Consider the following 54,066-nt stretch of genomic DNA (forward strand, 5'->3'; position numbering starts at 1 on the left):
GTCCCCTTCGTCTAGAGGCCTAGGACACCGCCCTTTCACGGCGGTAACAGGGGTTCGAATCCCCTAGGGGACGCCACTTCATCATTCATTATTCTGTTACAGTGTCCCCTTCGTCTAGAGGCCTAGGACACCGCCCTTTCACGGCGGTAACAGGGGTTCGAATCCCCTAGGGGACGCCACTTCGCGTCAAACAACACTAACTTCCAAGTTTATCGATTACATATCCAGTTACATATTAACTGCGCTGCTTTGCGTTGTTTTTTGTTATTCTGGCGCTAAATCAGCCAATAATTTTCCGACAAACTCACTGATTAACGGTTGCGCAGCCTGGTTCGGGTGTATGCCATCCGGCAGCATCAGTTCACTATTGGTGGCAATGTTGTCCATAAAAAAGGGCCAAAGGGTCACTTGCTGTTGTTCTGCCAATTGCGGGTAAATCGCGCTGAATTGTTGTACATAACGTGGTCCATAGTTAGGCGGAATGCGTATTTGCATTAGCACCGGCGTAGCATTATGCTGTTTTACTAAACTAATGATTTCATTCAGGTTAGATTTTGCAGTCGCCACCGGGAAACCGCGCAGGCCATCGTTACCACCCAATTCAATCAATACCGCATCAGGTTTGTGTTGAGTTAACAGTGCTGGTAAGCGTGCCAGGCCGCCGGCAGTGGTTTCGCCACTGATACTGGCATTAATCAGTTGCCAGTGGGTGTTGTGCTGCAAAAGGTGTGCCCAGCCTTCGTGCTGTTGCATGCCATAAGCGGCACTGAGGCTGTCGCCCAAAATTAGTAGTTTTTCAGCAAAGCTATGCTGACTGAAGCATCCGATTAACAGAAATAAGAAAATACGCATAATGAAAACACCTGAAGTTCATATAAAAGCGGTTAACCTGGCTAAGAGCGTTAAAGTGGCCGATGGTTCCCTGACTATCCTGCATGATATCAGCCTGACGATCAATCATGGCGAGACGGTTGCCATAGTTGGCGCTTCAGGCTCAGGTAAGTCGACTTTGCTCAGCTTGCTTGCTGGTTTGGATTTGCCGACTAAGGGCGAAGTATTGCTGGCCGGGCAGCCGTTGCATCAGTTATCAGAAGATCAACGCGCAGCAATTCGGGCAAGTAGCGTGGGTTTTGTATTTCAGTCGTTTTTATTGCTGCCCAGCCTGACGGCACTGGAAAACGTGACCTTACCGGCTGAATTGTCTGGCATTAGCGATGCGCGTGAACGTGGTTTAAATTTGCTGCGTCAGGTTGGACTGGCAGAGCGAGCTGACTTTTATCCGGCGCAACTATCTGGTGGCGAACAACAACGGGTGGCCATTGCCCGCGCTTTTATCACACGTCCGGCAGTGCTGTTTGCCGACGAGCCGTCAGCCAATTTAGATGCCGCGACAGGACAGAAAATCGAAGATCTGCTGTTTAAGTTAAATGCTGAACAAGGTACAACCCTGGTGCTGGTTACTCATAACAATGAATTAGCCGCGCGCTGCCAGCGCCAATATAAAATGCAGGCCGGCAGCTTTATCAGTAGCGATCTGAAGGAGCTGTCAGATGTGGGCTAAAATTGCCTGGCGCCTGTTCTGGCGTGAGCTTGGCCGTGGTGAGCTGTGGGTTATAGCGTTTGCGCTGTTTTTGGCGGTTGTTTCTGTAGTCAGCTTAACCGGTATTACCGAAGGGGTTAAAGCCGCGCTGATGCAACGCAGTGCACAATTTAATGCCGCAGATAAGGTATTGCGTTCCAGCCAGCCGTTTGAATCCAACATCATCACTCAGGCCCAGCAACAAGGCCTGGTCGTGGCGCAGCAAATGCAGTTTGATTCGATGCTGTTTGCCGGTGACAACATGCAGCTGGCGACAATAAAGGCGGTCAGTAGCGGTTATCCGCTACGTGGTCAATTGCAGCTGGAGGCCGCCGAACGCCCCGGTGTTGCCGCCGAGGTACAACTAACCCCGGGCCAATTGTATTTTGAAACCCGCTTGTTTGACTTATTAAAAGTACAGCTGGGTGATGAAATTGAACTGGGCATGTCACGTTTCACCGTTGCCGGCGTTATTGTCAACGAGCCTGATGCGCCGCTGAGCGTGTTTGGCGGCTCGCCAAGGGTGTTAATGCACTTGGACGATGTCGCTGCAACACAGATAGTGCAGCCGGGCAGTCGTATCGGCTATCGTTATCTTTTTGCCGGCACAGCGGAGAATTTACAACAATTTGAGCAAGCGCTGACGCCGCAGCTGAATGTGCATCAACGCTGGCAAAAAATGGATCGTGAAAGTGCCATTGGCAGTGCTATAGAGCGGGCAGAGCGGTTTTTGTTATTGGCCGGTTTGCTGGGAATAGTTCTGGCGGCGTGTGCGGCGGCTGTCGCGGCTAATCGTTACAGTCAGCGTCATACTCAGGCCGTTGCGGTAATAAAGGCTCTGGGCTCTTCTGAGCGCCAGATCCGTTTGCTGTATGGTTCACATTTACTACTGGTAGTACTGTTTAGTCTGGTTATCGGCAGTCTGGCCGGACAAATTGCCATCAATTTAGCGCAGTGGGGCATCGGCATCTATCTGGCCGATTACCGGCCGGCATTTAGCTGGCGTCCGCTGTGGCTTGGTAGCCTGACCTGTATTATCTGTGCCTTGCTGTTTGCTGCCAGGCCAATGTGGCGTTTATCACAAACCCCGGCGATTGACGTATTAAAACAGCCTGCGGCGCAAGGCAGGGTAGATAAACTGCAATTATTCCTCGGCGCGGCCGCTATCTGGGGATTAATGTGGCTGTTTAGTGGTGAATTAGTATTAAGTCTGGGATTGTTTGCTTTATGCGCCGTGTTTGCAGCTTTGCTGGTGGGCACGGCTACATTGCTGCTTAAGGTCACCAAGCCTGTTGCTGCCGGACAAAGCAGCGCCAGACGTTTAGCGCTGGCCAATTTGCGGCGTCGTATTTGGGCCAATAGCTTTCAACTGATCACCTTTAGTCTGGCGATATTTCTGGCGTTGTTGTTGTATTTTTTACGTGCCGAATTAATAGAGCAGTGGCAACGTCAAATCCCGGACGGGGCGCCAAATCAGTTTCTGGTTAACATCAGTGCAGCCCAGCGTGACAGCCTGGATAATTTTGCCCGTGAGCACCAATTGACGCTGGGCCAATATTATCCGGTAGTGCGCGGCCGCTTAACGTCAATAAACGATGAGCAGTTGCTACAGGAAGCCAGTAAAGAAGATCGCAGCGAGCAACGGGTAGGGGTAGGGCGCGAGCTTAATTTAACCTGGCTTGCTGACATGCCGGCTAACAATCAGTTGCTGTCTGGCAGTTGGTTTGGCCCGGACAGCCAGGCTGAGGTATCGGTCGAGCAGGAAATAGCAGAGCGCCTGCAAGTTAAGCTGGGCGATAAACTGGCATTTTCTATCGGTGGTCAGATGGTCAGTGCCACAGTAAGTAGTATCCGTTCGGTAGACTGGAACAGTCTGCAACCTAATTTCTATATGATATTAAGTGCAGACTTGCTGGTAGATTTTCCGGCGACCTATATTAATGCGTTTTATCTGGATGCTGAGCGTCAACTGTTACTGAATCAGCTGGCACGTCTGTTACCAACGGTTTCGGTTATCAGCGTGGACAATATTATTAAGCAGGTCAATGATATTATTTCTCAGGTGAGTGTTGCACTGAGCTTTATCCTGCTGATCATTTGCTGCGCTGCGGTATTAGTGTTGGTTGCTCAGGTACAGGCCACGTTAGAGCAACGCGAGCAGGAACTGGCGATTTTACGCACTTTGGGGGCCCGTTATCCATTTTTGCGCAATGCACTGCTAATGGAATTTGCCTTGCTGGGGGCGATGGCTGGTTTATTTGCGACCGTTTTGGCTGAGCTGATGTTGTTAATTGTGCAGCAAAGGGTATTTGAGCTGCCATTTTCGCCGCACTATACGCTGTGGTGGCTGGGGCCTGCGCTGGGCGTACTGCTGGTGACACTGCTGGGCTGGTGGCAGTTACGCCGCTTACTGCAAATACCCGGTGCTCAGTTGATGCGTCGGGTTTTGCAGGGTTAATCCAATAACGCTGACAACGCCGGTTGCAGGTTTTCATAGCGAAAACTAAAACCGGCCTTTGTCAGATTCGCCGGCAAAACTCTTTGCCCGGTCAGCAGTAAATCTGCCATTTCTCCCAGCATCAGCTGTAGTAGCCAGGCAGGCATAGGTAACAGTGCCGGACGCTTTAACACCTGTGCCAGCGTTTGGCTAAATTCCGCATTGGTCACCGGGTTGGGCGCTGTGGCGTTAAAAATGCCGCTAAGAGTAGGGTGTAACAGCAAAAATTCTATAATGCTGAGCATATCGCTGATATGCAACCAGGACATATACTGCCCGCCATGACTGATGCGCCCACCCAGACCGAGCTTAAACGCCGGCAACATTTTTGTCAGAGCGCCGCCATCGTTAGCCAGTACTATGCCAGTGCGTAAAATGCATACCCGGGTGCGATCACTGCCGGCCGACAGTGCAATATCTTCCCAGCGCTGGCACAGCTGATGAGAAAACTCCGGGTTATAATGCGCAGCATCTTCGGTGATCAACTGGGCTTGATGCCGGCCATAAACACCAATGGCTGAACCACTGATCAGTACTGCCGGTGGTGATGCAGCAGCTTTTATTGCATTAACCAGCTGTTCGGTTAGCTGCCAGCGGCTATCACATAAGCGCTGCTTTTGCTGTTCGGTCCATCGCTTACCAACTATAGGCTCACCAGCCAGATTGATGACCGCATCAAGCTGGTTAAAGTCCACCTCGTCCAGGCTGGATATAGCCTGGACCGCAGTGCCAAACATGGCCGTTACTTTTGCTGGATCCCGTGATAACAGCCAAAGCTTATGCTGAGATTGCCATAACCGGGTTAAGCCCGAGCCAATAAGGCCAGTGCCACCGGTAAGTAAAATATTCATAGTTGTTGCCGTTTGCTTACACGCACAAGCTTCAGTATAGAACTATTTATTCAGCGACAGCGTTAACGACACTGAATCGGCAAAACGCAGCGCATGCGGTTTATCTATTTCGACTTCGGCATAACGTACCGCCGGGTGTTCAGCGGCAATAGCCAGCACTTCGGCGGTCAGTTTTTCCAGCAGGGAAAAGCGCTGTTGTTCCACCAGGGCAATAATTTTTTTTGTGATGGTGCGGTAGTTTAATGCATTGTCCATATCGTCACTGTTGGCGGCATCCTGAGCGCTGTAATGAATAGTGGCATTGATCACGACGTCCTGTTTGTTATTTATTTCATCGTCTTTAATGCCGATGTAGGTACGCAGGCGCAGGTTTTTAATACGGATAATGGCCGGGTTAGTAAGTTCCATCACGGGTTCCTGTTAAGTTATTAGCTGTAAGATTACGCTGTGACTACCACAGAGGATCAGCTGGTATTGTTTAGCTCAAATACACGGTAAAGCGGGCGCCACCTAAATCGCTGTCGTCCAGTGTCAAACGGCCACTGTAAGACGTCACCAGCTCAGCTACGATAGATAAACCAACACCGTGACCGTCGCGGTAAGTATCAAGGCGGGTGCCGCGTTGAAACAGCTGCTGTCGCTGATGCAAAGGTACACCAGGTCCGTCGTCTTCAATGCACAGCTGCAAGCTATCCGCTTTGCACAGTACTGATATCTGCACCTGATGCTTGCACGCTTTACAGGCGTTATCCAGCAAATTGCCGAGGATCTCCATTAAATCTGTTTCATCGCCACGAAATACTGCATCGTCGGCACAATTAATCTGAATATCGATATTCTTGCTGCGATAAATTTTGCTGAGCGCTGTAACCAGCTTTTGCAACGGTGGCTGTAACATAATTTGTTTTTTCCACACGTCCTGACCTGAGCTGGCGGCCCGCTTTAACTGGTGCTCTATCATAGCGGTGATGCGGTCCAGCTGTTCTTTCAGTTCAGGTTGCTGGCTCAGTGCTGAGGTATTTAACACCGCTACCGGTGTTTTCAGCGCATGCGCCAGATCGCTCAGATGATGACGATAGCGTTGTTTTTGCCTGTTTTGGCTACTTAACAGCAGGTTAAGATCTTCTTTGATAATGCGCAGTTCAGCCGGGTACTTCCCCTGTAATTGCTCCTGAGAGCCATTTTCCACTTTGCGAATTTCCTGATCCAGCCGGGATAGCGGTTTGGTGGTCCAGTAATAGGCCAGCGACATAATCAGCAGCAGGCCAGAGCCAATACCGATAAACCAGCGTAGCAGTGTGGCGCGAAATGCATGCTGTGGTGCCAGTAAGCGCTCATCGGTCTGCACAACGTGAATGCTAAGCGGCCGGGTATAGTCGTCGGCGTCAAACAACAACGAAATAGATAACACCCAAAACAGCTGGTTGCCCTGCAACACCGGGCGGAATAAATGCTCGCCCGGTGTCAGATTATCCGACAGCGGATGAAAGCTCTGGTTTAAAGACGAGTCGCTCTGCCAAACAATATCCCGCTGATGGGTGATATAGGCGCTGAGCCCGGAATCGGGCCGGTAAAAATCCGGTGCCAAAGCATTGTTGGTTAGTTCCACTGTGTCGCTGCTAACAGCCAGTTCCGACAAAATAGCATAGGAGTGTACTTCCAGCTTCTGCTCGGTACTGGTCAGAAGCTGGGTGTAAAATGCCTGGTCGATTGCAACGAAGGATGCCGGCAGCAAAAACAGTAATATAAAAATACTGATCAACAGCTGCCGTAACTTGAGCGACAGCGCCATATCAGCTGACTGTCAGTGTAAAACGGTAGCCCCGGCCACGTAAGGTCTCGATCGGCTTCAGTTCACCGTTCGGGTCGAGTTTTTTCCGCAGTCGCAGCACAAAAACCTCAATCACATTACTGTCCAGATCAAAGTCCTGATCGTAGATATGCTCGGTTAATTCGGTTTTTGAAATAACCTTGTTCGGGTTCAGCATAAAGTACTCCAGCACTTTATACTCGTAAGCTGTCAGGCTAACTTCTTCATTCTGACACCATACTTGTTGGGTTCTGCTATTTAAAGATACCGGCCCGGCGCTGAGCGTGGGCTCCGGCTGTCCGGCGGCCCGGCGAATGAGCGCATTGCAGCGGGCCAGCAACTCTTCACTGTGAAAAGGCTTAGTTAAATAGTCATCGGCACCGGCATCTAAGCCTTCAACTTTTTCCTGCCAGCTGCCACGTGCCGTCAGAATGATTATCGGGGTTTTTATGCCAGCCTGGCGCGCTTTACGAATAACAGTAAGGCCATCCATCTTGGGCAAACCAATATCGATAATGGCCAGATCGTAAGGATACTCAGATAACTTAAACCAGCCATCATCACCGTCAAAGGCTACATCAACACTGAATTGCTGTTGCATTAGGTGTTCTTTAATTTGCTGAGCCAGCAAATTCTCATCTTCTACTACCAGTAAACGCATTACTTTCCATCCCTTTTAATCCGGCCGGTCTGGCCGTCAACTAATACTGTTACCACCCGACCATCCGCTTGTAACACTCTTATCCGGTAATATTGTTGCTGTACCTGAACTTTCACTATTTTTCCCGGATAATGCTGCTGCGCCAGGGCAGCGGCTTGTTCACGGCTAACAATTTTTGCTGCATCGTCATTACGCGCCTGCGCAATGCTACAAGCTAGTAGCAGGGTACTGAGTACAAGTATTCGAAACGCTGGCATTGTTCTCTCCAGTTGGCGTAGCCGTAATTTACCGGACATTTCGCAAAGCATCAATCTGAACGGTCAAAACTGTTGTTTGCAAAGCTTATTACAGCGGATAAATGGTCAGATGCAAGCAGAGTAGGCTGGTTAGTCTTAATTAATGCTGAACACCACATTGTTATTAAGTTTGCAAAAAAGTTGCAATAAAATTGCAAAAAAGAATTCATCGGCTAAATTTACTTTGTTGGCAATCAGGGCTCTCAGTACCGATAGTAATGCTTGCGTTATGGTTATTCCGCCAACCCAAAACTGACAGGCAGCTTGTTGGGTAGTCATCAGGGAACGAGAAATCTTTTAAGGAAAAACGCTATGAAACAAATCTTTTTCGCTATCGCCATGACTATCTTGGCTGTATCTGCCAATTTAGCCTTTGCTGATGCTAAAACCAGCAGCCCAATCAGTAAAACGGATGTAGCAGTGCAGAAGGTGTCGGTAAATACCGCATCACTTGAACAACTGGATGCTATTCCAGGTTTGGGTAAAAAGAAGGCTCAGGCAGTACTGGACCATATTGCCCAGCACGGGCCGATCCAAAACCAGGCCGATTTAACCAAAGTTAAGGGTATTGGCGACAAATTAGCCGCCAAAATCAGCCCTTATCTGAGTTTCAATTAAGTCATTTCTATTAAAGGTTAGGCCAGGCTTTGTGCAAGCCGGGCCTAATCGCCCAGCGCTTTCATTTGCTCGTTAGTCCATTGGATAGCGGTGTGATAAGCGTCCGGTACCTGAGCCGCGGGCAGTTGCATACTGGCAATGGCGGCATTTGCCTGTGACCAGTTGCCGGTTTCATAATACTGAATCAGCTGCATAAAATCAGCCAAAATACCTTGTTTCTCTACCAGAGCTTCTTTAATTTCTTTCGCCAGCGGCAGTTTGCTCATGACGCTTTCTATCGGTTCATCCAATATAGCGTCCATCAGTGACATCAAGCCGGTAAGAAATGCCTTGGCAGTATCAACTTTACCTTGTAGTTGCGCCAGGCCTTCAGCAAAGCGGGCCCGGGTCATTGACATGCGCATCAGTTCAGCCGGTTTGTCACTGCTGATTTGGGCAGTAAACAACAATGACAGAAATTTCTTAAGCTCTGCCTGGCCCAAAACCACCAAAGCTTGTTTAATGGTTTCAATTTCGGCCCGACGTTTAAAAATGGCCGAGTTGCTATAGCGCAATAATTTGTAAGACAGGTGCACATCGCGTTGAAATACCTCAGTAATTTTACCAAGGTCCATGTCTGATTTAGAGGTTTCGTACAGCAGCTCTGCCAGCGTCATTTGTGCAGGTGACAAAGCCTTACTTTGCATCATTTCAGGTTTGGAGAAAAAATAGCCCTGAAAATAGCTAAAGCCCATGTCCAACGCCAGCTGAAACTCTTCGTTAGTTTCGACCTTTTCCGCCAGTAATTTTATCTGCGGAAACTCGGCAATTGCAGTCTTTACCTGCTGAATGGTATCGGTTGAAGTCGAGCGGAAATCAATTTTAATAATGTCGATAAACGGATAAAAATGCCGCCACACCGGCTGATGAATATAGTCGTCCAGTGCCAGTACATAGCCTTGCTCTTTGAGCTGTTGACACAAGGCCAGTAAACGTTTACCCGGCTGCACGGTTTCCAGTATTTCTACCACCACCTGCTCTTTGGGTAGCATGCTGGGATAATTTTTTTGCAGTGTCTCAAGCGTAAAATTAATAAAACCAGGCTTATCGCCTAAAAAGTCATCCAGGCCATAAGAAAACTGACTACCTTCAATCATCCGCGAGGTAGCTTCGTCACCATCAATGTCTGGAAACGCATTTTCCAAACCGTCGCGAAACAGTAACTCATAAGCATAGAGTTCTTTATTACGGTCTAAAATCGGCTGACGCGCAGCATAAAAATACATAACAGGCTTATCTCACTAAAGAACACCAGAACAATAATTTAGCAAATAACCACGGCCAGAGCATGTAATATTTTGCGCTCAGGCCGTGTTTACCGGCGCAGACTAAGCTTGTTTGAGCTGCTGCTGCATTTTAGCAAACAGCTCGGTAACCTTAGGTGCCGGGCTTGATGTTAGCTTACTGACAATAATAATGCTTAGCGTGCTGACGATAACCCCTGGCAGGATTTCATAAACCAGACTGCTTAGCGTAGCGTCATTTGCCAGCACTGGTGCATAAATCCAAAACAGCACTGTAGCTGCACCACTTAAAATACCCGCTAAAGCGCCGGCAAAGGTCATACGTTGCCAATACAAACTCAGTACAACTAAGGGGCCAAAAGCGGCACCAAAACCGGCCCAGGCATTACTGACCAGGGTTAGAATTGAGCTTTCCCGATCGTAAGCCAGAATAATAGCAACAAGGGCGACAGCCAGCACCGACAAGCGGCCAACTAGCACCAGTTCACGCTGGCTGGCATCGCGTTTGACAAAGGTTTTATAGAAATCCTCGGTTAACGAGCTTGAGGTTACCAGCAATTGAGACGAAATGGTGCTCATAATGGCTGCCAGTATAGCGGCGAGCAGAAAGCCGGAAATAAGCGGGTGAAACAAAAATTGTGAGAACACAATAAAGATAGTTTCAGGATCATTGAGCGTCATTTTGGTATTGGCGACATAGGCTATGCCCACTAAGCCGGTCATCACAGCACCTAATAAGGTGATCAGCATCCAACTGATACCGATACGGCGTGCAGTTTTGATATCTCTCACCGACCGGATGGCCATAAAGCGCACTATAATGTGCGGTTGGCCAAAGTAACCCAGCCCCCAGGACAACAGGGAAATAATGCCAAGTACAGTGAGTGTCTGACCGGTGTTGGCATCGATAAACATATTACTGAAGTTGGGGTTGATATTGCTAACCTGGGTAAACACTGAGCTGATGCCACCGAGATGCTCTAACGCAACAACCGGCACCAGTATCAAAGCGACAAACATAATACAGCCCTGCACAAAGTCGGTGATACTGACGGCGAGAAAGCCACCAAACAAGGTATAAGCCACTACCACACCAGCGGTAACATACAAGCCGAGCTCGTAGCTTAAGCCAAAGGAGCTTTCAAACAGTTTGCCGCCGCCAACCACACCAGAAGAGGTATACAACGTAAAAAAGATCACGATAACCAGTGAAGAAACAATACGCAGTAAGCGGGTTTTATCGGCAAAGCGGTTTTCAAAATAATCGGGTAGGGTGATCGAGTCATTGGCCACTTCGGTGTAAACCCGTAGCCGGGGCGCAACAATAATGTAATTAATATAGGCGCCGACTAATAAGCCAATGGCTATCCAGCTGCTGCTTACGCCAGATAAATACATGGCACCTGGTACACCCATCAGCATCCAGCCACTCATATCAGAGGCGCCGGCTGATAGCGCTGTGACCGATGGGCTGAGTTTACGCCCGCCCAGCATGTAGCCGGACATATCATCAGTAGAGGTTTTGTAGCCGTATAAACCAATGCCAAGCATGGCAAGAAAGTATAATCCCAACGAAATAAGCGTGCCTGTTTCCAAAACAGTTTCTCCTTGTGGCCCCGGCTGAGCTTTGGTTAATGCTTGACTAACCAAAACACAGCGTAAAAAAATACCTGATACTGGATCAGGTGCATATAACGGCGTCCATGCTAACAACTTGTCGCCCAGCATGCCAGTAAAGCGCGGCAAGCTGAGCACTATCCCTGCTCAATGCCGCGGTTTATCGGTTATGCGGATATAAGCCAGCCAGCTTGTTGTCAGCCGGACTAGTCTGTTGAAGTTGCTGATAGCGTTGCCAACTTTGCCATAGCGACTCACCTTGCCACTGACTGGCGGCGGGGTTGTACAAGGCGGCGTTCAGCTGCAGCAACAGCTGCTGTAAGTCGGCATCGGCCAGCTGCTTTGCTAATTCTGTCAGCGAATGACAACCTTTATCGTGCTGCTGGCGGGCAAAACGCAACAGCTCGGCTTTGGCCGCTGCGGCATCGTTTTGTTTACAGGCGGCTTTAAGTTTGCGCTGATCAAATTTAACCCGGCTTGAAACCGCCGCTACGGGCTGATGCACGGGCTTACGTTGCCACAACAGATACCACACTAAGGCGCTGCTTAGCCACAAAGCCAATAACAGGCTGCTTAAATGGTTCCAGTGCCAGTTTGACGCCGGCGCGGTAATGGCCTGTGCCGTTTGTGGCATAGCAGTATTGGCGCTGTTGTTCAGCGCTGCTACAGCCGGCGTCGTGGCTGCGGCTGAACCAGCTTCAACCGTCAGGCGTCGCGCCGGTAGCCGGGCATAATCAAGTTGATTAGTCTTACTGTTCCACCAGGGCAGTACCAGCTCGGGCAGCTCAAGTTCACCGGCTTTATTGGCAATTACGGCCGTGGTAAACACTTTTTGTGCAACCAAACGCCCATTGCGCTGCGCACTTTTTGCCTGGGGTTGCTCCTGGTATAGCCGCAAGCCGTCCGGGAAGCCCTGATTTATTTGCGGCAATTGGTTTTCGGCTACATCGACTGCAGATAAGGTAATAATACGGGTTACCGGCTCACCTTGCTTCAGTGTGGTGACATCCGGGCTCCATTCTTCGGTTAAGGTGACCAGGCCTGCAACCAACCAGTCACCGGGAAAATTATCAGGTATAGCCTGTACGCTGATCTCAACTGGCTGACCTTGTTGCACCACCGTTTTGGTGCGGGCAAAATAGTTATAGCGGGCACTGTCCCGGTCGATCATTTCACCACTGAAGGTAGGCGCACTGATAGTAAAATTGCCGCTTCGCTGTGGTGTCAGTGCATAGCGGCGGGTAATGGTACGGTAGCGAATGCCATTAACCAGTTCAGAGCCTTCGACATCCTGGCCCACCTGCACAACACTGGCGCCATCTACTACCGGCTCTGACAGCGAACCACGTTGTAAGTCGCCGTTAAAAAAAATGGTTACCTGATAATAGCTCAGCTGCTGCACATACAATTGCTGCTGTTCTATTTCTGAGCGTAAAAACAGTTCGGTATTTGCGCCAGCTGCGGTATTAACTTGTTGATCCAATACCTTAAGTACAATAGGGGCGCTGCTAAACCCTTGTGCGCTAAAGGCCGGTATAGTCAGTTCACCGGTTTTTTTGGGTAACAGCACCACTTTCCAGCTGGTGCTTTGACTAGACTGGCCGTTGATAATTTGTGTACTGCTGCTTACTGAAGGTGCCATAACGCCAAAGTCTTGCTCCAGCACCCGAAAATTAATGGCATCGGCCGGCAGCCTGCTGTCAGCAATCAGTTCCAGCGTTACCGCTTCGCCTTGCAATGCCGGGTTTTTATCAATTCTGGCAGTTAAGGATGACATGGCATAGCCTGACGTACTGAGTACCACACCAACAAACGCTGCAACGGCTAAAAGCAAAACTCTTACCATTGTTGATCTACTCCTTTTGGCAGGCGTTGTTGCTGCCGTTTTAAATACTCTAAATACATTTTATTGCGCAGCAGCAGCGCCGGATCATCCTGCACTTTGCGCAGCAAGTTCTCTAATTGCTGTTGTTGTTCAGGTGTGGCATCAGGCCAGGCTTCATGCACCGCTTTTTGCTGTTCGGCCGGTTGTTCCGCTTCGCTGTTTTGTTGCTCAGCCTGCTGAGGTTGCGCGGCGGCAGTCTCTTGCTGTTGTTGTTCCTGCTGTTGCGGCTCAGCGGCCTGTTGTTGCTCAGCATTTTCGCCTTGCTGATCGTCGGCTGAAGCCTGATCAGCATCGCCTTGCTGCTCAGCGTCATCACTGTCTTGCGACTGTTGTTGCTGGCTGTCTTGTTGCTGCTGGTCAGAACCTTTTTGCTGCTGCTTTTGATCTTGTTGCTGCTGTTGCTGTTGCATTAGCTGCTGCATCAGTTCAGCGTTTTGCTGCGCCGGGCTAAAGTCGGCATTTTGCTGTAACGCCTGCTGATAGGCTTCTAATGCTTCTTCATAGCGTTGCTGTTGTGCCAGGCTATTGCCGAGGTTATGCCAGGCCGACACAGGATTATCATTGTTGGTTATCGCCTGACGAAATGCCTGTTCTGCACTTTGGTAGTCGCCCTGACGATAAGCTGCATTGCCTTGCCATAACGGCTGGCTAAACTTGGCCTGCGCGTTGGCAAAGTCGCCGGCGTTGTAGTCCTGTACCGCCTGTTGCTGTTTGGTTTGCCACAGATCGCGCCATTCGAACGCGGCAGCCGGACGCGGCACTATCATCAGACAGCTCAGCGCCAGCAACGGACTGTATTTGCGCTGCAGTAGTACCAGCGGCAGTAACAGCCACACCAGATAGATGGCGCTGTCATACCACTGATCGCCCTGTATTTGCTTATTACTATCGGCCTGATCCAATGGCGACAAAGCAGGTAAAGCCAGAATGCCGGCTAAATTGTTACCGCCAGCCGTCGCTGCTGTAAAGACACCACCGCCGCTGCGTGCCAGACTTGCCAGCTGTGTCAGCGGCACTTTGGGGATCACCACGCCACCCTGAGCATTTTTCAGCAGCTCGCCGTTTTCTTGTTGTACGGGCGCGCCGTCGGCGGAACCAAAGGCTAACACCGACAACCTGTGCGGCCAGTTATTCAACAGATCCTGAATGTCACGATAGCTGCCATTGTCGAAGCCATCGGTAAACACCACCACATCACCGCGCGGATAACCGGCCTGCTGCAACAGCTTGCCAGCCTGCTGTATTGCCGCCAGTAAGTTAGAGCCTTGCACCGGCATAATTTCCGGTTTCAAATCAGGGATCAATAAACGGATATTATTGTGATCCGGTGTCAGCGGGGATATTACAAAAGCATCGCCGGCAAATGCCAATAATGCCAGTTCACCCTCTGCAAGTTCGTCAGTGAAGTCCAGCGCATTAAAACGCTGTTGCGTCAGACGGTCGGGTACCATATCGGTGGCACGCATCGACATCGATAAATCCAGCACCAGTACGGTGGCTTTTTTTAGGGCAAATGCCGGCTGCGGAACTTTTTGCCAGCTGGGGCCCGCCAGAGCTAACACACTGATAAACCAGCACAGCAGTAGTAGCGGCAAAGCGAAGGGCTGACGTCGTATTAACTGTTGGCCACCGAGCAACACCTGTTGCAGATGTACAGCAATAAGATTGTGCCACGGGCTTTGCTGATGCCGGTAGCGATATAGCAGCAGCGCCAGCAGCAGGGCTGGCAGTAGCGCCAGCAGCCACCAGGGCCGGAGTAAATGCAAATCAGACAACATGTTTAACTATCCCACGCCAGTAGATATTTACCACCGCCATTACAAAAGATAATAACAACGCCAACGCCAGCGGCCAGTGCAGCAAGCTGCGTTGTGGCCGGTATGTCAGGGTGTCACGCTCTATCGGTTCCAGCTGGTCTATCAGCTGATAAATCTGGTTTAGCTCGTTTAAATCGCGGGCACGAAAATACCGGCCACCGGTATCTTCAGCCAGTTGTGTTAACAAGCGTTCGTCCAGATCCTGTGATGGGTTTACCATGCGCCGGCCTAACACACTGTGCTGCACCATTTGCTCGGCACCGACACCGACAGTATGAATTTTAACACCGGCAGCTTTAGCCAGTTGCAGCGCCTCCAGCGGTTGAATATTACCGGCAGTATTGGCACCGTCACTTAGCAAAATCAGCACTTTATTGCTGCTTTCATAGGTGTTCAGCCGTTTTACCGCCAGGCCGATAGCTTCGCCAATCGCCGTGCGGGTACCCACCAGACGCAATACACTGTCGTCGAGCATTTTTTGTACTGTGGTTAAATCAAAGGTTAGCGGTGTTTGCTGGTAGGCGGCGTCGGCAAACAAAATCAGCCCGATCCGATCACCCTGGCGACGGCGGATAAAGTCACTGATCACCAGTTTTACCGCATCAAGCCGGTTGATACTCTGACCTTGTAACTGCATATCGGCAATTTCCATCGAGCCGGATAAATCCAGTGCTAACATCAGATCGCGCCCTTGCTGCGGCAGTGTCACGGGTTCGCCTAACCAGCGTGGTTGCATGGCTGCGATCACCAAAGCCAGCCAAAGCAAACTGGCTAAAACTGTGCGAAAGCCAAAGCGTGGGCCTGAGCTTTGTGCGGTATTGCCGGCCAGTTTGGCCAGTGCAGGCAGTTTAAGCGCTGTTTCGCTACCACTTTGCCGGCGCACCCTAAGTAACAAGGGTAACAATACGGCCAATGCCAGCCAGGGGTAACCAAATTCAAGCATGCTGGCCTCCGCTGGTGTAATCGGCCGGGGCCTTGCCGTTGTAGCTTTGCAGCCAGCCCTGGGCAAACTGGTAAAATTGCTCATTGGCGAGCGGGTCAGCGCTGGGGCTGTATAGCAGGTTCGTCAGATCAGGCACCGTGGCGCTGTGGCCTGCTGCCAGCCAGCTTTGCCATTGAGCCACCGGTAATGTCAGAGCCGGATGCGCATGCTGATAATGCAGCAGCACGCGCTTTAGTAGCTGATTAATCTGGCTGGCACTGTCGGCTTTACCGGCCAGCGTAGCCAGTAGCGCTAATGCCTGACGTTTGGCTGCAAAAAATCGCCAGCGCCGGTACAGGCGCCATGCTACATAGAGTAAGCCAGCGCCAAGCACCGCAACGGCAAACCAGGCCAGCGGCGGCAGAGCAAAAGCATTTACTAAAGCTGGCTCGCTGATGTCGGCCAGCTGGTCCAGTGGGGAGTGGGTGTTAGCCATGGTTTTTTCTCTCCAGTTGGCTAAGCACAGGCTCGGCGGCAGTAATTGGCAGCCATTTGCAGCCTAACTGACTGATTTGCTGTTTTAACTGTGCCTGCAATTGCTGCTGCGCACTGGCGTAACGCTGTTGTATCGTATCGCTGCCCAGTTCGATATAGCCGGTCGTCGCGCCGTCGCTGACAGCGGCCAGGCCATTGCTGCCGCTCGGTAATGCCAGCTCCAGCGGATCAGTTACCGGGCAGCAGGTTACTTCATTATGCTGGCGAATAGCACGGATATGGCGCAGGCCATCTTCACTGAACTGACTGAAATCTGATAACACATATACCAGGCTACCCGGGCGCACCAAACGTCTTAACTGGCTAAGCGCGGTATCAAGCGACAGGCCGCGGTGGCCACTAGTATGCTGATGTACTTCGGTTAGCGCATGAAAATAGCGTAATACGCCATGGCTGCGGCTTTGTGGTTTAAGTTCAATATGCTGATTTGCATTAAACACCAGGCCGCCGAGCTTATCGCCACGTTGTTTAACATGCCAGGCAATTAACGCTGCCAGATGGGCCGCCTGCACCGATTTAAACAGCAAGCAGCTGCCAAAGCGCATGCTATCGCCAAGATCGGTCAGGATAAACACCGGCCGTTCTTTTTCTTCACGAAACAGCTTGGTATGTACTTTGCCGGTGCGTGCTGTAACACGCCAGTCGATGGTACGCACATCATCACCATTCTGGTAATGGCGTACTTCATCAAACTCCATGCCGCGGCCTTTGCTTTTGGCCAGATAAGTACCGGCCAGCTTGCTGTGAATGGCCATACGCGGGGTCAGGTCCAGCACCTTGGTATAACGCTGATACCAGAGTAACTCGGTTAAACCGATATCGATAGCGTTAGTACCGTTTTGTGCCAGCCATTGCTGGGAAGACAATGTCTGGCTCATATCAGGCTGTAGGTACCAGGCGCAGGATTTCGTCTAATACGTCATCGCTGCTAATGCCTTCTGCTTCGGCAGCATAGGTTAGAATTAAACGATGACGCAGTACATTGTGAAATACCGCCTGAATATCGTCAGGGGTAACAAAATCACGGCCTTGCAACCAGGCTTTGGCGCGGGCGCAGCGTTCCAGCGCTATGGTGGCACGCGGGCTGGCGCCATAGCCAATCCAACTGGCCAGCGTGTCGCTGTAAGCTTTGGCATCGCGCGTTGCCATGATCAGCGCCACGATATAATGCTGCAGGCTATCGGCCAGATGAATTTGTAAAATGGCTTTGCGGGCGGCAAAAATATCGGCCTGACTTATCGCTGCAACCTGGGTCTGGCTGCCGCTTAATGCCTCGTTGCGGGTTAATTGCAGGATAGCCAGTTCTGTCGCGGCATCCGGGTAGTCGACTTTTAAATGCAACAGAAAACGGTCGAGCTGGGCTTCCGGCAGTGGATAGGTGCCTTCCTGCTCCAGTGGGTTTTGTGTCGCCATAACTAAAAATAATTCTGGCAGTGGATAGGTTTTGCGGCCAACGGTAACCTGCTTTTCTGCCATGGCTTCAAGTAAAGCGGACTGTACTTTTGCCGGTGCGCGGTTTATTTCATCGGCCAGAATAATATGATGAAACAGCGGCCCGGATTGAAATTCAAACTGGCCGGTTTCCGGCCGGTAGATGTCAGTACCGGTTAAATCGGCCGGCAGCAGATCCGGGGTAAACTGAATACGGTGAAACTGACCTTCTACCCCCTGAGCTAACGCGTTAACCGCGCGGGTTTTTGCCAGCCCAGGCGGGCCTTCGACTAATAAATGGCCATTGGCCAGCAATGCCAGCAAGATACCTTCAGTTAAATCAGCTTGACCCAGCACCTGGCTGTCGAGATAGGCTTTTAAGCCGGAAAATGCATTCACCATAATTTATTCAATCTTAATTATCTGGATTTATTGATTGTTTTATCGCCAATGCCCAATAAAACGGGCTAGGCTAAGACGTTATAACCTAAATATGGTTCCGTTTGCATTAAAACAAGTGTTTTAATTTTCAACGACTGTCGCTACAATCGATGCTAACAATACAGGTCAGACCTGTCTTATGATAACAAGAGGAACACTATGAGCGCGTCAATTAACCTAAGCACCCGTCAGGGCGATCGCATCGCAATCGTTTCGGGTTTGCGTACCCCTTTTGCCAAGCAGGCGACAGAATTTCATGGTGTGTCGGCACTGGATTTAGGCAAGCTGGTGGTTAATGAACTGCTGATCCGCAGTGAACTGGACCCTAAGCTGATTGAACAGCTGGTGTATGGCCAGGTCGTGCAAATGCCCGAAGCGCCAAATATTGCCCGTGAAATCGTGTTAGGTACCGGCATGCAGGTGCACACGGATGCCTTTAGCGTTAGCCGCGCCTGTGCGACCAGTTTTCAATCGGTGGTCAGTGTTGCGGAATCCATGCTGGCAGGTGTGACGCAGATTGCTATCGCTGGCGGGGCAGACTCCAGCTCGGTATTGCCTATCGGCGTGAGTAAAAAGCTGGCGCGCGCGCTGGTTGATCTGAACAAAGCCCGTACTTTTGGCCAGAAACTGGCGATTTTCCGCCGTCTGGGCTTAAAAGACTTATTACCGGTACCGCCGGCCGTTGCTGAATACAGCACCGGCTTATCGATGGGTGACACTGCCGAGCAAATGGCAAAAACCCATGGTATCAGCCGTGCCGATCAGGATGCTTTGGCGCACCGCTCACATACACTGGCTACCCAGGCCTGGCAAAGTGGTGTGATGCAACAGGAAGTAATGACGGCCCATGTTGAGCCTTACTCACGTTTTCTGGAGATGGACAACAATATTCGTCAGGATTCAAAGCTGGAGTCATACGCTAAATTAAAACCGGTATTTGACCGGGTGCACGGCTCGGTAACGGCAGCGAATGCCACACCGCTGACCGATGGTGCCTCTGCGGTACTGATGATGACGGAAAGCCGGGCTAAAGCGCTGGGTTACACGCCGCTGGGATATATCCGCAGCTATGCTTTTGCCGCTATTGATGTTTACGATGACATGTTAATGGGGCCATCGTACGCTACGCCAATAGCACTGGACCGTGCTGGTATGTCGCTGAATGATTTAACCCTGATTGAAATGCATGAAGCCTTCGCCGCCCAGACGCTGGCTAACATGAAGATGTTTGCCAGTAAAAAGTTTGCCGCAGAAAAACTCGGCCGCGCAGCAGCCATAGGCGAGATTGATATGGCGCGGTTTAACGTACAGGGCGGCTCTTTGGCTTATGGCCATCCGTTTGCCGCAACCGGTACCCGCTTGATTGTACAAACGTTAAATGAATTAAAACGTCGTGGTGGTGGTATAGGCTTAACCACTGCCTGCGCCGCAGGTGGTTTAGGCGCTGCGATGATTGTGGAGACAGAATAATGACAACAACGAACAGTTTCAGCCTGCAAATTCGCGATGATCAGATAGGCGTGATCACTATGGACATCGCCGGCGAGTCGATGAACGTATTAAAAGCCGCCTTTGCCGACGAAATCAGCGCACTTTTAGCGGAAATTAACGCCAATACGCAATTAAAAGGTTTGGTATTTATCAGTGGTAAAGCCGATTCCTTTATCGCTGGCGCCGATATTTCGATGCTGGATGGCTGCAAAACGGCAGAAGAAGCGCAAGCCATTGGCCGCATGGGCCAGCAGATGTTTGCCCAACTGGAACAATTATCTATCCCGCTGGTGGCGGCTATTCATGGCCCTTGTTTAGGTGGTGGTTTAGAGCTGGCTATGGCGTGCCATGCCCGGGTGGCAACCAACGACAGCAAAACCGTACTGGGCTTACCTGAAGTGCAGCTGGGCTTATTGCCTGGCAGCGGTGGTACCCAGCGCTTGCCACGTTTGGTTGGCTTACAAAAAGCCCTGGACATGATCCTTACCGGCAAGCAGTTGCGTGCAGCGCAGGCGAAAAAAGCTGGCCTGGTGGATGAAGTGGTCCCCAACAGTATTTTGCTCGACGCTGCGGTAAAGCGGGCATTAAAGGGTAAGCCACAGCGTGAGCAGATAAAGCTGAACCTGGTAGGCAAGGTGCTGGAGCGCACGCCGTTTGGTCGTAATGTACTGTTTAGCCAGGCGCGTAAGCAGACGCTGAAAAAAACGCAGGGTAACTATCCGGCGCCGTTAAAAATTCTCGATGTAATTAAAACCGGTGTCGACAATGGTATGCAAGAGGGCCTGGCGGCAGAAGCCAAAGCCTTTGGTGAGCTGTGTATGACTAAAGAGTCAGCCGCGCTGCGCAGCCTGTTTTTTGCCACCACGCAAATGAAAAAAGAAAGCGGGGCCGGCGACACTAAGCCAAATAAAGTGCGTAAAGCGGCGGTGCTGGGTGGTGGTTTAATGGGCGGTGGCATAGCCAATGTCACTGCAACTAAAGCCGGCATACCGGTCAGGATCAAGGATATTAATCAGCAGGGGATCAGCAATGCGCTGAAATACAGCTATTCGCTACTGCAGAAAAAGTTTAAGCGTCGCTTTATCAGTAAAACCGAGATGCAAAAACAATTGTTACTGATGACTGGCAGCACCGATTACAGCGGCTTTCACGATGCGGACATCGTGGTAGAAGCGGTATTTGAAGATCTTGCCTTAAAACAGCAAATGGTAGCGGACATTGAGCAACACTGTGCAGAGCACACCATTTTTGCCAGTAACACCAGCTCACTGCCGATTGGGCAAATTGCCGCTAAAGCAACACGGCCTGAAAATGTTATCGGTCTGCATTATTTTTCACCGGTCGATAAGATGCCGCTGGTGGAAGTCATAGCGCATGAAAAAACCTCTGCAGAAACTATCGCCACCACAGTGGCCTTTGCCCGCAAGCAAGGTAAAACGCCGATAGTGGTCAAAGATGGCGCCGGTTTTTATGTTAACCGTATCCTGGCGCTGTATATGAATGAAGCCGCTAACATTTTGCTGGAAGGCGAGCCGGTAGAGAAAATTGACAAAGCATTAGTTAAATTTGGCTTTCCGGTAGGGCCGGTAACCTTGCTTGACGAAGTCGGTATCGATGTCGGCGCAAAAATTTCGCCAATTCTGGCGACAGAATTAGGCGAGCGCTTTGTCGCACCAGCCGCCTTTGATAAATTGCTGGCGGATGGTCGCAAAGGCAAGAAAACCGAAAAGGGCTTTTATCTGTACGGCAAAAATGCCAAAAAAGGCAAAAAGCTGGTTGATGAAACGGTCTACAGAGTGCTGGGCGTGACGCCAGCACCACGGCTGAACACTGATGAAATAGCCAGCCGTTGCATGGTACAAATGCTAAACGAAGCGGTGCGTACGCTGGAAGAGGGCATTATCGCCTCGGCCCGTGATGGTGATATCGGTGCGATCTTTGGTATAGGCTTCCCGCCGTTTTTGGGCGGACCTTTCCGTTATATCGATCAGCTCGGTGCGGCTAACTTACTGGCGCAACTGCGTAATCTGGAAAGCCGCTTTGGTAGCCGCTTTGCCCCTGCAGCCTTGTTGGTACAGATGGCTGAGCAGCAACAAAAATTTTATGCCTAACCCGCTATACCGTTAAAGGCCCTGCCAACGCGTTATCGCTTTGGCAGGGCTGTTAAAGCCAAGGTGTTATAGCAGGCTAATATTCAACCAAAAGTTAACAGCAAGGCCGGCTAAGCAGCGCTATAATAGCCGGCCTTGTTGTAAGCTGTCTCTGGAGTGTCGGGTGTTAGTATTACCCCTGGTTTGGTTATTAACTGCAGTAGGTGTTTATATTGCCGCCTTACGCAGTGGCATGACAGCACTGCGCTGGGCTGTGGCCGCGTTAATTAGCGGCCCCTTGCTACTGCCGCTGTTTACCAGTCATAAACGCTTGTTACTGCGTAAAGTGCAGGGCGGTAATGCCGTCTGGTTTCGGCCTTAACGCTAACAACCAGGGGCTGGCCCCGCGCTGAGGCTTACTTGTTTGCGGACAACAAGGCTCTTAGCTGGGTAATAATGTCGGCTATTTTTACCCGATGTGCAGCTTTTGGCAGCGATACGGCAAACAGCTCGCGTTGCATTACCGGCGCGTCGGTAATTAAATGCAGGCTGCCATCGTCCAGCAATGGCTTCACCATGGTTTGCGGCAAATAAGCTGAACCTCCCCTTTGCTGCATGAGTTCCAGCGCGATACGGGCGCTACCAGTGCGTAATTGCGGTGGTGGCAGCTCAGGAAAGTGCCTGGCATGCTGAATATCAAAAGCAGTGCCCCAGTCTACCAGGATGTATTGTTGTTGCATGGCACTGTGTACAGTACGGTCGCTATGGGTGGTAACCGGCAACAACTGAATATCGCCCAGCTTATCAATTTGCATTTCGTCTACTTTGGGTGCGTCAAACAGTACCGCTAAATCCAGATGTCGCTCCAATACCAGCCGGGCAATTTGCTCGCGGCCAAGCGATTCAGCCCGCCACGACAGCCCGGGTAAGGCCTGCTGTACACTTATAAAACCCTGCAGTAAAAAGGCATCCCAAATATTGGCGGTGGCAGCAATGGATAACTGCACGGCTTGCTCAGCGCTTACCGCAACATCCTGCTTTGCCCGTTGTAATGCGGTTAGCATGGCTTCGGCGTGGGGTAACAAACGCTCACCCGCAGCGGTAAGCTGAATATTATTACGATAGCGGCTAAACAGATTTACGCCCAATTGTTGCTCTAACTGACGGATACGAAAACTGACGGCAGACTGAGTGAGATACAGATTTTCGGCGGCTTTACCAAAATGTCGGGTGCGCTGAACTTCAATAAAGGTTTTAAGTAGTTCGGTATCCAAATTTAATCCTGTAGTTATTTTATGGTGTCGATAAAAAATATTTGTTTTACTGCGCTGTTTTTGTTAACCATACTCCGCACAGTTTAAACAGGCTGGCTTGATATTCAACGAGATTAGAGGAAAAAAGTGATGCAGCAAAGTTTTGTCGCTACCCGTCGCTTTTTCGATGACCGTAATTTCCCGAAAGGATTTACGCGGTCCGGGCGCTTTACTCTGGCAGAAGGTAATATGCTGGAGAAACATGGGGTGGCAATGCAGGAGCTGGAGCAGGGTAGCCGTGCACCGGTAAATGACGAAGAATCACGCTTTGTGCAGGTATGTAAAGGCGAAGCTGAAGCCGCTAGCGTTTACGAAAAAACCTGGATGAAATATAAACAGCGTCTGGCTGAGAAACGCAAGTTTCACACCGTATTCGGCAAGAAACGTATTGCCGACGGCAGTGACGATTTCTCCTACGTCGAAACCGACTCAGATTAAACAAAAAAGCCCCGTTTACGGGGCTTTTTTGTACTTGCTGCTATATTGCATCAGCGTATGGGCACCGCATTCAGCCGGTTGCGCTGCTGCTTTTGTTGCTGTAAAAACTGGCTGAAATCAGCTGCACTCAGCGGCTTGCTGTAATAATAACCCTGTATCACATCACAACGCAGCTTGCGCAGCATATCCAGCTGCTCAGACTGTTCTACGCCTTCTGCTACTACAGTCAGGTTAAGGTTGTGCGCTATGGTCATAATGGTATCGACCATATTACGGCCGCGGGCGTTACTCATATCGTCAATAAAGGCTTTGTCTATTTTCAGCGTATTAAGCGGAAACTGCTTTAAATAAGCCAGTGATGAATAGCCGGTACCAAAATCATCCATCGCCAGGTGAATGCCACGCGCCCGCAGTTTTTTCATGGTTTCAATCGCCTGAGGTGGCGATTGCATCACGGTGCCTTCGGTAATTTCCAGTTCCAGATGGTATGAGGGCAGCTCGGTTTGCTGCAGGGTATCGTCTATCAGTTCACACAAAAATGGCAGGCTAAACTGGCGTGACGATAAGTTAACCGCCACCCTGCCATGAAACAGCCCCTGATCTATCCAGGTTTTTACATCACGGCAGGCTTTACGTAGCACCACTTCACCAATTTCAATGATCTGGCCGGTTTCTTCGGCTACCGGAATAAAGCTGGCCGGGCTTATCAAACCGCCTTTGGGGGTAATAAAACGTACCAGCGCTTCCATCCCGACTAAATGGCCACTGACAATGTCCATTTTCGGTTGGTAGTAAACGACAAAATAGTCTTCTTTCAAGCCATAGCGGATTAAGTTTTCAATCTGCAGCCGTTTTACCGCCTGTTTGTTCATCGAGTCATTAAAAAACAAATAGCGGTTAGCACCCTGGCTCTTCGCATGATACATAGCCGTATCGGCGTTGCGCAGCAATGCTTGCGGATCGGCACCGTCATCAGGGAACAGCACTATGCCGATACTGCTGGTGATGGCTAAATCGTGTTGGTGCACCTGTATAGGTTGGTTAATCTGACCTAACAGCTCTTTGGCCAGCGCAGTGATATAAGCTAAATCATTGGTTTGCTCCAGCAGCAAAGCAAATTCGTCCCCACCCAGACGGTACAATTTATCGCAATAGTTGGCATGGTTGGTCAGGCGCTCGGCCAGTTTACATAGCAGCCGGTCACCCAATTCGTGGCCGAGTGAATCATTTATCTTTTTAAAGTTATCCAGATCGAACACCAGTAACGCATGTTCACTGCGATGGCTGACCAAATCTCCGAGCTTTTGCATAAATACTGCGCGGTTGGGCAGGCCGGTAAGGGTATCGCTGTTGGCTAGCCGGCTTAGCTCTGCTTCACGCAGTTTTCGCTCAGTAATATCAGAGAAAACAGCAACATATTGGCTTACGTTGCCTTGTTCATCTTTGATCTGATCGATTGCCAATTCGGCCTGATACAGTTCGCCGTTCGGCCGTTGTTCCTGAATTTCGCCTTTCCAACTGCCGCTTTGGCTTAGTTTCTGGCGGATATCGTACATAAAACGGCTGGGGTATAAACTGAGTTCGAAACGTTGCTGTAACACTTGCTGGCGGCTTTTGCCGGTGATCTGACTAAACGACGGGTTAACATCAAGAATGACAAAGTCGGTGTCACAAATTACCACTGCATCAGAAATATTATGCAAACAGCGGGCAAACAGCTGTAATTGCTCTTCGGTTTGTTTTAGCAGATTGATATTTTTTAATGTGCCGGTCATCCGGCTTGGTTTGCCATCTGTGGCAAAGGCCACGGCTTTGCCCCGGTCTAACACCCAGGTCCAGCTGTCGTCGGCGGTTTTAATACGGTAGGTTGCTTCGAAATAGGCAGTTCTGCCGCTAAAATGTTCCTGCAACAGCGCACTGACCCTATCCAAATCCTGCGGATGTATCAGCTGCCGGTTGGGGGGGAAGTCTTCGGTTTTCGGTTGTAACTCTACCGGGTTTAACCAGGAACTGGAGCGGTACAGCTCGTTGCTGCTGATTTTCCAGTCCCATAGTTCATCGCCGCTGCCCCATAACGACAAACGCAGGCGCTCTTCACTTTGCTCCAGCTTAAGTTGGTAGCGGCGCATTTTTACAATACTGATATGTGCCAGCAGTAAGGCCGCAAAGGAGCAAAGCAACACTAAACTCAGGGTGTAGGGCTCGATATTGCTCCAACTGAAGGCATATAAGCTAAAAGGTAAAATAGCCAGTAGAAAAACACTGATTATTATAATTATTTTTTGTTTTAACGACACTTATGGCTGCTAGTCGGGTACAGGAAGCTCCACGTTATAAAACTTTATTAGTACTGTCAAAGCCATTTTGCATTAACAGCAATTGCTGTCGTATTTGCTCGGCACTTTGTGTCGTTAAATGGCTGTGCTGACCAGGGGCGGAAGTAGCCAGAAATATCGCATTGTAGTCTGGCCGTAGCAGTTGGTGTAAAAACTGCACAAACTGCGTTAATTCAAGTTGCTGTAATGCGCTGATTAAGCGCTGGGTCAGATCAAAACGGTTGTCCTGTTGGCCTATGGCCAGCCAGAAGCGCTTGGCGCGGGCACCTAAGCTATTGTCCCGCTCCTGTAACTGCGCCAGCAAGCCCTGTTTCATATCAATAAACTCGTCTGCCGTCAGCGCTTCAGTATCGGCTAAAAAAGCGCGGAAAAACATTACCGTGGCTTCATACAACGTATTGCAGTCGGTATTAGGTGATTGCACGTAAAACGCCACACCGGGCAACATATTTACCGGCACATAACCGGTACCTACCAGATAACCTAGTTGTTGCTCGGTGCGCAGCTGATGAAAGTATTCCGGAGATAGCAAATGGTTTGCCAGCATAAACAGCGCGGTATTATCGACGGTAGCTGCACTGGCCGGCAAGTAAATGACCAGTGCCTGATCGCTGTGCTCGACGTTTTGCTGCAGCCAAACCGGGCCCAGATCGCGAATGGTTAAACTGCGGATAGCCGGGCGGGTGGCTGTTGATGACAGTTGTTGTTGCCAGCGCTGCAAAATCTGCTGCAGCTGATCTGCTTGCTGTAACGGCCAGTTACCCAGCAGCAGGGCTTCAATATGCACCTGTTGCCATAGCTGGCGATGAAACTGCAAAAAATCCGTAAAACTAAGTTGCGCCAGCTCGTCTGCCAGCTGGTCAATTTCCGGATTGTGCGGTTGCAACAAGGCTGACAATTGGCTAAACAGGCGCGCGACCGGTTTGTTTTTACTGCTGTTACGCCAATGCCGGTACAATTGTGTTTTCAGCTCTTCAAAGCGCTCGGCACTAAATTGTTGCCCTGGCATCTGTTGCAGTAAGTCGTCCAGCAGTTGCAACTGGTTATTGCTCAGGCCACTGGTATGCAGACTAATACCCTGATGTTGCACATGTGCCTGATACACCAGGCCAACTGTAGTGGCCGGATAAAACCTTTGGTTAATATTGTCCAGAAACAGTTCAACCCACAGCCGGGTTGCGGCCATGTTGGCGCAGGATGCAATACTGTGCGCTAAGCTAAGCTGAACAAAACAATGGCCTTTGGGCGAGGCAAACTCAGTATCTGCCTTATACCACAGGCTTAAACTGTCATCCTGATAATGCAGCTGCGGCTCTGTCTGGTGCGCCTGTTCGTCCAGTAAATGGATATCGCCCTGTAAATACGGATTACTTGACGGCAAGCAGATAGCACTGTTGCTGCTTTGTTGTGCCAGCGCGCTAAGCAAAGCCTTTGGCAGCTGTTCGATACTGTAGGGAGTAAGGTACCAGCGCGCTTGCCGGTTTGCCGGCGCATCCGGGGCTATCAGCATCAGACGCATATTCGTTGGCGACAGATACGCCAATACCTGCTGGTATAGCTGCTCATCCGGTGGCTCCATACGGTAGTCGCCAAAGATCACATCTTCTGCAGGGTAATGTTGCAAACTCACCGACAAGTGATTGGCTGTTTGCAGCGCTGTTGCCGGCTCCTGGTATAAATAAGCCCAGTGCAGCAGTTTTTGCCGCTCGGCAAACAGTTGTTGTGGTAGCGGCTGCTGCTTAAGCAAGGCAATAGCACTGAACAAGGCCTGTAAAATAGTGTCGCGCTGCTGCAGGCCGTTGTCTGTCAGCTCAAATGCAACGGTAAAGTCTTTGTAGTTACTGCCGTCAATACCACCGCCGGCACTCAGTTGGTTTACCAGCCCCAGTTGTTTCAGGTAACTTAGCAAAGAACCGTCAGCTTCGTCGCCTAACAGATGAGCAATAAAGCTGATTAGTTTATGCCGGTACCAGCGCTGTATATCCGGCATGGCGAAGCTGACCACCAGTTTGCGGCTATCGCGATGGGGTTGAATGTGTAATGCAATGCCCTGATGCTCGGGCAAATACAGCGGTACGCTTAGCGCCGGCTTTGCTGGTAAATGCGCGCTGATAGCAGCAAAGTGCTGCTCTGCCAGCGCGGCAAGCTCTGCCAGTGGCCGGGCCGACACCAGTGTCAATGTCATCCGGCTGGCGCTGTACTGTTGCTCGAAAAACGTTTTCAGCGCCTGCTGCAGGCTACCGGCTGCGGTGTCGGCCAGGGTGGATAAATTACCGACTGAAAATTTGGCAAAGGGGTGGGCCGGGTTGATGCTTTCTTTGTGTACCTGATAAATACGCCGGCCATCGTCTTTTAGTTTCAGTGAAAACTCGGCTTCTATGGCGTGGCGCTCTTTTTCGACATAATCGCTGCTAAATAGCGGCTGGATAAACATGTCGGCAAAACGACTTAACGCTTCGGCGTAAAAGGCATCATCGATATCAAAATAAAAGCTGCTGTGCTCGGTGCCGGTCCAGGCGTTGTGGCTGCCGCCATGGTGGCTGATAAAGTGTTGATACTCTCCGGCAGCCGGATACCGTGCTGAGCCGAGAAACAACATATGCTCAAGAAAATGCGCCAGGCCTTCGCGATCAGCCGGATCATCAAAGTGGCCGACATTGACTGTCAGCGCCGCCGCACTTTTGTCGCTGTCGCTTTGTTGCACCAATAACAGGCGCAGGCCGTTACTCAGCGTAAGATAACGGTACTGGCGCGGATCATTAGGGCTTTGTAATATCTGGCTGTTTTTCAATCCGGTTATCCTTGTCGGCCACAGTGTTACAGCGTTTGGGTGGCGTTGTCATAGCGATAAGTAATAAACAGGTTATGTGTTATGCGTTATTAGCAGTTACGCTTGGCGCTAACTTTCATTATCATAGCGCACAATTTTTTACCCGGCGTTTTGTTATCTGCCACGCGTAAGTTAACAGGGAACCCCGAGCAGTATGGTGTCAAACTAATGGTAAATCTCGTTATCATGCGTCACGGTGAAGCCGAGCCGTTGTCATCACAGGACAGTCAACGTCAGCTTACCGCCCGTGGCCAGCATGAAGTAAACCAGATGGCGCTGTGGTTACAACAACACTATGCCGCTTTTGACTGGATTTGGGCAAGCCCTTATCTGCGTACCTGTCAAACTGCAGAGTTGATGTTAGCTAAACAAGCGCCATTCAGCTAGTTAGAAATAGTACCGGAGTTGGTACCTGACGGTGACGCAGCATTATTCAAAAGTTATTTTGACGCCCGGATCAGCGCCAAACCGGATGCGCGGGTACTGCTGGTGTCGCATATGCCACTGGTGAGTTTTCTGGTTGAAGCCTTTACTCAGCCAGGCCAGGCACCAATATTTAGCACTGCTCAGCTGGCCTGTATTGATTACCGGCCAGCAGGCAGTGGCCGTTTACTGGAACGCCTGTCACCGCAAGAACTGGCGCTGATTAGCGTTTAATGGTTACTTAACGCCGTGCGTCAGCATCCTGCGAGTCAGTTTTAAGTAGTAGCAATAAAGCGCCATGTTTGCCCCAACTTTTTGGTGCGGTATGAAATGCCCGTACATTAGGGTGCTGTATTAGCCAGTTGGGTACTTTCTTTGCCAGTATGCCCAGCCCCTTACCATGGACCACACAAGCACAGTTAAACTGTTGTTTCTGGCAGTAGGCTAACAGGCCCGCCAGCTCGGTTTTGGCCTGCTGCGTCGTCATGCCATGTAAGTCCAGCAGCACTTCCGGCTGAAATTCACCGCGGCGTAAACGGCCGGGTAAATGTGGATCTTCACCACTTTGTAACCAGCTTAAGGTGCTGCTTTGTGCCACAAAGCCTTCAAACTCGTCAGAGAACCAGAATAAATTTTCATCAAGCTGCTTTATTGAGACGTCTGTACGTCTTTTTTGCTTGCGGGGGGCGACAACTGGCGGTATCTTGTCTTGCGCAATGGGCTTGGCGCCCGTTATCGACTCGCGAAACAGTTGGCTGTCTTCGGCACTAATGCCGCTATTGATGGTGGCTTTTCGTTGCATGGCGCAAGTCTACTCAAACTGACCGGTTATTACAAAAAGAGCTTACATCCATCATGTCCGATACTGGCGAATTGCTGTTTACCCCCGAATTAATAAGCGACGCAGTCGCAGAACTGGCCACCGTGCATGATTGGTTGCGTTTTGCGGTAACCTGTATGCATCAGGCAAATATTTACCTCGGCCACGGTACCGATAACCCCTGGGATGAAGCATCGAGCTTGTTAAGCTTTGTGCTGCATTTACCGCCGATAACCGATGACAAGCTGTTTGCGGTGCGCCTAACCCGGGCAGAGCGCCGCAGTTTTATTAGCGTTTTGCAACAACGTATTGAGCAACGTATTCCTGCAGCCTATTTAACGCATCAGGCTTACTTCGCCGGCCTGCCGTTTTATGTTGATGAACGGGTGCTGGTGCCGCGCTCGCCCATTGCCGAGTTAATTGCTGATAAGTTTAGCCGTCAGTTAGCCGGCAAAACACCGGCACATATTCTCGACTTATGTACCGGTTCGGCCTGCATCGCTATTGCCTGTGCTTACGCGTTTGATGAGGCTGAGGTGGATGCCGTTGATATCAGCCCCGATGCGTTAGAAGTGGCGCAGCTGAATATTGAAAGCCATGGCATGGAGCACAGAGTGTTTCCCATTTTATCTGACGGTTACGACGCGCTGGCCGGCACCCGCTATGACTTAATTGTGACCAACCCGCCTTATGTTGACGCTGAGGATATGGCCGATTTACCCGATGAGTACCGGCATGAACCGGAGTTGGGGCTGGCATCTGGCGCTGATGGCCTGGCACTGACCCGGCGTATTTTGCGTGATGCCGCGGCTCATTTAAACGACGGTGGTGTTTTGGTGTGCGAAGTCGGCAATAGCATGGTGCAGTTGCAGGAGGATTTTCCACAAGTCGCCTTTGACTGGCTTGAATTTGCCCACGGCGGTTTGGGAGTGTTTGCCATCAGCAAGAGCGAGCTGGAACGCTGCCAGCATTTATTCAAAGACTAAGCAGGTTTAGGAGTAACGATGGCTGGTAACAGCATTGGACAGTTATTTAAAGTCACCACCTTTGGTGAAAGCCACGGCCCGGCCATTGGCGGCATTGTCGACGGTTGCCCGCCGGGTATGCAATTGACGGCGGACGATTTACAACTGGATTTAGATCGGCGTAAACCCGGCACCTCACGCTACACCACAGCGCGGCGCGAAGAAGACGCGGTTAAAATTCTGTCTGGTGTGTTTGAAAATACCACCACCGGTGCCAGTATTGGTCTGTTGATAGAAAACACCGATCAGCGCTCGCAGGATTACTCTAACATCAAAGAGCAGTTTCGCCCTGGCCATGCCGATTATACCTACTGGCATAAGTTCGGTATCCGCGATTACCGCGGTGGTGGCCGCTCGTCGGCACGCGAAACGGCTGTAAGGGTTGCGGCAGGCGCCATTGCCAAGAAATACCTGCGTGAGCAATGCGGCATAGAAATCCGTGGTTATCTGGCGCAGTTAGGCCCGGTGAAAATGGACAGCCTGAACTGGAATGAAGTACAGAATAATCCGTTTTTCTGCCCTGATCCGTCGAAGCTTGAAGCCTTAGATGAGTATATGCGTCAGCTTAAAAAAGACGGTGACTCAGTCGGTGCCCGTGTGAATGTCGTGGCCAGCAATATGCCGGTGGGTTGGGGCGAGCCGGTGTTTGACCGTCTCGATGCTGATATTGCCCATGCCATGATGAGTATTAACGCCGTCAAGGCAGTCGAAATTGGTGATGGCTTCGCGGTAGTGGAGCAGCGCGGTTCAACGCATCGCGACGAACTGACTCCGCAAGGCTTTAGTGCTAACCATGCCGGCGGTGTACTGGGCGGGATTTCATCAGGCCAGGATCTATTGGTCAGTATGGCGCTTAAACCCACCTCCAGTATCAGCATCCCTGGTAAAAGTATTAATACCCGCGGTGAAGTCGTGGACGTGGTGACCAAAGGCCGGCACGATCCCTGCGTTGGCATCCGCGCCGTGCCCATTGCCGAAGCCATGCTGGCGATAGTGCTGATGGACCATTATCTGCGCCACCGCGCCCAAAATATGCACGTGCAGGTAACAACGCCAGACATTGCCCGTCTCGGCAGAGAATAGCTTTAGCCATGCCAATAATGTCTGCCCGGCCAGCCTTAGTGCTGGCTTATTTTACTTATTTTGGTGTGCTTGGCATCTTTGTGCCGTATTTTGGCCTGTTCCTCGATGGTCGCGGGTTAAATTCTGCGGATATCGGCTTACTGCTGGCCATTGTTACCGCCAGCCGTATTGTTGGGCCGTCGGTGTGGGCGTTAATTGCTGAACGCAGTGGCAAGCCACTTACGGTGATGCGATTAGGCGCGTTATTGGCGGCTATTGGCTGGCTTAGCAGCTTTGCCGACTATGGTTTTTGGCCGTTGCTAGTGGGTTTTACCCTATTTAGTTTTTTCTGGACCGCTATTTTACCGCAGCTGGAAGTAACCACCTTTGCTTTTGTCAATGATAACACCCGGGCCTATGGTCGCATTCGTACCGCCGGCAGTGTCGGTTATATCGTATTGGTGATGCTGGGTGGCTGGCTGTTTCAGCACTTTGGCAGTGAATTTTTGCCGTTGTCAGCGCTATTGTTTTTGCTGTTGCTGCTGGCCAGCTTGTTTTTGCTGCCAACGGTTAGCGTTAACGCCGAACTTACGTCTGCCACAGTGCGCTTTAGTCAGCTGCTAAAAAATGCGGTGTTAGTGCGTTTTATGCTGGCTGCCTTGTTGCTGCAGATGAGCTTTGCGCCTTTTTACGGCTTTTTTACGCTGTATAGCCGTGATCTGGGTTATAGCGGCAGCCAAACCGGCTTGTTTATCAGCCTGGCCGTTGCTGCCGAAATCGTGGCGTTTTATTTTGCCGGCAGTTTAATGCGCAATCGCAGCTACCGGTTGTTGCTGGGCTTATGCTATGGCCTCACGGTGTTGCGCTGGTATCTGATGGCCAGCTTCGCCGATAATGTCTGGCTGTTGTGCTTTAGCATGGTGTTGCATGCCGGCAGTTTTGCCATAGCACATAGCTGTGCCATGCAGTTTATTCAGCAATTTTTCCCTAAAAAACTACGTAGCCGTGGCCAGGCACTGTATGCCGGCGTCATTTTTGGTGGCGGCGGCGCCATAGGGGCTTATTGCTCTGGTTTATTGTGGCAGGATGGCGTCGGAGCCAGCCAGACATTTTACGCTGCAGCCATACTGGCATTGCTGGCAACCTTGCTGGCGTTGACATTGCCCGGAGGTAAGCCGGCAGCCCCCGTTACCAGTTAAAAGTTTTACTGAGCGTCAGCAGCAGCGCAGCATCGCCCCAGCGCTCTTTCAGGCTGGTATCATGGTAACCAAAAGCAATGTTCAGACCGCGATATTGAGTTTGCAACATCAGTTGCCAGTGTTCAAAGCTGCTGTCGCCTTCCCAGCTATATTTGTCCGTATCGGTTGAAGTAGACCGGTCCATACCCACCAGTAATGACCAATTATCACTAATAGTGATGGTTTTGTTCAGCATAATCACATAGTGCCCACCACCAAAACCGAAGTAATCATAGCTGTACCACAGATTCAGATTAAAACCCGAGTGCGAAAATTTTAGGTACAATTCTGGGAAGTTAAGTTTGTTGCTGTCGCTCATGCCGTGGTAAGTATACTGGGCAAAGCCGGCGTCAATTCCTAAGCCATTTTCCAATTCAGTGTAGTAGCCTACATAGGCGTCCCATTCCAACTTAGTGCCTTCGCCAAAATCGACATTTGACGCCCAGCTACCGGCATAAAAACCGTTGCCGGCATCCCAATTTAAGCTTGGTTGTAAGGCCGGATTTTTATCGGTCTGGCTTACGCCATTGAACAAGTAATTGCTGGCGCCGGTTAGCGTGAAGCTCCAGCTACTGTCTGCCTGAGTATTACTGCTAACCAGCAGTAATACCGGTATTAAATACATTTTCATTGTTTTATTCTCCAATACTTAATCACAGCGCAGTTTGGTTAGCTGGTTGTCAATGCGCTCAGTTACCTGGTCAATGGCACTGCTGATTTGCAAATTTTGCTGTGCCAGGTTTTCCAGCTCACGGGTGGCGTCGCCTATCGCAGTGACATTACGGTTGATTTCTTCACTGACCTGATTTTGTTGCTCAGCGGCGGCAGCTACCTGAAAAGCATTGTCCGAGATAGCCGACATGCCGGCGGTGGCTTGCGATAATTTGTCATAAGCTACCTCTGCCTCAGTTACTGTTTTATCAACATTGGCGGTGCTGACACTGATTTGCTCTACCGTGTCCTGAACCTGACGCTGTAAGCTGTCAATCAGCTTTTTAATTTGATCGGTCGAGCTGTGCGTGCGGGCAGCCAAAGATCGCACTTCATCGGCTACTACCGCAAAGCCACGACCTTGCTCACCGGCCCGGGCGGCCTCGATGGCGGCGTTTAATGCCAACAGGTTAGTTTGTTCTGCTATGGCCTGGATCACTTCTGTTATCTGATTAATCTCCTGGCTACTGCTCGCCACGGCTGCAACTTTCTGACTGCTGCTGTCAAAATCGCGGGCCACACCTTTAAATTCGTCTACAGTGTTTTGCAGTAAACGATTCGCTTCATTCAGGGCAGTGATCGACTCTTGCGCTCCGCTGGCGGTGCTGCTGGCTAGTGTGGCCACTTCATTTGCGGTGGCGCTCATCTGGTGCATCGCCGTCACCACATTTTGAATTTCATTGGCTTGCACAGATGTCGATTGGCTGGTTTTATCAATGGTGCTGACCATTAGTGCACTTTGCTGTTGTAACTCAGTTGAAGCGCCTTTTAACGAGCGGATCATATCGCGCAATTTAGCAGTAAACGCATTAAAGCCATCTGCCATCAGGTTAAGCTCGCTGTGGCTGTTGGCAGACAACTGCACGGTAAGATCGCCTTCGGCACCGGCTAACTGGTGCATCAAATTGCTCATACTGCCAATTGGCCGGGTTGCAGCATTTAACCACAGCGCTAACAGTGCCATGATCGCCAGCAACAAAATAACCCCAAAGCCCACCATCGTCAGTGCGGTACTCTGACCATCTGCTGCCAGCTGCGTAGCCAGTTGCTCAGCGGCCTGCAGCGCCAGCGCCTTAGGCACGGCAATAACACTAAACCACTCAGAGCCAGAGGCTTCTATTTTAATCGGACTTTTAATAATCAACTGCTCGTTAAACTCAAACACTGTACTGCCAGCTTGCTGCAGTTGCTGATACAACGCATTGTCCAGCTGTGGCAGGGCACTACCGAGCTTGTCGGCAAAGCGATTGCTGGCCAGCAACATGCCGCGCCCGGTCAGTAAATACAGCTGGGCTTTACCATCATATAAATCAGCGGCTTGTCGCATCAGGCCTTGCTGCAATACCGGCAGGTTCATATCAACACCGGCAATACCACGAAATTGGCCCTGGCTAACTACCGGGTACACTAAAGACGTTAGCAAAGCGCTGTTACCGGGTTCAATTTCAAAGATGTAGGGTTCCATCAGGCAGGGTTTCAATGTGTCGCGGCTGCACAGATACCATTCCGCTTCACGCAGACCCAACTCATTGCGCTTATCCAGATACTTAATGGCCGGATCTTCGGTCTGAATAAATTTCAAACCGCTGCCTTCTCTAATCCAGTAAACTTCCAGCGTGCCATCTTTTGAACTGTGCGCATTACTGGCATTGAACTCTGCATCGCGGTTGTCGTAGCCATTAGGCTCATATTGGGTATATACAGAAGAGATGCCGGTGTTTGCTGCCAGTATGTGTCCGGCCAGTGCTTGCACCTGTTCACGCTGGTAGGGGGGCTGGCCACCGCTGCCATGTGCGGTGTTGGCCATAATGCTGGCCAGGTTTTTAGCCACATCGTAATTGCGGTTAAGCAGAGCCGCCGTTTCCAACGCGGTCAGCCGCGCTTCGGCGCTTAACATCGCCTGTGCGGTCTCGCCCAGCGACTGACGCACATTGCTGACCGCTGACTGGCTGGAACTGTTCATCGAATACCAGCCAATCAGCGTCATGCTGCCAATACTGATGGCAGTGAGTATCGCTACGCCAACAGTAAGCTTGAATCGTAAGGAATTTAATAGCATTGCTATACCTCTGATAAATAATCTTTTTCGAGAAATTTGTTAACAAGTAAAGTCGATTAACGCATGTTAAGCAATTATCCGGGTTAAATATTAAACTTTGCTTATGGACAAGGTGGCGGACGGTTTTACGGGCTGGGCAAACCGGCGCTCAGGCTTTACAATAGCGGCCATTTTTTCGGGTGCAATAAGGGTGTTGCAGTATGGCGAATCTGTTTCGGCTGGGGCTTATCATCAACCCGCTGGCAGGATTAGGCGGCAGTGTCGGCTTAAAAGGCTCAGATGGTCAGGCTGCGCAAGCGTTAGCGCTGGGGGCTACACCCCAGGCTATGAACCGCGCCACTACAGCTTTAACTGAATTATTAACCCTGCGCGATAAATTTACCGTATATACCGTTGCCGGTGATATGGGCCAAAGTGTCTGTGCCGCCTTGGGGTTGGATTATCAGCTGGTTTACACACCTGATAGCTGGCCATCTTCTGCCACTGATACTGAAACTGCTGCCAGGCTGATAGCAGAGCAGGGCGTGGATATTCTGTTATTTGCCGGCGGTGATGGCACAGCACGTAATATTTGTGCCGTGGTGGGCGAGAACACCACAGTGCTGGGTATTCCGGCCGGGGTTAAAATTCACTCCGGCGTCTATGCCATCTCGCCACAGGCCGCTGGTAAGCTGGTGGCCAAGCTCATTGCCGGTGAGCTGGTATCACTTAGCGAAGCGCCGGTAATGGACATTGACGAGCAGGCATTTCGGGCTGGCGTGGTAAAAGCGCGGCGCTTTGGTGAAATGCGCATACCGGCACAGCTGCGCTATGTGCAAAGTGTTAAAATGGGCGGCCGCGAGTCTGAAGAGCTGGTATTAGCCGATTTAGCGGCTTATGTTGCCGGCCAGCTCGAAGACGATGTGCGCTACGTCATGGGCTCTGGATCTACTGTCGCGGCGGTCATGGCCGAGCTTGGCCTGGATAACACCCTGCTGGGTGTTGATGTGGTGGAAAACGGTAAGCTTATCGCCAAAGATGTTACCGCCGCCCAGTTGCTCGACTTGGTGCAGGGCTACCCAAGCAAGCTGATTATCACGTTGATTGGTGGCCAGGGCCATGTATTTGGCCGCGGCAACCAGCAATTATCGCCAGCAGTTATTCGTGCTATCGGCCGTGACAATATTTTACTGATTGCCAGTAAAGCTAAGTTACAACAACTGGATAGCCGGCCGCTACTGGCCGACACCGGTGACGCAGTACTTGATCAACAACTTACCGGCTTAATTAATATTCTGACCGGCTACAACGACTATGTGATGTACCGTTTAGGCTACGAGGATGAAGTGTAATATGACAGTAGTATCCGCAGCAGAGCCCTTTATTGAAGCGGCTGCCAACTTATTTGATGCCCTGGTGCCGGTGGCCAGTGACGACGAATTATTTGCCTCAGGCTATTTGCGTGGCCATTTTGATTTAGCCGTTGGCACCTTGCAGGTTGCGGCTGAGCCTTTTGTTACCGCCGATGTGATAAAACAGGTGAACGATACTCTTGAGCAGGCCATTAGCAATGGTGAACTGACAGAGCTGGATCAGCAACACGTTGCTGCTATCTGGCAGCGGGTACAGCAACTGGCTGCCTGAGGCGGCAAGACATTCGCGCGCTTATGCGCTACCATAAGCGCACTTTTAACCTAAAGCCGTCAGGCTTTTCCAGCATAAGTGGAACTCATGTCAAAATATACAACGCTTGAACAACACGCCAGCTATGGTATTGGTTTACAGATGGGCCAGCAACTGGCCGACAACCCGTTTGACGGTTTAGATATTGATGCCGTAGCTGCCGGCGTTATCGCGGCCTTTACTGAGCAATCGCCTGAAGTAACAGACGAGCAAATTCGCGCCGCCTTTGGTGTGATCAGCGAGCGTATGCAAGCCGAGCAAGCAGAAAAAGCTGAATTATTAGCCGGTGCCGGTGAAGCTTTCCTGGCGGAAAACGCCAAGCGTGCTGAAGTGACCGTAACCGCTTCAGGTTTACAGTACGAAGTATTAGTCGCCGCAGAAGGCGACAAGCCAAGCCGTGACTCTACGGTACGCACGCACTACCACGGTACCTTAATCGACGGTACGGTATTTGACTCTTCTTATCAGCGTGGCGAGCCGGCAGAATTCCCGGTATCAGGTGTTATCGCCGGCTGGACTGAAGCGCTGCAACTGATGTCGCCTGGCAGCAAACTGCGTTTATACATTCCACACAACCTGGCCTACGGCGAGCGCGGTGCAGGCAATGCCATTGCCCCATTCAGCACGCTGGTATTTGATGTAGAACTGTTAGCTATCCTGTAATGGTTCGTAGTTAAGCCCTGCTTTGCAGGGCTTAATCTGTCGTTATTCCGCTATCGTCTTAACTAGTATTACGCCCTCGTGCTGTCGCAATGCAGAACTTTGCAACTCCAATAATTCGCTATCAATCTGCTCGATAAACAACACTGCCAGATTAAACTGCTCAGCAACGTGACTGCCTTTTTTTGCACCTAAACATAACAGCGCAGTTGACCAGGCATCAGCTTCGGTTAAATCATCATGTAACACTGTTACCGATACCGTATTGTGTGTCACCGGCGCCATGCTGCGGGCATCGATTATATGGCTGTAGCGTTTGCCATCCTTGTCATAGTAATGCCGGTAAGTGCCGGAGGTCATAACAGCCAGTGGCGCGGTTTGTTTTACCTGCACGATTTTTTGTAGCTGCTGTGCACCCGGCAGCGGCCGCTCTATCGCTACCCGCCAGTTGCTGCCATCGGGTTTATGGCCCCGGGTTTGCAGCTCGCCGCCAATTTCAATCAGATAGTTTGCAATACCAAATTGTTCTGCCACTTCAGTCAAGCGCTGCACCGAATAACCCTGAGCGATAGAGGATAAATCGATACTCAGCTTTGGCTGCTGCTTTTGCAGTGCGCTAGCTGTTGCGATGTCTATATTGTTTATTCCCAGTTGTGGTGCCAGTTCAGCTAACTGTGACGCAGCCGGAATGCTCAGCTGATCGCCGCGAAACCCCCATAGTGCAAACAGCGGCTTGATGGTGGGGTCATAACAGCCGGCGGTGGCGGCACTGATGGTTTTGGCAATGCCGACCAGGCGGACTATTTCAGTGCCGACTTCAATCGGCGCTGTGCTTTGGCTTTGATTAAACTGTTCTATCACTGAGTCATCACGATAGTTCGACATCAGCTTATCCAGGCGCTGCAATTCAGTGGTAATGGCTGATTCAAACGCTGACTGCTCAATTGCAGTTTCACTCCAGTAGGTCAGGCTGTAAGTAGTGCCCTGGGCCGCGCCGGAAAATTTATGTAAAGCCGGCGCCTGGTCACAGGCCGTCAGTGCACACAGTAGCAGAGCGCACAGCACTAGTTGTCTTATCAGATGCATTGTCACTTTCTCTCACGCTTTGTCAGGGCGCTTAGCATAAGCCTTTAGCCGGCGGTTTTATGCTACCGGAGGCGAAATTTTACGAAATCTTTATGCCTGATGCGTTCTGCTTACTGGAGATTTTACGCCGCTTCCACCTACCTTTAGCGCCGTGTTTTTCACACTAAGGATACGGCAAATGGGCTGGGTATTACTGTTGTTAGTTGGCGCATTAAGCGCCGTGTTAATCGTTGCCATGTTGGCACCTGAAAAGTTCTGAGGAGTTGGCAATGGAAGTCATAGTGATTTTTACGCTGGCCTTGCTGTTAGCCTGGCCATTAGGGCGTTATATGACCGGTGTATTTAGCGCCGGACCACACTGGAGTGACAAGGTCTTTTTACCGCTGGAAAGCGGCATCTTTAAATTGCTGGGCGTTAAACCCAACCAGGGCATGAACTGGAAAAGCTATGGTATCGCTTTTTTACTCAGCAATCTGGTGCTGGGCATTATCGCTTATCTTATTTTACTGTTTCAGCACGTTTTACCGTTAAACCCCAACGGTATCGCGGGGCTGAGTTGGGATCTGGCACTGCACACGGCGGTGTCGTTTTTAACCAATACCAATCAGCAGCATTACTCTGGCCAGGCCCAGCTTAGCTATTTAAGCCAGGGCTTTTTAATTGTGACACTGCAGTTTGTTACACCGGCGATGGCATTGGCGGTATGTGTGGCCGTGCTGCGCGGTATGTTGGGTGGTCGCAATGCTGATGATGCGGGCGAAGGCGAAGAGCGGGATCTGGGTAACTATTATCAGGATACAGTGCGTGCCGTGCTGCGCCTGATGCTGCCATTAGCCGCCGTGGTTGCCATTGCCTTGTCCAGTCAGGGCGTACCGTCCAGTTACAGCGCCAGCCCGACAGTGCCGGTGTTGCAGCAGGGGCAAAGCCTGTCTGAACAAACGATCCCGCTTGGGCCTGTATCTGCCATGGTTGCCATCAAGCAATTGGGTACCAATGGTGGTGGCTGGTTTGGCCCTAACAGCAGTAACCCACAGGAAAACCCGACGCCGGTCAGTAACGCTATTCAGACCATTGCCATAGTGTTGGTGCCGATGGCGGTGGTGTTTATGGCCGGAGGGCTGCTGCGTCGCCGTGGTTTTACGCTGTTGTCGCTGTCGGTAATGGGGTTTTTAAGCCTGCTGTTTATTGCCCTGGCCGTGTACAGCGAGCAGCAACCGAATGCGGCGTTTGCCGGCCTGGCCCAACCAGCCGGTAATATGGAAGGTAAAGAGGTGCGTTTTGGTACTGATGTATCGGCACTGTGGGCAACCTTTACTACCCAGACCTCAAACGGTTCGGTAAATGCAATGCACGACTCGCTGAACCCGCTGGCAGGTTTAGTCACCCGCTCAGGCATGCTGATTAACGGCATCTGGGGCGGCATTGGTTGTGGCTTTGTCAATTTTCTGGTCTACGTCTGGCTGGCCGTATTTATTGCCGGGCTGATGATTGGCCGCACCCCGGAAATCTTCGGCCGTAAGCTGGAAAAACGCGAGATCAGCTGGCTGGGGGTACTATTGGTGCTGCCAAGTGCAGTGATCCTGAGCTTTACTGCTATTACCGTGGCCTTCCCGTCACTGATGGGGAACTCTAACCCCGGCTTGCACGGTATTGCACAAGTGTTTTATGAGTACACCTCTGCTTTTGCCAATAACGGTTCCGGTTTTGAGGGCCTGGGTGATAACACGCCCTGGTGGAACCTGACCTGTGTGGTGGTGCTGATCCTGGGCCGTTATCTGCCGCTGGTTATTCCGTTGCTGATTGCCGGCTCGCTGGCGAAAAAACGGCAGATCCCTGCTACCACCGGCACACTGCCACTGTTTAACCCAACGTTTGCGGTAACACTGGTTACGGTGATCCTGGTGGTTAACTTCTTATCTTTCTTACCGTCAATGGTGCTTGGCCCAATAGGCGAAGCGCTGGAGCTATCACAGCACAGTGCTGTGGTAGCAGGTCAATAGCAGCATGCAGGTGAATACAATGACTAAAAGTTCAGCATTAACCCAAGCCAGCCAGCAGGCGTTTGCCAAGCTGCACCCTAAGCTGGCGGTTAAAAACCCGGTGATGTTAGTGGTGTGGGTTGCCACGGTTATCGCCATCGTGATGACAGCGCAGCAACTTTTTGCCGGCAACAGTTTTGGCTTTGCACTGGCCAGCAGCGTGATCCTGTTTTTCACACTGTGGTTTGCCAACTTTGCCGAAGCGATTGCCGAGGCCCGGGGCCGTGATCAGGCCGCCAGTTTAAAAGCCACCCGGCGCAACCTGACGGCGGTGAAGCTCGACAGCGTCGGCGAGCGCAGAATATCGGCCAGCGAGCTTAAAGCCGGCGATAAAATTCTGGTACAAGCCGGTGAGCTGATCCCTGCTGACGGCGAGATTGTGATGGGTGTTGCCACCATTAATGAGTCGGCGTTAACCGGCGAGTCAGCACCGGTACTGCGCGAGGCCGGCACCGATCATTCCGGCGTTATTGCCGGTACCAAAGTGCTGAGCGGCACTATTACTGTGCAAGTTACTGCAGAATCAGGCCACAGCTTTCTGGATAAAATGATCCGGCTGGTAGAAGGCACTAACCGGCAGAAAACGCCGAATGAGCTGGCGCTGACCGTGTTGCTGTCGGCGCTGACACTGGTGTTTTTAATCGCCGTTGCAACCTTGCCTGCGATGGCCGATTTTGTTGGCATCGAACTGGACTGGCTGATGCTGATTGCACTGGTGGTGTGTTTAATTCCGACCACGATAGCCGGTTTACTGCCCGCCATTGGTATTGCCGGTATGAACCGGGCGCTGGCAGCCAACGTGATTGCCAAATCCGGTAAAGCAGTGGAAGTCGCCGGTGATATTGACACCCTGCTGCTGGATAAAACCGGCACTATTACCTTTGGTGATCGTCAGGCAACTGCATTTTTGCCACTGCCAGGTATCAGCCAGGCCGACCTGATTAAAGCCGCACTGTGGTGCTCGGTGCAGGATCCGACCCCGGAGGGTAAATCTGTGGTGCGCCTGGCCAATGAGCTGGACTATAAAACGCCGGCATTGGCTGATGGCGATGAGTTTACCCCCTTTAGTGCACAAACCCGTTTGTCATCCATCCGTTTGGCCAGTGCTGAGCAGTTTGTTAAAGGTGCTGCCGATGCGGTAAAAGGTTGGGTACAAAGCCAGGGACTGGCAGTACCGACTGCGCTGGAGCCGATTGTCACTAAAGTTGCCCAGCAGGGCGCAACGCCGCTGGTGGTGGCAAGCAAGCAACGGGTACTGGGTGTTATCCAATTGTCTGACGTCATCAAACCCGGTGTGGCAGAGCGTTTTGCCAAGCTGCGTGCCATGGGTGTGCGTACGGTGATGATCACCGGCGACAACCCTGTTACCGCAGGTGCGATTGCCGCCGCGGCCGGTGTGGATGATTTTGTCGCCGAAGCCAAACCGGAAGACAAACTGGCACTGATCCGTAAAGAGCAGGCACAGGGCCGCTTAGTGGCCATGGTTGGTGACGGTACCAATGATGCCCCGGCACTGGCACAAGCCGATGTGGGCCTGGCGATGAACTCCGGTACCCAGGCCGCGAAAGAGGCCGGCAATATGGTGGATCTGGATTCTGATCCGACCAAGTTGCTGTCAGTGGTGGAAGTGGGCAAACAGATGCTGATCACCCGTGGCGCCTTAACTACCTTTTCGCTGGCGAACGACATTGCCAAATACTTCGTTATCGTGCCGGCAGTGTTTGCCAGCGCCATGCCTGGCATTGCTGCGCTGAATATTATGCAGCTGCCGGATCCGAAAATGGCCGTGCTGTCGGCGCTGGTATTTAATGCCCTGATTATTCCGGCGCTTATTCCGCTGGCGCTAAAAGGCGTAAAAATTAAAGCCATTAGCGCAGAAAAGTTATTACGTAACAATATGTTGATCTACGGCCTGGGTGGTGTGGTGCTGCCTTTTATCGCCATCAAACTGATTGACGTACTACTAAACGGGGTATTTTAACCATGAGTAATATTAAACCCGGCTTTGGCCATATTAGCAGTATCGACAACACTGACAGCGCTGCAAGTTTGCGCCCGGCACTGGGCCTGGCACTGGTGATGCTGACGCTGTGTGGTGGTCTCTACAGCGCTACCGTTACCGGTATCGGCGCGGCGTTATTCCCCGAGCAGGCCAGCGGCAGTTTGGTCAGCCAAAACGGCAAACTGGTTGGCTCAGCCATAGTGGCACAGCCTTTTAGCGCTGAGCACTACTTTCATGGCCGGCCAAGCAGTGTCGGCACCGATCCTATGCGTACCGGCGGTAGCAATTTAGCGCCGTCTAACCCGCAGTTACGCGAGCGGGTGGCACAAACCAGTGCTGAGCTAACGGCGCGCTACCAGGTGGCCGCGACAGACTTGCCGGTAGATTTACTGGCCAGCTCCGGCTCGGGTGTTGACCCGCACATTTCGCCGCAAGCGTCCATGCTGCAACTACAACGTGTTGCCAATGCCCGGGGTATATCAGCAGCGCAGCTTAAGCAACTGGTAGAGCAGCATACTGAGCTGGCGCAGTGGGGCCTGTTTGGCCAACCACGGGTTAATGTGTTGCTGCTAAACCTGGCGCTGGATGCACAGCACCCGCTGCCATAAGTGACGTATTTTAGCCGGTTGTGACACGGGGCAACCGGCTGCTACCAGCGCCACAGGCTGCCGGTGGTTATTTTTCCCGTTTCTTTTATGCAGGACTTTATTATGCGTTTAGTACTATCTGTGTTATCCGGCCCGGTGTTAACTGTTGCGGCGGCGGCCGTCTTTGCGCTGCCCTCGGTTGCAAAGGCCAATGAAATCAGTAGCAGCGGTGCGGTATTGTTTACCTCTGATTATCTGTACCGCGGTATTTCGCAAACTGACGAGGGGCCGGCATTGCAGGGCAGTTTAACGTTAAGCCACGATGCGGGCTGGTATGTCAGCGCCTGGGGCTCAAATATCCGCTTTGGTGACGGCAGCATGGAGCTGGATCTGTCCGTTGGCCGCAGCTGGTCGTTAAATGATGACTGGGCGCTGGATGTTGGCCTGATGCAGTATCGCTATCCGGAGGGCGATAACAGCGCCACAGAGTTTAATTTCGTTGAGGGCTACGCCAAACTCAGTTATCAGGACTGGCAGTTTGGTCTGGCACTGACTGATGATTATTTCGGCGCCGGCGTGGGTAAGTTCTGGTATCTGACGGCGGGCTGGCAACAACAGTTAACTGACCAGCTGCAGTTAAACTGGCATCTTGGGTACAATAAGTTTGCCGATGCGGCAGAGTTTCAGACTTTTCTTGGCTCAGAGGTGCGGGATGGCTCAGGCTATGCCGATTGGAGCCTGACGCTTAGCACACAGCAGGTCGGCCTAGACTGGTCACTGAGCTATGCCGGTACCTCGGTTGATAGTGCTGCCTGCGCCGCGCTGTGTGATAATCGCTGGGTATTTAGCCTGGGCAAAAGCTTTTAACGCCGATGATTTGCTAAGTTAAGAAGGATAGACGCCGTGGCACAAGATGTACGCAGCCAAAAAGCAGATGCGCTGCTAAAAAGCCTGCAAAAACAGCAGGGCGGGCAACTGAAGATCTTTTTGGGCGCTGCGCCCGGCGTCGGTAAAACCTGCGCCATGTTAAATGCTGCCAAAGAGTGTATGCAGCAGGGGGTACAGGTTGCAGTGGGTCTGATTGAAACCCATGGCCGCGCTGAAACCGAAGCTATGCTGCAGGGTTTTAACATTCTGCCACGGCGTGAGCTTAGTTATCATGGCCAGCAATTAACTGAATTTGATTTAGATGCCGCCCTTACGGCCAAACCGGAACTTATTCTGGTAGATGAGCTGGCGCACACCAATGTACCCGGTAGCCGGCATAAAAGACGCTATCAGGATATTGCCGAACTGCTCTCTGCCGGTATCAATGTTTATACCACGCTGAATGTGCAACATATTGCCAGTCTGAACGATTTAGTATTACAAGTCAGCGGCATACGGGTAACAGAAACCGTGCCAGATCAGTTTATCGATCAGGCGCAGCAGCTGGTGTTTGTGGATTTGGCGCCAAACCATCTGCTGGATCGTCTGGCGCAGGGCAAAGTGTATCTGGCCGATTATGCCGAGCAGGCAGTGCATCAGTTTTTCCAGTTAGAAACCCTGACCGCACTGCGCGAAATGGCGATGAAGCTGGTAATGAGCCATGTTGATAGCCAACTGAAAACTGAACAGGATGCCAAAGCGCGCAGCAGCGAATACCTGATTAAAGATAAACTGCTGGTGCTGATATCCAACCGGCGTGACCACGAATATCTGATCCGTATTGGCCGGCGTATGGCGGAAAAACGCCAGACACCCTGGCTGGTGGTGTGGGTGGATACCGGCCAGTTACAATATCAGGCCAAGCAAAAGCGGCTGCAGGCGGCCTTTGCACTGGCGCGTGAATTGGGCGCGCAAACAGAAATTCTGCGCGGCCCATCAACACTGCAAACCATATTGCCCTATTTGGCCGAGCACCGGATTAATACCGTATTGGTGGGCGCCGGCACTGAACGACGTTTTCAGCCCTGGCGTAAACCCTTGTATCAGCAACTGATTAACAGCGGCTTACCGTTGGAAGTATCGGTATGGCGCGCGACTGAACGCGATAGTTTAGCCGCCGCGCCGCCGCCGGCATCAACAGCCTTTGGCCAAAAGCCCGGCTATGTTTACGGCTTGGCGTACACGGCGATTGCCAGCCTGGTCGCAGTAGGCTTAAGTAGCTGGCTACAAAGCGGTAATCTGGTGTTGGTCTATGTATTGTCGGTTGTGTTATGCGGCCTTAAATACGGTGCACGCCCCGCTATTTTTACCTCAGTGTTGTCATTTTTAAGCTTTAACTTTTTCCTGACCGAGCCTTATTACACCTTTTTCGTGAATAAAAACGATGATATTGCCACCTTAGTATTTATGCTGGTTATCGGTGTAGTGTGTGGCCCGGCTGCATCACGCATTCGCCGCCAGTTTTTACTGTTAAAAGAAGCCAACCGCTACAGTGAGCTGCAGCGTGACTTTGCCCAGCAACTTACCGTGATTAATCAGCCGGATGAACTCTGGTCTACGCTGGCGGCACAATTAAGCCAGGCGCTCAATTGCCCGGTGCATCTGGTGGCAACAGTCGAACAGCAACAGATTATACCGGCGCTGGCGCAGCGGCTGCAGCCACTGGATCAGGCGATGATTGACTGGTGCCAGCGCCATCAGCAGCGCGCCGGACGTTTTAGCGAAACCTTAAGTGCCAGCGACTGGACTGCTTTTCCTTTAACAGCGCAAGGCAAAACGGTAGCCGTGTTGCTGGTACGCTTTGCGCAGGCCCAGCAAGTGTTGCGGCCGGATGATACCGATCTGATGACGAATTTGTCGCAGCAGGCGATAAACGTCTGGCAGCGTATTGCGCTTAACAGCGAACTGGAAAGCTCGAAACTGAAAGCCGAAATGGAACAATTGCGCTCAGCCTTGCTATCGTCGGTATCACACGATTTGCGCTCGCCATTATCAGCGATGATGGGCTGTGCTGAAAGCCTGCAAATGCTGGATAAACAGCTAACAGATGATGATCGTAAAGAGCTGCTCGATACCATAGTGCAGGAAAGTGGCCGGCTGGACAGATACATTCAGAACCTGCTGGATATGACACGCCTTGGTCACGGTACCTTGAAACTGGAGCGCGATTGGGTGTCGGTCAGCGATATTATTGGCAGTGCCCGTCAGAGGCTAAAGCGCTTTTTCCCGCAGGTGGAATTAACCTACCAAACTGAAGCTGATATGCCGCTGCTGTATGTACACGCGGCGCTGCTGGAGCAGGGCATATTTAATATTCTGGAAAACGCCGCCAAGTACAGCCCGCCGGGCGAGCCGGTGCAGGTGTTTGTCAGCCATAACGCCAATAGTTGCCGGATTGAAATTGAAGACAGAGGCCCCGGTATTGCCCCCACGCTGCGGGAAAAGGTGTTCGATATGTTTTATGTCGTCGCAGACGGTGACAGCAAACGGCATAATACCGGCATGGGGCTGGCGATTTGCCGTGGTATGATTGGCGCCCATGGTGGCACTGTTAAAGCCGACGCCGCCCGCGCTGGCAGTGGCTCGCGTTTTATTATCGACTTACCTTTACCGGATAAACAGATTGGAGACTAACGCTATTGTCGGCACATATTTTAGTCATTGATGATGAAAGTCAGATCCGGAAAATGCTGCGGATTGCACTGAAAAGTGTCGGTTATCAGGTGTCAGAGGCCGAATCGGTGGCCACAGGTCTGGCTGCCGTTGTGCGCCAGCAGCCGGATTTGGTCGTGCTTGATCTGGGGTTGCCCGATGGCAATGGGTTGGAGCTGCTGACTGAACTGCGCAGCTTTTCTAAAGTGCCGGTGATTATTTTGTCGGTGCGCAGCGGCGATGCGGATAAAGTGACAGCGCTGGATATCGGCGCTCAGGATTTTGTCACCAAACCTTTTAGTGTCGAAGAATTGCTGGCCAGAATAAGGGCGCAGTTACGTGACCGTTTGCCCGATACGGCACCGGCTGTGTTGGATGATGGCAACTTAAAAATTGACCTGACACGGCGTTTGGTCAGTTGCAACAAGCTGTTGGTCGAGTTAACACCAAAAGAATATGCGGTGTTGGCCAAACTGGCCCGGCACCGTCAGTGCGTGATCACGCAAAAACAGTTGCTGGAAGAAATCTGGGGCCCCAGTCATGGCCAGGATACGCACTATCTACGCATTGTTATCAGCCATATCCGGCAGAAAATAGGCGACGATCCGACCAGCCCGCGCTATTTAATGACAGAAGCCGGTATTGGTTACCGGCTGATGCTGTAACCTAAGACAGCTTTAAGCGGTAACCGACACCGGGTTCGGTTTTCAGGTAAACCGGTGCGGCGGGGCTGTGCTCCAGCTTTTGCCGCAGCTGCGCCATATGTACGCGGACATATTCCGGCCGGCCGGTATAAGCATCGCCCCAAACCTGGCTTAAAATCTGGTTATGCGTCAGTACCTTATCGGCATGGCGCATTAACAGCAGCAAAATATCATATTCGGTTTTGGTTAGATGTACGTCAGCACCGTCGCGGCTGACTTTGCGTTGCACCGGATCTAACCGCACTGTGCCAAAACAGAATACCTGCTGTTGTACGTTAGTCTGGCGTAAGTTTGCCCGGATGCGGGCTAACAGCTCTGCTGCACTAAACGGCTTGGTGACATAATCATTGGCGCCGTGGTCCAGCGCCTGCACTTTATCCTGCTCAGTCTGGCGGGCGGAGATCACAATAACCGGGGTGTCACACCAGCCGCGTAGCTGCTGCAGCCAGTGCTGACCGTCCATATCGGCCAGGCCCAAATCGAGCAAGATTAAATCGACCGCTTGTTCGGTTAAATGCTGCAGCGCACTGATACCATGCGCGAAGCTGTGGGTGTTGTATTGTTTACTTTTCAGCAGTGTCGTTAAGAAGCTTTGCATGGCCGGATCGTCTTCCAGCACCAGTATGGTTTCAGCCACGTTTTGCTCCTGCAGTAGTGGTGTGCGGCCAGCTTAAGCGGGCGATAAAGTGCTCTGATGCAGCATTGGTCTCAGTAGTAAACTGGCCAGCGTGTAAATGCATCACCGCCTGACATATCGCAGTGCCCAGCCCGGTACCGCTGTCGCGCTGTGCTGTGGCCCTAGCCGTTGTGGCATTGCTGACGCTTAAACTACATTGACCATTGCAGTTGCTAAATGCAATACGCACCGGTTGCTGGCCATGTTTCACGGCGTTTTCTAGCATATTCGCCAGCGCAATTTCCAGCAAGGTCGCATCGGCAGCACATTCTGTATCAGCCAGCTCAATAGCGAAGCTCTGCTCAGCCAACACCGGCGCGCGCCTTGCAATGGCAGCGGAAATAATATCAGACACGGCTACCGGCTCAATTTTCATTGAGCTTTGCATCTGTTGCACCCGGCTTAACTCCATCACTTTATCGAAATGCTGGCTTAATAAACTGCTTTGCTGGTAAATGTTATTGGCCTGCTCGCGGATCTGCGCTTCGCTTAAGCTTAATTCGTCGTCGGCCAGCATACTGGAAGCGCCCATAATAGTGGCGAGCGGGGTGCGTAAGTCATGTGATAACGAGCGCAGCATCATAGCGCGGCTGTGCTCCAGTTCAGCCTGAAGTTTTGCCTGGCGGGTTTTGTTATTTAATAACTGGCGCTGGCGCATATATTTTTTCGCCCGCGCCAGCTCTAACCGCAAGCGACCGGACAAACGGGCAATAAAAATGCCCAGCAACAGCATAACTACAAAGGTAATAACATAGTCACCCTGGTGCACAAACAGGGTGTAGTAGGGCTCAACAAACAACAAATTGAGTAACAGCACACTGCTAAAGGTGCTAATGATGGCCCAGCGCTGGCCGGCATATTGTGCCACCAGTGTAACCCATAGCAGCTGCAACATCGCAACATCGGTAGTGGTGGCAATAGCACGCGCCGGTAGTAACAGCAGTGCCAGCAGCACAGGTGCGACAACCGACAGCAGCAACAGCTGCCAGAGGGCAAAGCGTTTGTTGTGGCGTAATGTCTTCACCGGGTTTGCTCAGTAGCGCCAGTACATAGGGGTAAATAACAATAACATAGTTAAAATTTCCAGTCGTCCCAATAGCATACCCAGGGTTAAACTCCATTTTGCGCCATCCGGCAAGCTGGCAAAGTTACCCGCCGGGCCGATAATATCACCCAGGCCGGGGCCAACATTACTTACTGCCGTCGCTGCACCGGTAACGGCGGTGACGAAATCCAGTTCAAACATCGATAACACCAGTGCCAGTACCGCTATAGTGGCAAAATAGATAAAGGCAAACGCCAATACGGCCCCGAGCAGGCTATCATCGACTTTTTTACTGCCGTATTTTTGTGTCCAGATAGCATTGGGGTGAATAAGCAAATTTAACTGTTTTAGCAGTAAATAGCCGGCCAGCTGGGTGCGGAAAATTTTTAAGCCGCCCGATGTCGAGCCAGAGCAACCGCCGCTAAAGGTTAAGTAAAAAAACAGCACCACCGCCATGCTGCCCCAGATTGAGTAATCTTCAGAGGCATAGCCACAGGTGGTAATAACCGACACCACATTAAATAAGCTGTGGGTCAGGCCATCTAATACCGCTCTGTCGTGGTGCCACATCTGATACAGCGTCAACAGTAGCGTAACAGCCGCCACTATGGTCAGGAACGCCTTTACCTGCGGGTCGCGCAGCAGCGCCCATTTATCGCCTTTGGCCATGCCAACAAACAGCACAAAAGGCAGTGCCGCCAGCATCATCCACAGGCTTGCCAGCCACAGCAGCCAGGGTTTGTCATTAAAATGGCCAAAAGAAGCATCGTAGTTGGCAAAACCGCCGGTGGCCGCCGATGTCATTGCATGGGTAATGGCATCAAACCACGACATGCCGCCGATGGCGTAACTTAGCGCCGCTGCGGTGCTAATAGCCAGATACACCAGTAAAATATAGGTCGATAAACTGCTGCTGCGCGGCAAAATCTTTTCTGAGATATCTGAGCTTTCAGTTTTAAACAGTTTCATGCCGCCAATTTTTAGCGCCGGTAAAATAGCAATCGCCATCACGATAATACCGATACCACCAATCCACTGCAGCAGTGCGCGCCAGAACAGTACGCCTTTGGGCATCGTATCCAGGCCACTTAATACCGTAGAGCCGGTGGTGGTAATGGCTGACACGGTTTCAAACCAGGCGTCGGTAATGCTTAAGTCAGGTATGCTTAAATACAGTGGCAAGGCGGCAAACAAGCAGATACTCAGCCAGCACAGTGTGGTAAGTAAAAATAGATAGCGTTTTTTTAGCTGAACTGCACCACCTGAGCGCAGCACCAGATACAGGCCAGTGCTGGCGGTAATAACAGCAGCTAACAAGAAATTCCAGAAAGCCCGTTCGCCATAGCCAAAGCTAACTGCGCTGGTTAACAGCTGCGCCAGGCTAAGGCTGAGTAGCAGGTAACCGATAACCCGATAGAAAAAATGTTTGGTTCTGATCTGGCTATCAGCAAACGAATAAGAATAGGTCGACATGAGGAACAGCTGTGTTACTTCCGGTACTGCATAGCCTAACGCCGGCTGCTACAGGCTGCTGTTAAGCTTTTCTAAAGATTACTGCAGGCGATATAAAGATTTTATAAAGATAAGTCTGTTATGCTGCGACGATTTATGAGCTGAGGCGACATTATGTACCAGATCCGCCCCTACCAACCCGGTGAAGAGCCGCTGCTGCGCGAGTTGTTTTATAACACCGTGCACCATGTTAACCAGCGCGATTATACGCCAGCGCAGCGCAATGCCTGGGCGCCGGCGCAGTACGATGAAAACGCCTGGGCCATGCGCATGCTTGAAAGTGAGCCCTTTGTCGCGCTGGATAACGACACTATCGTCGGTTTTGCCGATGTGCAAAACGATGGCTATATCGACTTTTTCTTTTGCCATCATGCCTATCAGGGCAAGGGCGTAGGCAAAGCCCTAATGCAACACATTTTAAAAACCGGCAAGCGTTATGGGGTAAAACGCTTTTACGCCAATGTCAGCCTTACTGCAAAGCCGTTTTTTCAGCATTACGGTTTTACTGTGCTGACAGAGCAGCAAAAGCAGGTACGCAGTGTGGTACTAACCAATTTTTTAATGGAAAAGCGCTAAAACAGTTAACAACCTGCCCAGTTAAAACTCAGTATCAGCATGCTATTAGCGAAACAGCGTTTGACATTAGCCCGTCAGGTTGTAAAAATGCGCAAATTGTAAATATACTGTGTATATCTCGATTTTACCCAAGGTGGCAGGATGCAAAACCGGCAATACGATGGCGTAATTCTGGAAGATAAATGGGGTAAAACTTATCTGTGTAGCAACTGTCTGTTTGCCTATGCTGAGTTTGGTGATGGCCACCTGTGGCAGCCAAAAGACGCTATTTATGGCAGCTATTTTTTACATGATTTAGAACCGCACTGGAACCTGCGACAAATCTGGTTAGACATCTACCGTCACGCCCGGCCGTGGGAATACGATTTATCGGTATACTCTGATTTTCAGCTGCGCGACACCCTTATACAAATGTTTGCCAATGAAGAAATCTGGCTGTGGCAACTGAGTGATGGCTGGGGTAAACAGCCAGAGGGTAACGGCATAGGCGAGGGCGGCTTAGCCCCCGCCAGCGCTAGCGGAGCAAGCCCGGCACCCGCTGCCAAAGCCGCCAAACCCAAAGGTGGTGGCGCGACAACAGAGGCGCCAGTAGCGGCTAAGGCAGCTGGGCATGAAAGTTTAGACGAGGGAGTTAGTGCACCTCAAATTAATGATGGCAGCAACGTGCCAAATGGCGTATCTACAGAGCACAGAATAGCGGCACTTAATTTAGAAGGGCATGCGCCAATTAGACATGGTGGCCCAAATCAAGTAACTGATACACAACTTGAAAATCGTGCTGTTAGAGGCATAGATCCTGCTTCAGGTACGCAATATGACGCTTTTAATACAAATATGGATGGCAGTCCTTCACTTCACAAAGTTGGCAAGAATGCTACGGCATTTACCAGTGATGAAGCACTATTAAAAGCAGATGAATCTGCGAGAAACTCTGCACAGTTCGAGCAAAAAATTGCAAGTGCAAGGATGAATGGCGACATGTTTGTTGACCCTGTAGAAATTCCACTGGTCGAGGTATTTGGGGCAGACTATAAGAGTCATGTGCGAGGCGTTACACGGTTAGGTAGTAAAAAAAATCCAACAGGGCATACTCAAATTGATTTCACCGATGGCACAGCCCGCCGTGTCAGAGTAGTTGTCCTGTTTTCTTTTCACAATAGTTATAGTCAGACGGCGGGTGGTTAGCAGGTTCAAATGGCTGTTTATTCACCAGTGAGAAAAGAAGCAATATTAAAAAAGTTATTACCGCCGTTAAATCGCTCAGTGGCGCAGTTGGCTTCAGAGGAAGGCATTTCTGAGCAGACGCTGTACAATTGGCGCAATCAGTTAAAAGCTCAAGGATATGCCGTGCCGGTAAGTGGACAAAAGGCTGATGATTGGTCAGGAGAAGCAAAATTGGCGGTGGTGATTGAAGCTGCCCCGTTATCTGAAACCGAGTTAAGCCAGTATTGTCGTGAAAAAGGCTTGTTGGTTGAGCAGGTTAAAGAGTGGCGCAGTGCCTGTGTGATGGGCAATATGAGCGAAGTTCAGCGCAAGGCTGCTGAGAAAAAGCAGGCCAGAGAAGATAAAAAGCGCATTAAAACGTTAGAGCGCGAGCTTAACCGTAAAGAAAAAGCCTTAGCGGAGGCGGCAGCGTTGCTGGTGCTGCGAAAAAAGCTCAGAGCGTACTACGGCGAGGAGGACGAGGACAGTTAACCACGGTTAGCGAGCGCAACTTAAACCTGGTCTGGTTTGATGAAGCTGTGTTAGCCGGTGCCAGGCGTGATAAAGCCGCACAGGAGCTGGAAATACCGCTTCGCTCATTGCGCCGTTGGCGGGATGAGCAAGGTGCGGTGCTTG

General features: G+C 51.1%; 48 protein-coding genes and 2 tRNA genes. 26 read left to right on the top strand and 24 right to left on the bottom strand.

What is annotated here, in order from left to right; translation table 11 throughout:
* Both MN202_RS17335 and MN202_RS17340 read left to right on the top strand, forming a co-directional pair.
* A tRNA-Glu gene (locus tag MN202_RS17335) sits at positions 1-76 on the top strand.
* Between the two features lie 27 nt (positions 77-103).
* Positions 104-179: transfer RNA gene (locus tag MN202_RS17340), tRNA-Glu, on the top strand.
* Between the two features lie 85 nt (positions 180-264).
* On the opposite strand, the gene MN202_RS17345 is transcribed toward MN202_RS17340, so the two are convergent.
* Positions 265-852: an arylesterase gene (locus tag MN202_RS17345; RefSeq protein WP_335737401.1), complete on the bottom strand. Its 588-nt coding sequence runs from the start codon at positions 850-852 to the stop codon at positions 265-267.
* 1 nt (position 853) lies between these two features.
* Between MN202_RS17345 and MN202_RS17350 the strand changes: the two genes are divergently transcribed.
* Positions 854-1,561, top strand: a complete 708-nt coding sequence (locus MN202_RS17350; protein WP_335737402.1) for an ABC transporter ATP-binding protein — start codon at positions 854-856, stop codon at positions 1,559-1,561.
* A complete protein-coding gene (locus MN202_RS17355) occupies positions 1,551-4,037 on the top strand; it encodes an ABC transporter permease (protein WP_335737403.1) in 2,487 nt (828 codons plus the stop codon). The genes MN202_RS17350 and MN202_RS17355 overlap by 11 nt, the downstream gene beginning before the upstream one ends.
* Here MN202_RS17355 and MN202_RS17360 read toward each other — a convergent pair.
* From MN202_RS17360 to MN202_RS17380, 5 genes are all read right to left on the bottom strand, one after another.
* The gene (locus MN202_RS17360; protein WP_335737404.1) at positions 4,034-4,927 is read right to left on the bottom strand and encodes a TIGR01777 family oxidoreductase; all 894 of its coding nucleotides are present in this window, start codon (positions 4,925-4,927) and stop codon (positions 4,034-4,036) included. The genes MN202_RS17355 and MN202_RS17360 overlap by 4 nt on opposite strands.
* A 42-nt stretch (positions 4,928-4,969) precedes the next feature.
* A complete protein-coding gene (folX, locus tag MN202_RS17365) occupies positions 4,970-5,335 on the bottom strand; it encodes a dihydroneopterin triphosphate 2'-epimerase (protein WP_335737405.1) in 366 nt (121 codons plus the stop codon).
* 70 nt (positions 5,336-5,405) lie between these two features.
* On the bottom strand, positions 5,406-6,719 hold the full coding sequence (locus tag MN202_RS17370; RefSeq protein WP_335737406.1) for an ATP-binding protein: 1,314 nt from the start codon (positions 6,717-6,719) through the stop codon (positions 5,406-5,408).
* Between the two features lies 1 nt (position 6,720).
* Positions 6,721-7,398, bottom strand: a complete 678-nt coding sequence (locus MN202_RS17375; RefSeq protein WP_335737407.1) for a response regulator transcription factor — start codon at positions 7,396-7,398, stop codon at positions 6,721-6,723.
* A complete protein-coding gene (locus tag MN202_RS17380; RefSeq protein WP_335737408.1) occupies positions 7,398-7,655 on the bottom strand; it encodes a PepSY domain-containing protein in 258 nt (85 codons plus the stop codon). The genes MN202_RS17375 and MN202_RS17380 overlap by 1 nt, the downstream gene beginning before the upstream one ends.
* Positions 7,656-8,006: 351 nt before the next feature.
* Between MN202_RS17380 and MN202_RS17385 the strand changes: the two genes are divergently transcribed.
* Positions 8,007-8,312, top strand: coding sequence for a ComEA family DNA-binding protein (locus tag MN202_RS17385; protein ID WP_335737409.1), 306 nt, complete (start codon positions 8,007-8,009; stop codon positions 8,310-8,312).
* Between the two features lie 44 nt (positions 8,313-8,356).
* On the opposite strand, the gene MN202_RS17390 is transcribed toward MN202_RS17385, so the two are convergent.
* The 8 genes from MN202_RS17390 to MN202_RS17425 all read right to left on the bottom strand — a co-directional run bounded on the left by MN202_RS17390 (position 8,357) and on the right by MN202_RS17425 (position 18,224).
* Positions 8,357-9,577, bottom strand: a complete 1,221-nt coding sequence (locus MN202_RS17390; protein ID WP_335737410.1) for an EAL and HDOD domain-containing protein — start codon at positions 9,575-9,577, stop codon at positions 8,357-8,359.
* A 102-nt stretch (positions 9,578-9,679) separates the two neighbouring features.
* Complete coding sequence (gene putP / locus MN202_RS17395) at positions 9,680-11,146, bottom strand: sodium/proline symporter PutP (RefSeq protein ID WP_418334675.1); 1,467 nt, start codon at positions 11,144-11,146, stop codon at positions 9,680-9,682.
* 226 nt (positions 11,147-11,372) lie between these two features.
* Positions 11,373-13,058, bottom strand: a complete 1,686-nt coding sequence (locus MN202_RS17400; RefSeq protein WP_335737412.1) for a BatD family protein — start codon at positions 13,056-13,058, stop codon at positions 11,373-11,375.
* A complete protein-coding gene (locus MN202_RS17405) occupies positions 13,052-14,875 on the bottom strand; it encodes a VWA domain-containing protein (RefSeq protein ID WP_335737413.1) in 1,824 nt (607 codons plus the stop codon). The genes MN202_RS17400 and MN202_RS17405 overlap by 7 nt, the downstream gene beginning before the upstream one ends.
* Complete coding sequence (locus MN202_RS17410) at positions 14,865-15,857, bottom strand: vWA domain-containing protein (protein WP_335737414.1); 993 nt, start codon at positions 15,855-15,857, stop codon at positions 14,865-14,867. The genes MN202_RS17405 and MN202_RS17410 overlap by 11 nt, the downstream gene beginning before the upstream one ends.
* Complete coding sequence (locus tag MN202_RS17415; RefSeq protein WP_335737415.1) at positions 15,850-16,332, bottom strand: DUF4381 domain-containing protein; 483 nt, start codon at positions 16,330-16,332, stop codon at positions 15,850-15,852. The genes MN202_RS17410 and MN202_RS17415 overlap by 8 nt, the downstream gene beginning before the upstream one ends.
* A complete protein-coding gene (locus tag MN202_RS17420) occupies positions 16,325-17,269 on the bottom strand; it encodes a DUF58 domain-containing protein (protein WP_335737416.1) in 945 nt (314 codons plus the stop codon). The genes MN202_RS17415 and MN202_RS17420 overlap by 8 nt, the downstream gene beginning before the upstream one ends.
* A 1-nt stretch (position 17,270) precedes the next feature.
* Positions 17,271-18,224 (bottom strand): AAA family ATPase, encoded by a 954-nt coding sequence (locus MN202_RS17425; RefSeq protein ID WP_335737417.1) that lies wholly within the window; start codon positions 18,222-18,224, stop codon positions 17,271-17,273.
* Between the two features lie 198 nt (positions 18,225-18,422).
* Here MN202_RS17425 and fadI point away from each other — a divergent pair, with 198 nt between their 5' ends.
* The 3 genes from fadI to MN202_RS17440 all read left to right on the top strand — a co-directional run bounded on the left by fadI (position 18,423) and on the right by MN202_RS17440 (position 22,226).
* Complete coding sequence (gene fadI / locus MN202_RS17430) at positions 18,423-19,733, top strand: acetyl-CoA C-acyltransferase FadI (protein WP_335737418.1); 1,311 nt, start codon at positions 18,423-18,425, stop codon at positions 19,731-19,733.
* On the top strand, positions 19,733-21,865 hold the full coding sequence (fadJ, locus tag MN202_RS17435) for a fatty acid oxidation complex subunit alpha FadJ (RefSeq protein ID WP_335737419.1): 2,133 nt from the start codon (positions 19,733-19,735) through the stop codon (positions 21,863-21,865). Before fadI ends, fadJ begins: the two co-directional genes overlap by 1 nt.
* Positions 21,866-22,028: 163 nt before the next feature.
* On the top strand, positions 22,029-22,226 hold the full coding sequence (locus MN202_RS17440) for a hypothetical protein (protein ID WP_335737420.1): 198 nt from the start codon (positions 22,029-22,031) through the stop codon (positions 22,224-22,226).
* A 34-nt stretch (positions 22,227-22,260) separates the two neighbouring features.
* Here the strand turns inward: MN202_RS17440 and hdfR are convergent, their stop codons facing one another.
* Positions 22,261-23,118, bottom strand: a complete 858-nt coding sequence (gene hdfR / locus MN202_RS17445) for an HTH-type transcriptional regulator HdfR (protein WP_335737421.1) — start codon at positions 23,116-23,118, stop codon at positions 22,261-22,263.
* A 129-nt stretch (positions 23,119-23,247) separates the two neighbouring features.
* Between hdfR and MN202_RS17450 the strand changes: the two genes are divergently transcribed.
* Positions 23,248-23,595: a MaoP family protein gene (locus MN202_RS17450; RefSeq protein WP_335737422.1), complete on the top strand. Its 348-nt coding sequence runs from the start codon at positions 23,248-23,250 to the stop codon at positions 23,593-23,595.
* Between the two features lie 50 nt (positions 23,596-23,645).
* On the opposite strand, the gene MN202_RS17455 is transcribed toward MN202_RS17450, so the two are convergent.
* Complete coding sequence (locus MN202_RS17455; RefSeq protein WP_335737423.1) at positions 23,646-25,892, bottom strand: putative bifunctional diguanylate cyclase/phosphodiesterase; 2,247 nt, start codon at positions 25,890-25,892, stop codon at positions 23,646-23,648.
* Positions 25,893-25,926: 34 nt separating this feature from the next.
* A complete protein-coding gene (locus MN202_RS17460) occupies positions 25,927-28,722 on the bottom strand; it encodes an insulinase family protein (RefSeq protein WP_335737424.1) in 2,796 nt (931 codons plus the stop codon).
* Between the two features lie 207 nt (positions 28,723-28,929).
* Here MN202_RS17460 and MN202_RS17465 point away from each other — a divergent pair, with 207 nt between their 5' ends.
* Positions 28,930-29,148, top strand: a complete 219-nt coding sequence (locus MN202_RS17465) for a SixA phosphatase family protein (RefSeq protein ID WP_335737425.1) — start codon at positions 28,930-28,932, stop codon at positions 29,146-29,148.
* A gap of 18 nt (positions 29,149-29,166) precedes the next feature.
* Positions 29,167-29,418, top strand: a complete 252-nt coding sequence (locus MN202_RS17470) for a hypothetical protein (protein ID WP_335737426.1) — start codon at positions 29,167-29,169, stop codon at positions 29,416-29,418.
* A 7-nt stretch (positions 29,419-29,425) separates the two neighbouring features.
* On the opposite strand, the gene smrB is transcribed toward MN202_RS17470, so the two are convergent.
* Positions 29,426-29,986 carry an endonuclease SmrB gene (gene smrB, locus MN202_RS17475; protein WP_335737427.1) on the bottom strand — a complete coding sequence of 187 codons (561 nt, stop codon included), beginning with the start codon at positions 29,984-29,986 and terminating at the stop codon, positions 29,426-29,428.
* A 53-nt stretch (positions 29,987-30,039) separates the two neighbouring features.
* On the opposite strand from smrB, the gene prmB reads away from it, so the two are divergent.
* Genes prmB through MN202_RS17490 form a run of 3 tightly spaced genes read left to right on the top strand, consistent with a single transcriptional unit; the run spans position 30,040 to position 33,290 of the window.
* On the top strand, positions 30,040-30,990 hold the full coding sequence (gene prmB, locus MN202_RS17480) for a 50S ribosomal protein L3 N(5)-glutamine methyltransferase (RefSeq protein WP_335737428.1): 951 nt from the start codon (positions 30,040-30,042) through the stop codon (positions 30,988-30,990).
* Positions 30,991-31,008: 18 nt separating this feature from the next.
* A complete protein-coding gene (gene aroC, locus MN202_RS17485) occupies positions 31,009-32,112 on the top strand; it encodes a chorismate synthase (protein WP_335737429.1) in 1,104 nt (367 codons plus the stop codon).
* Between the two features lie 8 nt (positions 32,113-32,120).
* Positions 32,121-33,290 (top strand): MFS transporter, encoded by a 1,170-nt coding sequence (locus tag MN202_RS17490; RefSeq protein WP_335737430.1) that lies wholly within the window; start codon positions 32,121-32,123, stop codon positions 33,288-33,290.
* Here the strand turns inward: MN202_RS17490 and MN202_RS17495 are convergent.
* The gene (locus MN202_RS17495) at positions 33,280-33,960 is read right to left on the bottom strand and encodes a TorF family putative porin (protein ID WP_335737431.1); all 681 of its coding nucleotides are present in this window, start codon (positions 33,958-33,960) and stop codon (positions 33,280-33,282) included. The genes MN202_RS17490 and MN202_RS17495 overlap by 11 nt on opposite strands.
* An 18-nt stretch (positions 33,961-33,978) precedes the next feature.
* Positions 33,979-36,099 carry a methyl-accepting chemotaxis protein gene (locus MN202_RS17500; protein WP_335737432.1) on the bottom strand — a complete coding sequence of 707 codons (2,121 nt, stop codon included), beginning with the start codon at positions 36,097-36,099 and terminating at the stop codon, positions 33,979-33,981.
* 200 nt (positions 36,100-36,299) lie between these two features.
* On the opposite strand from MN202_RS17500, the gene MN202_RS17505 reads away from it, so the two are divergent.
* The 3 genes from MN202_RS17505 (at position 36,300) to MN202_RS17515 (ending at position 38,424) form a co-directional block, all read left to right on the top strand.
* Entirely contained in the window at positions 36,300-37,430 is a 1,131-nt protein-coding gene (locus tag MN202_RS17505) for an ATP-NAD kinase family protein (RefSeq protein WP_335737433.1), read from the top strand.
* A gap of 1 nt (position 37,431) precedes the next feature.
* The gene (locus tag MN202_RS17510; RefSeq protein WP_335737434.1) at positions 37,432-37,722 is read left to right on the top strand and encodes a YfcL family protein; all 291 of its coding nucleotides are present in this window, start codon (positions 37,432-37,434) and stop codon (positions 37,720-37,722) included.
* 87 nt (positions 37,723-37,809) lie between these two features.
* Positions 37,810-38,424, top strand: a complete 615-nt coding sequence (locus MN202_RS17515) for an FKBP-type peptidyl-prolyl cis-trans isomerase (RefSeq protein ID WP_335737435.1) — start codon at positions 37,810-37,812, stop codon at positions 38,422-38,424.
* A 42-nt stretch (positions 38,425-38,466) separates the two neighbouring features.
* On the opposite strand, the gene MN202_RS17520 is transcribed toward MN202_RS17515, so the two are convergent.
* Positions 38,467-39,507, bottom strand: a complete 1,041-nt coding sequence (locus MN202_RS17520; RefSeq protein ID WP_335737436.1) for an FAD:protein FMN transferase — start codon at positions 39,505-39,507, stop codon at positions 38,467-38,469.
* A 269-nt stretch (positions 39,508-39,776) separates the two neighbouring features.
* Between MN202_RS17520 and kdpA the strand changes: the two genes are divergently transcribed.
* The 6 genes from kdpA (at position 39,777) to MN202_RS17550 (ending at position 48,379) form a co-directional block, all read left to right on the top strand.
* On the top strand, positions 39,777-41,507 hold the full coding sequence (gene kdpA / locus MN202_RS17525) for a potassium-transporting ATPase subunit KdpA (protein WP_335737437.1): 1,731 nt from the start codon (positions 39,777-39,779) through the stop codon (positions 41,505-41,507).
* Positions 41,508-41,526: 19 nt separating this feature from the next.
* Positions 41,527-43,527: a potassium-transporting ATPase subunit KdpB gene (gene kdpB, locus MN202_RS17530; protein WP_335737438.1), complete on the top strand. Its 2,001-nt coding sequence runs from the start codon at positions 41,527-41,529 to the stop codon at positions 43,525-43,527.
* Positions 43,528-43,529: 2 nt separating this feature from the next.
* Positions 43,530-44,156, top strand: coding sequence for a potassium-transporting ATPase subunit KdpC (gene kdpC, locus MN202_RS17535; protein WP_335737439.1), 627 nt, complete (start codon positions 43,530-43,532; stop codon positions 44,154-44,156).
* Positions 44,157-44,258: 102 nt separating this feature from the next.
* Complete coding sequence (locus tag MN202_RS17540; protein ID WP_335737440.1) at positions 44,259-45,002, top strand: TorF family putative porin; 744 nt, start codon at positions 44,259-44,261, stop codon at positions 45,000-45,002.
* Between the two features lie 36 nt (positions 45,003-45,038).
* A complete protein-coding gene (locus MN202_RS17545) occupies positions 45,039-47,696 on the top strand; it encodes a sensor histidine kinase KdpD (protein WP_335737441.1) in 2,658 nt (885 codons plus the stop codon).
* Positions 47,697-47,701: 5 nt separating this feature from the next.
* Positions 47,702-48,379 (top strand): response regulator, encoded by a 678-nt coding sequence (locus MN202_RS17550; protein ID WP_335737442.1) that lies wholly within the window; start codon positions 47,702-47,704, stop codon positions 48,377-48,379.
* Position 48,380: 1 nt separating this feature from the next.
* Here MN202_RS17550 and MN202_RS17555 read toward each other — a convergent pair whose 3' ends face one another.
* The 3 genes from MN202_RS17555 to MN202_RS17565 are packed head-to-tail and all read right to left on the bottom strand — an operon-like array spanning position 48,381 to position 51,612.
* Positions 48,381-49,055, bottom strand: a complete 675-nt coding sequence (locus MN202_RS17555; protein WP_335737443.1) for a response regulator transcription factor — start codon at positions 49,053-49,055, stop codon at positions 48,381-48,383.
* Complete coding sequence (locus MN202_RS17560; protein ID WP_335737444.1) at positions 49,048-50,118, bottom strand: sensor histidine kinase; 1,071 nt, start codon at positions 50,116-50,118, stop codon at positions 49,048-49,050. Before MN202_RS17560 ends, MN202_RS17555 begins: the two co-directional genes overlap by 8 nt.
* Before the next feature lie 9 nt (positions 50,119-50,127).
* Positions 50,128-51,612, bottom strand: a complete 1,485-nt coding sequence (locus MN202_RS17565) for a TrkH family potassium uptake protein (protein WP_335737445.1) — start codon at positions 51,610-51,612, stop codon at positions 50,128-50,130.
* A 153-nt stretch (positions 51,613-51,765) separates the two neighbouring features.
* On the opposite strand from MN202_RS17565, the gene MN202_RS17570 reads away from it, so the two are divergent.
* The 3 genes from MN202_RS17570 (at position 51,766) to MN202_RS17580 (ending at position 53,922) form a co-directional block, all read left to right on the top strand.
* The gene (locus MN202_RS17570) at positions 51,766-52,227 is read left to right on the top strand and encodes a GNAT family N-acetyltransferase (RefSeq protein WP_335737446.1); all 462 of its coding nucleotides are present in this window, start codon (positions 51,766-51,768) and stop codon (positions 52,225-52,227) included.
* A 141-nt stretch (positions 52,228-52,368) separates the two neighbouring features.
* Positions 52,369-53,412, top strand: a complete 1,044-nt coding sequence (locus MN202_RS17575; protein WP_335737447.1) for a hypothetical protein — start codon at positions 52,369-52,371, stop codon at positions 53,410-53,412.
* A 9-nt stretch (positions 53,413-53,421) separates the two neighbouring features.
* Positions 53,422-53,922: a transposase gene (locus tag MN202_RS17580; RefSeq protein ID WP_418334673.1), complete on the top strand. Its 501-nt coding sequence runs from the start codon at positions 53,422-53,424 to the stop codon at positions 53,920-53,922.
* The last annotated feature ends 144 nt before the right edge of the window (positions 53,923-54,066 follow it).

It is taken from the genome of Rheinheimera muenzenbergensis (genome assembly GCF_036984005.1).
Lineage (GTDB): Bacteria > Pseudomonadota > Gammaproteobacteria > Enterobacterales > Alteromonadaceae > Alishewanella > Alishewanella muenzenbergensis.

What these genes read in the sequence shown, in the direction of transcription:
- MN202_RS17345 (WP_335737401.1), bottom strand. Translation starts at nt 852, where the DNA reads ATGCGTATTTTCTTATTTCTGTTAATCGGATGCTTCAGTCAGCATAGC.
- MN202_RS17350 (WP_335737402.1), top strand. Translation starts at nt 854, where the DNA reads ATGAAAACACCTGAAGTTCATATAAAAGCGGTTAACCTGGCTAAGAGC.
- MN202_RS17355 (WP_335737403.1), top strand. Translation starts at nt 1,551, where the DNA reads ATGTGGGCTAAAATTGCCTGGCGCCTGTTCTGGCGTGAGCTTGGCCGT.
- MN202_RS17360 (WP_335737404.1), bottom strand. Translation starts at nt 4,927, where the DNA reads ATGAATATTTTACTTACCGGTGGCACTGGCCTTATTGGCTCGGGCTTA.
- folX (WP_335737405.1), bottom strand. Translation starts at nt 5,335, where the DNA reads ATGGAACTTACTAACCCGGCCATTATCCGTATTAAAAACCTGCGCCTG.
- MN202_RS17370 (WP_335737406.1), bottom strand. Translation starts at nt 6,719, where the DNA reads ATGGCGCTGTCGCTCAAGTTACGGCAGCTGTTGATCAGTATTTTTATA.
- MN202_RS17375 (WP_335737407.1), bottom strand. Translation starts at nt 7,398, where the DNA reads ATGCGTTTACTGGTAGTAGAAGATGAGAATTTGCTGGCTCAGCAAATT.
- MN202_RS17380 (WP_335737408.1), bottom strand. Translation starts at nt 7,655, where the DNA reads ATGCCAGCGTTTCGAATACTTGTACTCAGTACCCTGCTACTAGCTTGT.
- MN202_RS17385 (WP_335737409.1), top strand. Translation starts at nt 8,007, where the DNA reads ATGAAACAAATCTTTTTCGCTATCGCCATGACTATCTTGGCTGTATCT.
- MN202_RS17390 (WP_335737410.1), bottom strand. Translation starts at nt 9,577, where the DNA reads ATGTATTTTTATGCTGCGCGTCAGCCGATTTTAGACCGTAATAAAGAA.
- putP (WP_418334675.1), bottom strand. Translation starts at nt 11,146, where the DNA reads ATGCTTGGCATTGGTTTATACGGCTACAAAACCTCTACTGATGATATG.
- MN202_RS17400 (WP_335737412.1), bottom strand. Translation starts at nt 13,058, where the DNA reads ATGGTAAGAGTTTTGCTTTTAGCCGTTGCAGCGTTTGTTGGTGTGGTA.
- MN202_RS17405 (WP_335737413.1), bottom strand. Translation starts at nt 14,875, where the DNA reads ATGTTGTCTGATTTGCATTTACTCCGGCCCTGGTGGCTGCTGGCGCTA.
- MN202_RS17410 (WP_335737414.1), bottom strand. Translation starts at nt 15,857, where the DNA reads ATGCTTGAATTTGGTTACCCCTGGCTGGCATTGGCCGTATTGTTACCC.
- MN202_RS17415 (WP_335737415.1), bottom strand. Translation starts at nt 16,332, where the DNA reads ATGGCTAACACCCACTCCCCACTGGACCAGCTGGCCGACATCAGCGAG.
- MN202_RS17420 (WP_335737416.1), bottom strand. Translation starts at nt 17,269, where the DNA reads ATGAGCCAGACATTGTCTTCCCAGCAATGGCTGGCACAAAACGGTACT.
- MN202_RS17425 (WP_335737417.1), bottom strand. Translation starts at nt 18,224, where the DNA reads ATGGTGAATGCATTTTCCGGCTTAAAAGCCTATCTCGACAGCCAGGTG.
- fadI (WP_335737418.1), top strand. Translation starts at nt 18,423, where the DNA reads ATGAGCGCGTCAATTAACCTAAGCACCCGTCAGGGCGATCGCATCGCA.
- fadJ (WP_335737419.1), top strand. Translation starts at nt 19,733, where the DNA reads ATGACAACAACGAACAGTTTCAGCCTGCAAATTCGCGATGATCAGATA.
- MN202_RS17450 (WP_335737422.1), top strand. Translation starts at nt 23,248, where the DNA reads ATGCAGCAAAGTTTTGTCGCTACCCGTCGCTTTTTCGATGACCGTAAT.
- MN202_RS17465 (WP_335737425.1), top strand. Translation starts at nt 28,930, where the DNA reads ATGGTAAATCTCGTTATCATGCGTCACGGTGAAGCCGAGCCGTTGTCA.
- smrB (WP_335737427.1), bottom strand. Translation starts at nt 29,986, where the DNA reads ATGCAACGAAAAGCCACCATCAATAGCGGCATTAGTGCCGAAGACAGC.
- prmB (WP_335737428.1), top strand. Translation starts at nt 30,040, where the DNA reads ATGTCCGATACTGGCGAATTGCTGTTTACCCCCGAATTAATAAGCGAC.
- aroC (WP_335737429.1), top strand. Translation starts at nt 31,009, where the DNA reads ATGGCTGGTAACAGCATTGGACAGTTATTTAAAGTCACCACCTTTGGT.
- MN202_RS17490 (WP_335737430.1), top strand. Translation starts at nt 32,121, where the DNA reads ATGCCAATAATGTCTGCCCGGCCAGCCTTAGTGCTGGCTTATTTTACT.
- MN202_RS17495 (WP_335737431.1), bottom strand. Translation starts at nt 33,960, where the DNA reads ATGAAAATGTATTTAATACCGGTATTACTGCTGGTTAGCAGTAATACT.
- MN202_RS17500 (WP_335737432.1), bottom strand. Translation starts at nt 36,099, where the DNA reads ATGCTATTAAATTCCTTACGATTCAAGCTTACTGTTGGCGTAGCGATA.
- MN202_RS17505 (WP_335737433.1), top strand. Translation starts at nt 36,300, where the DNA reads ATGGCGAATCTGTTTCGGCTGGGGCTTATCATCAACCCGCTGGCAGGA.
- MN202_RS17510 (WP_335737434.1), top strand. Translation starts at nt 37,432, where the DNA reads ATGACAGTAGTATCCGCAGCAGAGCCCTTTATTGAAGCGGCTGCCAAC.
- MN202_RS17515 (WP_335737435.1), top strand. Translation starts at nt 37,810, where the DNA reads ATGTCAAAATATACAACGCTTGAACAACACGCCAGCTATGGTATTGGT.
- MN202_RS17520 (WP_335737436.1), bottom strand. Translation starts at nt 39,507, where the DNA reads ATGCATCTGATAAGACAACTAGTGCTGTGCGCTCTGCTACTGTGTGCA.
- kdpA (WP_335737437.1), top strand. Translation starts at nt 39,777, where the DNA reads ATGGAAGTCATAGTGATTTTTACGCTGGCCTTGCTGTTAGCCTGGCCA.
- kdpB (WP_335737438.1), top strand. Translation starts at nt 41,527, where the DNA reads ATGACTAAAAGTTCAGCATTAACCCAAGCCAGCCAGCAGGCGTTTGCC.
- kdpC (WP_335737439.1), top strand. Translation starts at nt 43,530, where the DNA reads ATGAGTAATATTAAACCCGGCTTTGGCCATATTAGCAGTATCGACAAC.
- MN202_RS17540 (WP_335737440.1), top strand. Translation starts at nt 44,259, where the DNA reads ATGCGTTTAGTACTATCTGTGTTATCCGGCCCGGTGTTAACTGTTGCG.
- MN202_RS17565 (WP_335737445.1), bottom strand. Translation starts at nt 51,612, where the DNA reads ATGTCGACCTATTCTTATTCGTTTGCTGATAGCCAGATCAGAACCAAA.
- MN202_RS17570 (WP_335737446.1), top strand. Translation starts at nt 51,766, where the DNA reads ATGTACCAGATCCGCCCCTACCAACCCGGTGAAGAGCCGCTGCTGCGC.
- MN202_RS17575 (WP_335737447.1), top strand. Translation starts at nt 52,369, where the DNA reads ATGCAAAACCGGCAATACGATGGCGTAATTCTGGAAGATAAATGGGGT.
- MN202_RS17580 (WP_418334673.1), top strand. Translation starts at nt 53,422, where the DNA reads ATGGCTGTTTATTCACCAGTGAGAAAAGAAGCAATATTAAAAAAGTTA.